Annotated in this window: 59 protein-coding genes and 2 pseudogenes (2 of these 61 running past the window's edge); 39 read left to right on the forward strand and 22 right to left on the reverse strand. The window is 46.9% G+C overall.

Going from position 1 to position 57671, the window contains the following annotated elements; all coding sequences use genetic code 11:
- Window positions 1-1752, reverse strand: the 5' portion of a protein-coding gene (locus FPL14_RS28720; RefSeq protein ID WP_182300970.1) for a PAS domain-containing hybrid sensor histidine kinase/response regulator. 720 nt of this gene lie to the left of the window's left edge; 1752 of the gene's 2472 nt are visible here — the first part of the coding sequence; it begins with the start codon at window positions 1750-1752; the stop codon falls past the left edge of the window.
- On the reverse strand, window positions 1737-3113 hold the full coding sequence (locus FPL14_RS28725) for a PAS domain S-box protein (RefSeq protein WP_182300971.1): 1377 nt from the start codon (window positions 3111-3113) through the stop codon (window positions 1737-1739). The genes FPL14_RS28720 and FPL14_RS28725 overlap by 16 nt, the downstream gene beginning before the upstream one ends.
- A 164-nt stretch (window positions 3114-3277) precedes the next feature.
- Here FPL14_RS28725 and FPL14_RS28730 point away from each other — a divergent pair, with 164 nt between their 5' ends.
- Window positions 3278-3571, forward strand: coding sequence for a helix-turn-helix transcriptional regulator (locus tag FPL14_RS28730; RefSeq protein WP_182300972.1), 294 nt, complete (start codon window positions 3278-3280; stop codon window positions 3569-3571).
- A gap of 37 nt (window positions 3572-3608) precedes the next feature.
- On the opposite strand, the gene FPL14_RS28735 is transcribed toward FPL14_RS28730, so the two are convergent.
- The 3 genes and pseudogenes from FPL14_RS28735 to FPL14_RS28745 form a co-directional block, all read right to left on the reverse strand.
- A complete protein-coding gene (locus tag FPL14_RS28735) occupies window positions 3609-4784 on the reverse strand; it encodes a sensor histidine kinase (protein ID WP_229263709.1) in 1176 nt (391 codons plus the stop codon).
- Window positions 4781-5454: pseudogene (locus tag FPL14_RS28740) on the reverse strand (response regulator transcription factor). The gene FPL14_RS28735 and the pseudogene FPL14_RS28740 overlap by 4 nt, the downstream one beginning before the upstream one ends.
- Window positions 5455-5481: 27 nt before the next feature.
- Entirely contained in the window at window positions 5482-7260 is a 1779-nt protein-coding gene (locus FPL14_RS28745) for an ABC transporter ATP-binding protein (RefSeq protein ID WP_182300973.1), read from the reverse strand.
- 153 nt (window positions 7261-7413) lie between these two features.
- Here FPL14_RS28745 and FPL14_RS28750 point away from each other — a divergent pair, with 153 nt between their 5' ends.
- Complete coding sequence (locus FPL14_RS28750; protein WP_182300974.1) at window positions 7414-8043, forward strand: HD domain-containing protein; 630 nt, start codon at window positions 7414-7416, stop codon at window positions 8041-8043.
- A gap of 2 nt (window positions 8044-8045) precedes the next feature.
- Entirely contained in the window at window positions 8046-8612 is a 567-nt protein-coding gene (locus tag FPL14_RS28755; RefSeq protein ID WP_182300975.1) for a GNAT family N-acetyltransferase, read from the forward strand.
- A gap of 34 nt (window positions 8613-8646) precedes the next feature.
- Here the strand turns inward: FPL14_RS28755 and FPL14_RS28760 are convergent, their stop codons facing one another.
- Both FPL14_RS28760 and FPL14_RS28765 read right to left on the reverse strand, forming a co-directional pair.
- On the reverse strand, window positions 8647-9237 hold the full coding sequence (locus FPL14_RS28760; RefSeq protein ID WP_182300976.1) for a CGNR zinc finger domain-containing protein: 591 nt from the start codon (window positions 9235-9237) through the stop codon (window positions 8647-8649).
- Between the two features lie 46 nt (window positions 9238-9283).
- Entirely contained in the window at window positions 9284-10024 is a 741-nt protein-coding gene (locus FPL14_RS28765; RefSeq protein WP_182300977.1) for an MBL fold metallo-hydrolase, read from the reverse strand.
- 279 nt (window positions 10025-10303) lie between these two features.
- Between FPL14_RS28765 and FPL14_RS28770 the strand changes: the two genes are divergently transcribed.
- The 9 genes from FPL14_RS28770 to FPL14_RS28810 all read left to right on the forward strand — a co-directional run bounded on the left by FPL14_RS28770 (window position 10304) and on the right by FPL14_RS28810 (window position 15893).
- Window positions 10304-11527 (forward strand): stalk domain-containing protein, encoded by a 1224-nt coding sequence (locus tag FPL14_RS28770; RefSeq protein WP_182300978.1) that lies wholly within the window; start codon window positions 10304-10306, stop codon window positions 11525-11527.
- Window positions 11528-11998: a phosphotransferase gene (locus tag FPL14_RS28775; RefSeq protein WP_182300979.1), complete on the forward strand. Its 471-nt coding sequence runs from the start codon at window positions 11528-11530 to the stop codon at window positions 11996-11998.
- Window positions 11977-12534 carry a phosphotransferase enzyme family protein gene (locus FPL14_RS28780; protein ID WP_182300980.1) on the forward strand — a complete coding sequence of 186 codons (558 nt, stop codon included), beginning with the start codon at window positions 11977-11979 and terminating at the stop codon, window positions 12532-12534. The genes FPL14_RS28775 and FPL14_RS28780 overlap by 22 nt, the downstream gene beginning before the upstream one ends.
- A 177-nt stretch (window positions 12535-12711) precedes the next feature.
- Window positions 12712-13086: a VOC family protein gene (locus FPL14_RS28785; RefSeq protein WP_182300981.1), complete on the forward strand. Its 375-nt coding sequence runs from the start codon at window positions 12712-12714 to the stop codon at window positions 13084-13086.
- Between the two features lie 70 nt (window positions 13087-13156).
- A complete protein-coding gene (locus FPL14_RS28790; protein ID WP_229263710.1) occupies window positions 13157-13552 on the forward strand; it encodes a DUF1801 domain-containing protein in 396 nt (131 codons plus the stop codon).
- 20 nt (window positions 13553-13572) lie between these two features.
- Window positions 13573-14019, forward strand: a complete 447-nt coding sequence (locus tag FPL14_RS28795; RefSeq protein ID WP_182300982.1) for an aminoacyl-tRNA deacylase — start codon at window positions 13573-13575, stop codon at window positions 14017-14019.
- A 31-nt stretch (window positions 14020-14050) separates the two neighbouring features.
- The gene (locus tag FPL14_RS28800) at window positions 14051-14302 is read left to right on the forward strand and encodes a hypothetical protein (protein WP_182300983.1); all 252 of its coding nucleotides are present in this window, start codon (window positions 14051-14053) and stop codon (window positions 14300-14302) included.
- Between the two features lie 70 nt (window positions 14303-14372).
- Window positions 14373-14684, forward strand: a complete 312-nt coding sequence (locus FPL14_RS28805; protein ID WP_182300984.1) for an ArsR/SmtB family transcription factor — start codon at window positions 14373-14375, stop codon at window positions 14682-14684.
- A 99-nt stretch (window positions 14685-14783) separates the two neighbouring features.
- Window positions 14784-15893, forward strand: a complete 1110-nt coding sequence (locus FPL14_RS28810; RefSeq protein WP_182300985.1) for an NADH:flavin oxidoreductase — start codon at window positions 14784-14786, stop codon at window positions 15891-15893.
- Between the two features lie 39 nt (window positions 15894-15932).
- On the opposite strand, the gene FPL14_RS28815 is transcribed toward FPL14_RS28810, so the two are convergent.
- The gene (locus FPL14_RS28815) at window positions 15933-16805 is read right to left on the reverse strand and encodes an NmrA/HSCARG family protein (protein WP_182300986.1); all 873 of its coding nucleotides are present in this window, start codon (window positions 16803-16805) and stop codon (window positions 15933-15935) included.
- Between the two features lie 165 nt (window positions 16806-16970).
- Between FPL14_RS28815 and FPL14_RS28820 the strand changes: the two genes are divergently transcribed.
- The 5 genes and pseudogenes from FPL14_RS28820 to FPL14_RS28840 all read left to right on the forward strand — a co-directional run.
- Window positions 16971-17315, forward strand: a complete 345-nt coding sequence (locus FPL14_RS28820; RefSeq protein WP_229263711.1) for a winged helix-turn-helix transcriptional regulator — start codon at window positions 16971-16973, stop codon at window positions 17313-17315.
- Window positions 17316-17427: 112 nt separating this feature from the next.
- The gene (locus FPL14_RS28825; protein ID WP_182300987.1) at window positions 17428-18285 is read left to right on the forward strand and encodes a hypothetical protein; all 858 of its coding nucleotides are present in this window, start codon (window positions 17428-17430) and stop codon (window positions 18283-18285) included.
- 49 nt (window positions 18286-18334) lie between these two features.
- Window positions 18335-18769, forward strand: coding sequence for a GNAT family N-acetyltransferase (locus tag FPL14_RS28830; protein ID WP_182300988.1), 435 nt, complete (start codon window positions 18335-18337; stop codon window positions 18767-18769).
- Between the two features lie 96 nt (window positions 18770-18865).
- Window positions 18866-19801, forward strand: a complete 936-nt coding sequence (gene cysK, locus FPL14_RS28835) for a cysteine synthase A (RefSeq protein WP_182300989.1) — start codon at window positions 18866-18868, stop codon at window positions 19799-19801.
- A gap of 140 nt (window positions 19802-19941) precedes the next feature.
- A pseudogene (locus FPL14_RS28840) lies at window positions 19942-20175 on the forward strand (PhzF family phenazine biosynthesis protein); the annotation flags it as partial.
- An 18-nt stretch (window positions 20176-20193) separates the two neighbouring features.
- On the opposite strand, the gene FPL14_RS28845 reads toward FPL14_RS28840, so the two are convergent.
- Window positions 20194-21564: an MFS transporter gene (locus tag FPL14_RS28845; protein ID WP_229263712.1), complete on the reverse strand. Its 1371-nt coding sequence runs from the start codon at window positions 21562-21564 to the stop codon at window positions 20194-20196.
- A gap of 118 nt (window positions 21565-21682) precedes the next feature.
- On the opposite strand from FPL14_RS28845, the gene FPL14_RS28850 reads away from it, so the two are divergent.
- The 3 genes from FPL14_RS28850 (at window position 21683) to FPL14_RS28860 (ending at window position 23373) form a co-directional block, all read left to right on the forward strand.
- The gene (locus FPL14_RS28850; protein ID WP_182300991.1) at window positions 21683-22024 is read left to right on the forward strand and encodes an ArsR/SmtB family transcription factor; all 342 of its coding nucleotides are present in this window, start codon (window positions 21683-21685) and stop codon (window positions 22022-22024) included.
- A 150-nt stretch (window positions 22025-22174) separates the two neighbouring features.
- A complete protein-coding gene (locus tag FPL14_RS28855) occupies window positions 22175-22666 on the forward strand; it encodes a GNAT family N-acetyltransferase (RefSeq protein ID WP_182300992.1) in 492 nt (163 codons plus the stop codon).
- Entirely contained in the window at window positions 22663-23373 is a 711-nt protein-coding gene (locus FPL14_RS28860) for a metallophosphoesterase family protein (RefSeq protein ID WP_182300993.1), read from the forward strand. The genes FPL14_RS28855 and FPL14_RS28860 overlap by 4 nt, the downstream gene beginning before the upstream one ends.
- Here the strand turns inward: FPL14_RS28860 and FPL14_RS28865 are convergent.
- Window positions 23370-23744, reverse strand: a complete 375-nt coding sequence (locus FPL14_RS28865; protein WP_182300994.1) for a DUF3889 domain-containing protein — start codon at window positions 23742-23744, stop codon at window positions 23370-23372. The two genes, FPL14_RS28860 and FPL14_RS28865, sit on opposite strands and share 4 nt — an antisense overlap.
- A gap of 60 nt (window positions 23745-23804) precedes the next feature.
- Between FPL14_RS28865 and FPL14_RS28870 the strand changes: the two genes are divergently transcribed.
- Window positions 23805-23966, forward strand: coding sequence for a hypothetical protein (locus FPL14_RS28870; protein WP_182300995.1), 162 nt, complete (start codon window positions 23805-23807; stop codon window positions 23964-23966).
- Window positions 23967-23987: 21 nt separating this feature from the next.
- Here the strand turns inward: FPL14_RS28870 and fumC are convergent, their stop codons facing one another.
- Entirely contained in the window at window positions 23988-25379 is a 1392-nt protein-coding gene (gene fumC / locus FPL14_RS28875) for a class II fumarate hydratase (RefSeq protein ID WP_182300996.1), read from the reverse strand.
- A 165-nt stretch (window positions 25380-25544) separates the two neighbouring features.
- Between fumC and FPL14_RS28880 the strand changes: the two genes are divergently transcribed.
- The 10 genes from FPL14_RS28880 (at window position 25545) to FPL14_RS28925 (ending at window position 36695) form a co-directional block, all read left to right on the forward strand.
- Window positions 25545-26561 (forward strand): glycoside hydrolase family 130 protein, encoded by a 1017-nt coding sequence (locus tag FPL14_RS28880; protein WP_182300997.1) that lies wholly within the window; start codon window positions 25545-25547, stop codon window positions 26559-26561.
- Between the two features lie 220 nt (window positions 26562-26781).
- Complete coding sequence (locus FPL14_RS28885) at window positions 26782-28080, forward strand: ABC transporter substrate-binding protein (RefSeq protein ID WP_182300998.1); 1299 nt, start codon at window positions 26782-26784, stop codon at window positions 28078-28080.
- A 119-nt stretch (window positions 28081-28199) separates the two neighbouring features.
- Entirely contained in the window at window positions 28200-29075 is an 876-nt protein-coding gene (locus FPL14_RS28890; protein ID WP_182300999.1) for a carbohydrate ABC transporter permease, read from the forward strand.
- Between the two features lie 17 nt (window positions 29076-29092).
- Complete coding sequence (locus FPL14_RS28895; protein ID WP_182301000.1) at window positions 29093-29923, forward strand: carbohydrate ABC transporter permease; 831 nt, start codon at window positions 29093-29095, stop codon at window positions 29921-29923.
- A 43-nt stretch (window positions 29924-29966) separates the two neighbouring features.
- Window positions 29967-31760, forward strand: a complete 1794-nt coding sequence (locus tag FPL14_RS28900) for a cache domain-containing sensor histidine kinase (protein ID WP_182301001.1) — start codon at window positions 29967-29969, stop codon at window positions 31758-31760.
- The gene (locus tag FPL14_RS28905) at window positions 31753-32736 is read left to right on the forward strand and encodes a response regulator (protein WP_182301002.1); all 984 of its coding nucleotides are present in this window, start codon (window positions 31753-31755) and stop codon (window positions 32734-32736) included. Before FPL14_RS28900 ends, FPL14_RS28905 begins: the two co-directional genes overlap by 8 nt.
- Before the next feature lie 12 nt (window positions 32737-32748).
- Window positions 32749-33333: a helix-turn-helix domain-containing protein gene (locus tag FPL14_RS28910; RefSeq protein WP_182301003.1), complete on the forward strand. Its 585-nt coding sequence runs from the start codon at window positions 32749-32751 to the stop codon at window positions 33331-33333.
- A gap of 37 nt (window positions 33334-33370) precedes the next feature.
- On the forward strand, window positions 33371-35680 hold the full coding sequence (locus tag FPL14_RS28915; protein ID WP_182304213.1) for a glycoside hydrolase family 3 N-terminal domain-containing protein: 2310 nt from the start codon (window positions 33371-33373) through the stop codon (window positions 35678-35680).
- Window positions 35681-35842: 162 nt separating this feature from the next.
- Window positions 35843-36469, forward strand: coding sequence for a DUF3990 domain-containing protein (locus tag FPL14_RS28920; RefSeq protein ID WP_182301004.1), 627 nt, complete (start codon window positions 35843-35845; stop codon window positions 36467-36469).
- Complete coding sequence (locus tag FPL14_RS28925; protein ID WP_182301005.1) at window positions 36438-36695, forward strand: hypothetical protein; 258 nt, start codon at window positions 36438-36440, stop codon at window positions 36693-36695. Before FPL14_RS28920 ends, FPL14_RS28925 begins: the two co-directional genes overlap by 32 nt.
- A 46-nt stretch (window positions 36696-36741) precedes the next feature.
- On the opposite strand, the gene xerS is transcribed toward FPL14_RS28925, so the two are convergent.
- The gene (xerS, locus tag FPL14_RS28930; RefSeq protein WP_182301006.1) at window positions 36742-37827 is read right to left on the reverse strand and encodes a tyrosine recombinase XerS; all 1086 of its coding nucleotides are present in this window, start codon (window positions 37825-37827) and stop codon (window positions 36742-36744) included.
- 156 nt (window positions 37828-37983) lie between these two features.
- Here xerS and FPL14_RS28935 point away from each other — a divergent pair, with 156 nt between their 5' ends.
- From FPL14_RS28935 to FPL14_RS28945, 3 genes are all read left to right on the forward strand, one after another.
- Window positions 37984-38685 (forward strand): hypothetical protein, encoded by a 702-nt coding sequence (locus FPL14_RS28935; RefSeq protein WP_182301007.1) that lies wholly within the window; start codon window positions 37984-37986, stop codon window positions 38683-38685.
- A gap of 135 nt (window positions 38686-38820) precedes the next feature.
- The gene (locus FPL14_RS28940; RefSeq protein ID WP_229263713.1) at window positions 38821-39924 is read left to right on the forward strand and encodes a nitric oxide synthase oxygenase; all 1104 of its coding nucleotides are present in this window, start codon (window positions 38821-38823) and stop codon (window positions 39922-39924) included.
- Between the two features lie 22 nt (window positions 39925-39946).
- Entirely contained in the window at window positions 39947-40249 is a 303-nt protein-coding gene (locus FPL14_RS28945) for an MTH1187 family thiamine-binding protein (protein ID WP_182304215.1), read from the forward strand.
- A gap of 17 nt (window positions 40250-40266) precedes the next feature.
- Here the strand turns inward: FPL14_RS28945 and FPL14_RS28950 are convergent, their stop codons facing one another.
- Complete coding sequence (locus FPL14_RS28950; RefSeq protein ID WP_182301008.1) at window positions 40267-40815, reverse strand: hypothetical protein; 549 nt, start codon at window positions 40813-40815, stop codon at window positions 40267-40269.
- Window positions 40816-40980: 165 nt separating this feature from the next.
- On the opposite strand from FPL14_RS28950, the gene FPL14_RS28955 reads away from it, so the two are divergent.
- The 4 genes from FPL14_RS28955 to FPL14_RS28970 all read left to right on the forward strand — a co-directional run bounded on the left by FPL14_RS28955 (window position 40981) and on the right by FPL14_RS28970 (window position 45394).
- Window positions 40981-41682, forward strand: coding sequence for a response regulator transcription factor (locus FPL14_RS28955; protein ID WP_182301009.1), 702 nt, complete (start codon window positions 40981-40983; stop codon window positions 41680-41682).
- Window positions 41683-41685: 3 nt separating this feature from the next.
- Window positions 41686-42678: a sensor histidine kinase gene (locus FPL14_RS28960; RefSeq protein ID WP_182301010.1), complete on the forward strand. Its 993-nt coding sequence runs from the start codon at window positions 41686-41688 to the stop codon at window positions 42676-42678.
- A 99-nt stretch (window positions 42679-42777) separates the two neighbouring features.
- The gene (locus FPL14_RS28965) at window positions 42778-43548 is read left to right on the forward strand and encodes an ABC transporter ATP-binding protein (RefSeq protein WP_182301011.1); all 771 of its coding nucleotides are present in this window, start codon (window positions 42778-42780) and stop codon (window positions 43546-43548) included.
- Window positions 43523-45394, forward strand: a complete 1872-nt coding sequence (locus FPL14_RS28970; RefSeq protein ID WP_182301012.1) for an FtsX-like permease family protein — start codon at window positions 43523-43525, stop codon at window positions 45392-45394. The genes FPL14_RS28965 and FPL14_RS28970 overlap by 26 nt, the downstream gene beginning before the upstream one ends.
- 31 nt (window positions 45395-45425) lie before the next feature.
- Here the strand turns inward: FPL14_RS28970 and FPL14_RS28975 are convergent, their stop codons facing one another.
- Genes FPL14_RS28975 through FPL14_RS28995 form a run of 5 tightly spaced genes read right to left on the reverse strand, consistent with a single transcriptional unit; the run spans window position 45426 to window position 50641 of the window.
- Window positions 45426-46511: a GerAB/ArcD/ProY family transporter gene (locus FPL14_RS28975; RefSeq protein WP_182301013.1), complete on the reverse strand. Its 1086-nt coding sequence runs from the start codon at window positions 46509-46511 to the stop codon at window positions 45426-45428.
- Window positions 46512-46530: 19 nt separating this feature from the next.
- Window positions 46531-46752, reverse strand: coding sequence for a hypothetical protein (locus tag FPL14_RS28980; RefSeq protein ID WP_182301014.1), 222 nt, complete (start codon window positions 46750-46752; stop codon window positions 46531-46533).
- Window positions 46749-47954, reverse strand: a complete 1206-nt coding sequence (locus FPL14_RS28985) for a Ger(x)C family spore germination protein (protein ID WP_229263714.1) — start codon at window positions 47952-47954, stop codon at window positions 46749-46751. Before FPL14_RS28985 ends, FPL14_RS28980 begins: the two co-directional genes overlap by 4 nt.
- Window positions 47951-49054 carry a GerAB/ArcD/ProY family transporter gene (locus tag FPL14_RS28990; RefSeq protein ID WP_182301015.1) on the reverse strand — a complete coding sequence of 368 codons (1104 nt, stop codon included), beginning with the start codon at window positions 49052-49054 and terminating at the stop codon, window positions 47951-47953. Before FPL14_RS28990 ends, FPL14_RS28985 begins: the two co-directional genes overlap by 4 nt.
- Window positions 49055-49084: 30 nt before the next feature.
- Complete coding sequence (locus FPL14_RS28995) at window positions 49085-50641, reverse strand: spore germination protein (protein ID WP_407644632.1); 1557 nt, start codon at window positions 50639-50641, stop codon at window positions 49085-49087.
- A 205-nt stretch (window positions 50642-50846) separates the two neighbouring features.
- Here FPL14_RS28995 and FPL14_RS29000 point away from each other — a divergent pair, with 205 nt between their 5' ends.
- Complete coding sequence (locus FPL14_RS29000; protein ID WP_182301016.1) at window positions 50847-51923, forward strand: glycosyltransferase WbsX family protein; 1077 nt, start codon at window positions 50847-50849, stop codon at window positions 51921-51923.
- A gap of 733 nt (window positions 51924-52656) precedes the next feature.
- Here the strand turns inward: FPL14_RS29000 and FPL14_RS29005 are convergent.
- The 4 genes from FPL14_RS29005 to FPL14_RS29020 form a co-directional block, all read right to left on the reverse strand.
- Window positions 52657-54102, reverse strand: coding sequence for a hypothetical protein (locus FPL14_RS29005; protein ID WP_182301017.1), 1446 nt, complete (start codon window positions 54100-54102; stop codon window positions 52657-52659).
- Window positions 54099-54830 (reverse strand): P-loop NTPase family protein, encoded by a 732-nt coding sequence (locus FPL14_RS29010; protein ID WP_324617856.1) that lies wholly within the window; start codon window positions 54828-54830, stop codon window positions 54099-54101. Before FPL14_RS29010 ends, FPL14_RS29005 begins: the two co-directional genes overlap by 4 nt.
- 294 nt (window positions 54831-55124) lie before the next feature.
- Entirely contained in the window at window positions 55125-57080 is a 1956-nt protein-coding gene (locus FPL14_RS29015; RefSeq protein ID WP_182301018.1) for a hypothetical protein, read from the reverse strand.
- Window positions 57058-57671 carry the 3' portion of a TnsA endonuclease N-terminal domain-containing protein gene (locus tag FPL14_RS29020; RefSeq protein WP_182301019.1) on the reverse strand. It continues 61 nt past the right edge of the window, so 614 of the gene's 675 nt are visible here — the last part of the coding sequence; the start codon falls outside the window, past its right edge — the gene reads right to left on this strand; it ends in the stop codon at window positions 57058-57060. Before FPL14_RS29020 ends, FPL14_RS29015 begins: the two co-directional genes overlap by 23 nt.

A 57671-nucleotide genomic window follows, 5' to 3' on the forward strand; every position in this document is an offset into this window, starting at 1 on the left:
GACGACTAACCGATTAAGGACCTGATCGTCTACGACAAGAATCCGGTGAGATGACGAATCATCGCTTTTAGCGGGCATCGTTCGCAGAGGAAGAACGCTCTGAGCAGCGGATGTCGCATCTATGGCTTGAAACGGATCTGTCATTTTCTTGCTGATCACCTGTAACGCTTGTTGAACTTGAAGGGAGGTGGCGGGTTTAACCAGTACGGCCGCCGGCCTATGCTCATCCGGCAATTGCTGCAGGGCGTCCCGGCCCATCAACGTAGTCGAACAAACGACTTGGACGCCGCGGGCATCCAGCACCGTCTTCCAATCGATCCAAGTTTCCTCGCCGTGCATGTCTCCCGCTTCCATATCGACGATAAACAGATCCCAATTCCGTTCATCAAGCAACGATTTCGCCTGATCCCACGAACATAATGTGACAACATCGCAACCGAGAGAGAAGAGAACATCATGCCAATGCTCGGCTACCCTTTCATGGTCTTCGAGCACGACGACGCTAAGATCGTAATTCCGATTATGCGACGATGTCGAAACGTACTTCCGCTCGTTCAAAGGGAATGAGAGTTCAAAGCCGAAATCGCTGCCGATCTGGTAAGTGCTCTCTACGGTAATCTGTCCGCCCATTCTCTCTACCAATGTATAAGAGATAACGAGTCCAAGTCCCGTTCCGCCGTATTTGCGGCTTGTTTTGTCATCGGCTTGAACGAAAGGCGTGAACAGCTGAGCTTGTTGTTGCTCCGTCATGCCTATACCCGAATCTTGAACGCTAAAGCGCAGGCGGGCATTTCCATCGCTCAATTCGATTAAAGAGATCGTCATCTCTATAAGGCCGAAGTTCGTAAATTTAATCGCATTGCTGCCCAGATTCAGCAGTACTTGCTCTAGGCGAGTCGGATCCCCGATTAGCTGATCGGGCACTCTCGGATCCATATGAACGATGAAATCCACAGGTTTAGGACCTAGAAGCACGGAGAAAATGCCGCTAAGCCGCTGCAGAGAGTCTTCCAGACGGAAGGGGACTTGCTCCAGCTTTAACTTATCGGCTTCGAGCTTGGAGAAATCCAAAATATCGTTCAGGATACGCAGCAAATTTTGCGAAGAATCGGATACTTGGCGAATATATTCGGATTGGAGCTCCGTTAATTCAGATCGTTGAAGCAAGTAGGATAAGCCGATTATCCCATTAAGCGGCGTCCTGATCTCATGGCTCATCCGGGCAAGGAAGGAGCCCTTCGCTTCGTTCGCTTCGTCTGCTTCGTCCTTGGCCTTCACAAGCTGACGTTCGATTTCCTTCTGGTCGGATATGTCTCTTACGATCGTGGAGAAGAAGGTATCCCGTTCGTCTTCCGATTGATGGGCGACGACCGTTATGGAAGCCGTCTGAATGGAATTGTTCACTCCGATAATATCGATTTCACTTTGCCAGAACCCTAACTTTTGGGCTTCCGTCAATCCGTCCGCGAACTTAACGGTAGTCGGAATCGGCATATATTGGCTGAGACGGTTATTGTGTTCGTTCAAAGCCTGGATGCCTAAGAAAGAATACCCGGCCTGATTGAGATAGAAGATGTGCCCGCGCATGTCGAAAGAAGCGATCATGTCGTGCGCGCTTTCCATGATCTCTAATAGCCTCGTGTTAGTCTCTACGGCCTTTTTAATCTCGCTAATATCCCTCGCAATCAATACGTAGCCTTTAGTCGTCCCGTCCGGAAATCTCATGACGCTCGTGTTTAACGAGACGAGCATTCTGGTTCCTTCGCGATTGACCCATGTCCATTCCCAATCAGGCAAAACCCCTTGTGAGAGAGTACGAATAATACCTCTTCGTCCGGCGTAACCGTACGTTTCAGTTTGTCCGAGTAAAATTTAGCCCGTTCGTATAGTTGGTCATGATCGTGCCAGAGCAGCAGCGATTTTCTCCCGATCACTTCATGCTCTCCATAACCAAGCATTTCCTCCGCTCTTTTGTTGAAGGAAGTTATGACAAAATTGGAATCCGTTACAATCATAGCATACTGATTATGGCGGATGAAAGCTTGAAAAGGTTCGAAAAGCTCTTGTAAATTGTCGATCATTCCGTTGACGGAGCTCGCCAAAATCCCGATTTCGTCCTGGCTTACAATGCGCAGAGGCTGCGGATAAAAGTTGCCCGCAGCTACGTTCTTGGTCACTAGAACGATTTGTTTCAGACGTGCCAGGATGGAGCGTTGGGTAATCAAAAACAAGAAAGCCCCGAAGATTATTTCCGTTAGCGCGATTAACCCCATATTCAACCATGTCGAATTACGCATAGGCGCTTCGAATTCTTTTTTCGCGACGGAGAAGACGGCGTACCAGTCCGTATTCGGCATTTTCACGTAGAACATTTTCAGCACGCGCCCGAACACGTTCGCTTCCCCGTATCCTTCTTCGCTAGTTCTTAATTGGAACGCAAAATCGCGAAGTTCAGGTTCATCCTTAATATAATTGCGTTTCAGGATTAAAGAGGCGTCTTTGTAATAGAGGAGGTTCGTATCCCGGTCGATCAGAATGATCGCGCTATCTTCGTATTCGCTCGACTTCTGGCTCAATTGGCTGTCGAACAGACGATTGGAATCGATCGCGAAGGCGATAACGCCCTCAACCTCGTTAATTAGATTGTGAAGCGGGACCATAAGCCAGAGTATAGGTTTGCCGTTCCTGTCCAGCACGAGGGAAGAGTATGTACTTAGCCCTTGCATCGCCCGGTGATAAGCGTAAACACCGTTTAGTTGAGTCGTCGAGCCGTCAGGCAACGATAGAACACCGTCTTTGCCGGCAATCCCGATATACCTCGTTGTAATATTGCTCAAATGAACCCCTTCATTAAGATAGGCGAGCTTCTGAGCCATCGTCTGCATTCTGATCGGGATAGATTCGCTAAGCAGTTCTGCTTGCTTCATTCTCAAATCCAGCATCGTATCCAGATTCGCGACGGTACTCTTCAGATTAGCTAGGCTATGGTTGATCAACTGCTTGTTCATATGTTTATTGGAGGTTTCATAGTTGATTAACGACATGAGGACGAAGGATGCGGTGTTGATCAAGATTAAGACGATGACGATCTTGAACCGAAGTGACCGTAACATGTTGTGTGACACCTCCGAATTGAGCTGGACGCGCGATCTATTAGCGAATTTCATAAAAAACAAACAGAAGTTGGGGAAATCTACTAATACTTTGACTCTATCATAACGAAAGAACGCAATAATCGACAGACCCAACTTCACTAAATAGAAAGGTGAGTAGAACCTTGGTGACCAACCGCACGATGGAATGGCAGGTTATGAGGGGAAACGGATCGGAATCGGGAAAATGGCATGAGAGGTTCGGGGAACGGTATGGATTCTCGGCGTACGAGAAAGAAGTTCTGAGGTTGTACATGCTTTTCGGGTTAGAAGATGAGGAGATTAGGACGGTGATGCAAATATCGGAGCACGAGTTAAAGATGCATATAGATTGCATGACCGGTAAAACAAGATCAAATACGATGCGCGAACTGCAAGCTTTATTTTTGCGTTATGTATTGCAGAAGCTCCCGTCCTAATCGGAGGAAGCTTCAAGCACAACTCTATTTAATGTCGTTAATTAAGCGGCAACGTAACTGTGAACGCAGCACCCGAATTCGAGCGATTGCTCGCGAGCACTTCGCCGCCGTGCATTTCGACGATCTTCTTGACGATGGACAGTCCCAGACCGCTTCCTCCGCCGTTACGCTCGCGAGCCTTGTCCTCCTTATAAAACCGTTCGAATACATGGGGGAGGGCGCCGTTCGAAATGCCGTTTCCGCTGTCTACGATCACGACTTGGACGCTGCTATCCTTCTTAGTCAAATTTACGCGAATAGCGCCGCCCTCGGGCGTAAATTTTATGCTGTTGTGAATGAGGTTGATCCATACCTGGCTCATTAAATCTTCGTCCGCGTCGATCGACACATCCGGCAACTCGACGTCCATCTCGATGTTCTTCCCTTGCCACAAAGGCTCGCAAGATAGAATGATGTGACGTAACTGACGGTCCAACCGGTAATTTTTAGCCTCGAATGGATGATGATTGGATTCTAGCGAGGTGAGTTTGAGTAGATTATCGCTCATCCTGGACATTCGTTTGCTCTCCGTCTCGATAATTTCCAAGTAGTGCTTTCGCGTTTCCGGAGCCAAATCGTCGTTCTGCAACGCTTTGGCGAAACCGGCGATGGAGGTGAGAGGAGATTGAATCTCGTGGGAGACGTTGGAGATGAACTCCTGGCGCATTTCCTCCATCCGGTTAAGATCGGATGCCATTTCGTTAAAGCTCGTGACGAGGGGTCCGAATTGCCCCATAAATCGCGGAGACATCTCCAATTTGATGTCGAAGTTACCTTTGGCTAACTGCTTCATGGCGTTGATCATCTCCATAAACCAATTCATCTGATTACGAACCGGAGTGAAAAAAACGCGAATGAGGTTCGCGAACAGGAAGATGATCGTAAAGGCCAGTACGACGGTTAAATATTGACGCAGCAAACCATGCCCGTATTCCGGAAACCATGCGCGATATATAAATCCCATTAAATAATAAGAAAGTCCCCAACTTGCGGCTATCGCTAAATGAATAAAAAGGATAGATAAAAAGATCCATTTTCTTGGCGGTCTGAACTGCTTGCTGAATTCTTTTCTTCTCTGGCGTTGTTCTTTGCTTTCCCGGAAGGACCCAAACTTACGGCCTCTGCGGATATCCCGTTGCGCCTGTTCGGGTTCGCCTATATGACGTCGTCTCATGCCGTTACCTCCAGACGATAACCTAACCCGCGGATCGTCGTAATCCGGAACCCGTATTGTCCGTCCGGGAATCTCTCGCGCAGCCGTTTAATATGAACGTCTACGGTTCGCTCGTCCCCTAAGTAATCGAATCCCCAATTTGCTCGATGAGCTGCTCCCTTGAGAAAGTCTTGCCAGGGTAACTGGCTAACTTGAACAAAAGCTCGAATTCCTTAAGCGGAATAGTAAGCGATTGATCGTCGGCCAGCAGGGTGAACGTCTGACGGTTAAGCTGAACGCTACCGACGGATACGTTCTGCGAGACGGAAATCCGATACCGCTTTAGCAGCGCTTTGACGCGGGCGACGAGCTCGACGGGCTCGAAGGGCTTCACCATGTAGTCGTCCGTTCCAAGCTGGAAACCTTTGAGTTTTTGCGCCGTTTCTCCTTTTGCGGTCAACATAAGCAGCGGCAGTTCATAATGTTCGCGAAGCTCTCGGCACAATTCCCAGCCGTCCATATGAGGCATCATGATGTCCAGGATGACGAGATCCGCTGTTGTCGTTTCCAATAGTTGAAGAGCATGCACTCCGTTAGTCGCTTCCAATACCTCTAAACCTTCCTGCAAGAGGAACACTTTCACCAATTCGCGAATATGCGGATCGTCGTCTACTACGAGTATTCTCGTCATGATCGTCAACTCTTTTCTTTGGGATCCTTAACCTCTCAATTGTTCTGGATAACGAAGCTGTTGTTCCGCGAATTCCCTGTATAAGGCATGGCTTGCAACCAATTGCTCATGCGTGCCTATTCCCGTGATGCTGCCTTTATCGAGGAAAATAATTTGATCCGCATCAATGACGGTGGAGAGGCGGTGGGCGATAACGAGCGTCGTACGGCCCTTCATCAGGTTGTTCAGCGCTTCTTGCACGACGCGTTCCGAGGTGCTATCTAGTGCGGAGGTGGCTTCATCGAGCATAAGAATGCGCGGATTGCGAAGAAGCGCCCTTGCGATTGCGATTCGTTGACGCTGACCCCCGGAAAGCTTCATTCCGCGTTCGCCAACCTCCGTATCGAATCGATCGGGAAGCTCATTAATGAATCCATCCGCGTAAGCCATTTTGACTACTTCCATCAGTTCCTCGTCGCTAACTTCCCGGTCCAGTCCGTAAGTAATGTTCTCGCGTACGGTGCCGGACATTAACGGACTCTCCTGGGACACGTACCCGATCTGGCTGCGCCACGATTCGAGCGAGAAATCGCCGATCGCATGTCGGCCATAAACGATACTTCCGCTTCTCGGTTCGTAATAACGTTCGATTAGCGAGAATAAAGTTGTTTTGCCGCTGCCGCTCGGTCCGACTAAAGCCGTCACTTGTCCGGCTGGAACGGAGAAGCTTACATGTTTCAGAATGGGATCCCCTTGGTCGTAATAGAACGTCAAATCGTTTAGCACGATTGCGGAATCCGCCGAGGGGACTTGCGACCCTTGATGATGAACTTCTTCCTCTTGCCCAAGAATATCGATCATCCGTTCGGTCGCGCCGATCGCCTTTTGCAGCTGCGTAAAGAACGCCGTAATTTGCCCGAGAGGCATGACGATTTGAATGAGATACAATATAAATGCGACCAGCTCGCCCGCGGTAATCGATCCGCTCGATACGCGCAATCCGCCGTATCCGATAATGACGACCATTAGCGTCATAATGACGATTCCCATGAGGGGCGCGATGAACGCTTGGATCTTCCCTTCGCGTACGCCCAGTCTAAATAGCTTGACGATACCCGATTTGCCGCGTTCGTATTCGATCGGTTCGGCGTTCGACGATTTAACGAGCCTTACTTCGGACAATACTTGCGTTAACACCGAAGTGAAGTTTGCCGTCTCGTTCTGCATGTTGCGCGAGATTTGATGCATCTTGCGTCCAAGCGGGAACATGATCGCCATCGTTAGTGGGACGGCTATTAACAAGATCAAAGTCATCTGCCAGTCCAGCGCGAACAAAATAATGACGGAGCCGATGATCGAGATGACGCCGTTGACGAAACCGGACATATGCTCGGAGACGACCTGTTTGACTACGTTCGTATCGTTCGTTACTCGGCTAATGAGACCGCCTGTTTCTTCTTTATCATAATGGGCGACCGGCAAATATAATAGTTTGCGCCACAGCAGATCTCGCAACCCGGACAGAATCTGTTGCCCGAACTTGTTCAACAGGTAAATAGACAAGCCGCCCGCGACGGTCTGCGCGACGAACACGCATACGAGCATGACGATCTGGTAGGACTCCAAAGAATCAAGCGTAAAGCCGTCGACAAGGTTTTTCGTGAATAAGGGCACGAATAAGCCGACGATGGTTGAAACGAGACTAAACGATAGGGCGATGGCCAGCATCGTTTTGGATGGTTTGGCTTTATTGACGAGTTTGACGAACGTCTTCCAATTTATTTTAGCGGAATGCGCCGGCTGTTCCTTCGGTTGTTTGCCATTCATTAAGATTATAGCCTCGATTCTGTATTTGGATTAAGGCGAAAGGTTAAAGTTTATTCGGCGTTGGAACTATCATGCAATAGCAATATGAACTCAATATGAACGACTATTCATTCATGTTACAATAGACGGACATATTGGATGGAGGGTATTCGTATGTCAGAATTATGGATCGATAACAAACGATTAACGCAGCAAATTTCGTTTTTAGTGGAAATCGATAAGCTTAAGACCGTACTTCGCAAAACGTTCCTCATCGACAAGAGCCGTCTGGAGAACACGGCGGAGCATAGCTGGCATGTCTCGCTTATGGCCGTCGTGCTGTTAGAGCATGCGAACGATCCGACGCTCGATATTAACCGAATTATCCGAATGCTGTTGCTTCATGATTTAGTCGAGATCGATGCCGGCGATACGTTCGCGTACGATGCGAAAGGTTACCAAGATAAAGAAGAACGCGAGCAAGCTGCCGCCAACCGGTTGTTCGGTTTGCTTCCCGAAGATAGTCAAGATGAATGGATGACGCTATGGAGAGAATTCGAAGACGGTGTAACTCCCGAAGCGAAATACGCCGCGGCGCTCGATCGCTTGCAGCCGGTCATTCATAATCATTATACCGGCGGGGTCAGCTGGAAGAAAAACGGAATCGTGCGGTCGCAGGTGCTTAAGCGGCTCGATCCGGTAAGGGAAACGTCAGCGACTCTGTGGCAATTCACGTTGGAGATCGTTCAGAAATCGATCGATCAAGGCATCTTGTTCGACGATCCGGTTACGAAGGAGGTCTAATCATGCCAAGATTGCAGGGAAACCTCGTCATGCTGCGGGAATATCGCCGGGATGATCTGCCCTGGATGCGACAGTGGGTGAACGATCCCGATATCGTGCACCATCTGTCGGATATTTTTCTCTATCCGCATGCGCTTGAGTCAACGGAAGCCTACTTGGAGTCGATGCTGGACGGCCGCTCGGACAGCAGGGGGTTCGTGATCGCGGATCCCTCGACGGAAGCCTATATCGGACAAGTGAATCTGGACTCCATCGATTGGAAGAATCGGGTTGGCAAGATCGGGATCGTAATCGGATCAACGGAAAATCTAGGGCGGGGATACGGTACGGAAGCGATGAAGCTTCTCATCGACTTCGCTTTTCTCGAAATGAACTTGAACCGTCTTGAGCTTGAGGTCTACGATTTCAACGAGCGTGCCGTTCGGAGTTATTTGAAATGCGGGTTTACCGAGGAAGGGCGATTGCGCGAACGGCTTTATAAGCAAGGTAGATATTTGGACGTTATTCAAATGGGAATTCTGAAATCCGATTGGAAAGCGTCTAGAGGCACGGAACAACCTCACGGCTAATGGAAGCCGTGAGGTTGTTCTTTGTTAACGAGCTCTACGCTTTTTGCTTTTTATTTTTTTCGTAATATTGGGCTGCTTTATGGCGATTACCGCATAGTTCCATGCTGCACCAACGTCTGCGGCCGCTCTTGGATACATCGATAAAGCGGAGGATGCACTCTGCATGCTCGCATTTCCGAATTCGGTCGGCAGAGTAATGGTTAAGCGTATCAAGGACCGACTGCAAGATGACGAGATGAATTTGATCGATCGCGGTAACCCCTCGGTAAGAAAGTTCGAGCTTGCGAGCGTCGTGGTTACGGGATACTGCAGGTTTAATGTTCAATCGTTCCAGCCGGGTTTTGAGCTCTATATATACTCTTTCGCTTAAGGCTTCATGCTGCTCTATGTCCGATATGATTCGATCGCCAAGCTCCCTGACGGGGTAAAGCGATTGTCGAATTTGTGCCAATGCCGCCGCATCGAGCCGTGTTACGGGGACGTACAGCAGTTGATTCGCTTCAAGCCACTCAACGGCCGCGGCCGGGTCGGCTAATAGGTCCGTCGGTTGTTTGTTATGCATGACGATCGTATTCAATAGATTAATCCAAGCGGTTCCTCCAAGCGTGTAAATCGATTTGTCCATGTCGGTTGACCCTTTCGAGGTTGTGTCGTTTCATTGGTAGCAGTAATTATAGGGTTAAGGTTTCTTTCGATTTCAGAATCGTCAGTCGAAGCTCCTTGATCGCGGCAGCCGCTGCCAAGCGCGCCCAAATATCCGGAGTTTCGGTATAGATCGGCGGATGGTGAATCGCCGTATGATGGATAGGGACTAAAGTCGTCGCGCTAAGGACGTTAGCCGCGGAAACCGCTTGCTCGGGGGATAAAGTAATCGGCTGACCGCTCGGCGTCATTCCGGGGAATTCAATGACCGCCGCGTTCACCGGCAAACAAGCCGCGTCGAAGGGACCGTATGCCTTGGCTATTTTCCACCAGTACCCATGCCATAAAGTATCTCCGCAGTGAATGATCCGTTTCCCGTCGCCCTCAACAACCCACGCGATCTGCGGATCGCCGACGCCGTCAACGGAGTAAGTAGCCGTTGCGGTTATATCTCCTATAGCAAAAGTATCTCCAATCGATGCTTCATGGATGTTGGTGAGAGCGGAATTCTTGGCAAAGTCCAAAGATTCCTTCGGGAAATAGACTGGAATATCCCGGCCATAATAATCCGCTATCGCTTCCGGATCGAAATGGTCGGCATGATGGTGCGTGATCAGAACGGCATCGACGGGACCGAAATCATTCAGGGGGAAGAAAGGTTCATGCGGTTCATTGTACTTACTCGGAAAATGAAACAAGGGATCGATCGCAATATTCGTTTTAGCGGTTTGCACGCGGATGCCTGCCCAAGGAAGTTTCTGAATGATCATGATTACCATATCCTCTCGATAGTAGATGATGTCTAACCCTTATAAATCCATTTAAGTAGTTATGCAAACACGGTATCATGAATGGGATAACTTGTAAACCAATATTTTAACGGTTATAAATAGACGAGGCATTTGGATGTCGCGCAAATAGTCCCTGAGGAGGTTACAACGCTCGGGCGGGTCTGCTATAATTCTCCTATTCTAGCAAGAGGATATAGGAGAGTCGGATATGAAAATGTGGGGAAAAACGGCAGCTGCGCTATCATGAGTTTTTCTATTATGGGAAGCATCATATGCGGTACTGCAACGGTTAAAGCGAACAATCCGGTAATCAGAGTCGTGCTGGACGATTTTCCGCTGACTTTGGGAGCTTCGCCGGTTATTAAGAACAACGTGACAATGGTTCCTTTTAGGTCATTGGCAAACACGCTAGGAATAATGGTCACATGGGACAATAAGACGAAAACGGTCCGTGCAACCGGTGAAGTTAATGGCGTTAACAAAATCGTCACCCTTCGTTTGGGTCAGAAAACGGCAGTCGTAGACGGGGAAAATGTCGAGTTGTTAGCTGCACCTCTAACGATCAATCAGCAAGTGCTTATTCCTCTTAACTTCTTCGGCACCCAATTCGGCGCCAAAGTCGGATGGAGCAGCGCGACGAAGACGGTAACGATCGTCTCCGCTAAGAAAGCGATGCATCTTCGGGTTTTCTATGCGATGGGTTCGTTCGCGCAACGAGAGAGAATCGCATCCATGGATTCCGTAGCCTTCGGATGGACTCGGATAGACGAAAAGGGCGAGCTTACCTTGGAAGGCGCGGATTTCTATTGGCCTGAGGCGGCTGAGGATGTTACGCCGGAATCGCTCGTTAATAGTGCTGCCTCTCAAGGGGCTAAGCCTTATCTTATGGTTTATTCGGTCGATGGGAAAGGCGAATTGACCAAGATGCTTAGCGATGAAGCTTTAAGAAACAACTCTATCGATAATATCGTGAGATTAGCGTCGGATCACGGATTCGACGGGGTGCTGCTAGATTTCGAAGGTCTCGGCTTGCGTCTAGATCCGTTAGGACAGCAGAAGCTGCTCAACGATTATGTTCAGACGATCGACAAGAAGCTGGAAACGATCGGAGTTAAGCTTAGCTTAGCCGTTCCGCCGCCGAACAGCTCGTTCAAAGGCTATGATTATAAAACGTTAGCGAAATATGCCGATGATCTCGTCGTCATGGCGCATGATTACAATCCGAAAGGCACCCCCGACCATACGCCTGAGCCTAATGCCAAAGTAGAAGAAGCAATCGATCAAATGCTGAAGGCGGGCGTAAGGGCGGATCAACTTATCCTCGGAATCAGCTTATGGAACGAAACGACGTCAACGGTCGACGATAAACTCGGGTTAGCCAAAAGGTATGGGTTAAAGGGAGCGTCCTTCTGGAGGTTGACCTTCTATGGCGATGATTTTGCGTCAGCCATTGATAAAGTCGTCGAGAAAGTAGGCGAGTAGGTGTCTTTCGATCAAGTATTACGCAAGTATTTTGCCGACGGGAATTGGAAAGTCGCTGAAGGGCAATCCGGATGGAACAACACGACAAGATTCATAGAGGCAGACGGTACTCGTTGGGTACTGCGTATTTATGAGACGCATAAGGACGAAGCCAAAATCCGTTACGAGCACGAGATCTTGCTGGCGCTTAATGAATTGTCGTTGCCCTTTAAGGTTCCGATGCCCATTCCAAATATAGATGGAAGCACGATCGTTAGGTTAGAGGACGGCAGCGAAAGATTGGCATGCCTGTTCACGTATATCGAAGGCCAGCGCCCTGAAGAAGGAAGCTTGGAGATGGGATATGCATTTGGCGTAGCTACCGGACAATTAAGCAAAGCGCTCGCGAACGTTATGGTAACGGGGCGCCCCTATATCCTCCATATTATGAAATGGATTCGGCTCACCCCTTGTGTACTGCAGACAGAGTGAAATCGTTCTGTACGGCGCCGCCTGCTGAGTTCATCGAAGTCGCTGAGGAATTGCGATCCATCGGGGGAGCGATTCAGGGTTTTCGCGCTTTGTTGGATACGTTCCGAACGTTGCCTCATCAGCTCATCCACGGGGATATTAACCACTCGAATTCCCTTGTCTCCGGCGCGGACAGTAACCGACTTGCCGCCATTCTCGACTTTGAATTCTGCACTTGGGATTTGCGGGTTATGGAAATCGCGGTCATGATATCGGGCTTTCTTAATGGTAATGACGTGATGGCTAAGATAGAACTTTTCCTGCGAGGCGCGGGGGAGCAATTGTCTCTAGATCGCGCGGAGATTGAAGCGATTCCCTCGCTTGTGAGATTACGAAACTTAGACGTATTCCTTCATTTCCTTGGCCGATATTGGGACGGGGTGGATGACCTGAGCGTGCTGCTGGAACAGACTAGGTCGGTTCATGAGGGATTAAGTGAACTTAAACGGGTAGAAGAACGGTTGTCAGAGCTTAGTTTTCGTTATTTAATGCCGTAAAACATATCGGTTTCCGCGCAGACGTATTCGATTCTAACAGAGCGAATGCGTCTTTTTCTTTAGCGGATCTTTAGTTATCCATAAAAGGAAATGTCGGTTAATTTGTCGAAGGTTTGTTATCTGGATTTCGAAATGATCGGATGTAAATTATTCGTACTACTAGGAGTTGACTGGAATATGGTTAAACCTTTGATTAATTTCATCATGATTAGAACTTCGCGATTGATAGATATCAGGGATTTTTATGAAGGATTAGGACTCGAACTAATCGAAGAGCGACATGGTAACGGTCCCATTCACTATTCTTATGAGCAGGATCGGTTAGTCGTCGAAATCTATCCCGGTGCTGAAGGGAACTTGCCAGGTTGGAAAGATGCAGGATCCGTCATGTTGGGTTTCTATGTTGAGGGGATTAACGGACTTATTGAAAAGCTGATACAGTTAAAAGGCAAGTTAATATCTAAGCCTAGTGAAACCGAAAGGGGCGTAAGGGCAGTCCTTGAAGATCCTGACGGTAGAAGAATTGAGTTAATCGAACGTAGGATAACATGAAGAAAAAAATATATCAGGTAGGGATCTTGCCTTACGATGGATAAATCATTTAAGGCAGGTGGTTGAGCGGGTGTCTACGAATAATAGCAAACTTGTAGATGAATTCATGAACAGTCTTGAACATCCCCTAAAAAAAGAGATCGAGGAAGTTAGAAAAATCATTCTAAGCGCTAACGACCGTATAACGGAACAGATCAAGTGGAAAGCGCCAAGCTTTCGTTATAACAACGAAGACCGAGTAACGTTTAATTTGCAAGGGAAAGGTTTTTTTCGGCTTGTTTTTCATCGAGGCGCCAAAGTAAAAGATTCATTGGAGAAAGGGATAGCATCGAGTATTGATCCTGCCGGGTTATTAGAATGGGTTGCCGACGATCGTGCAATCGTTAAGTTGAAGGATATGGCTGATGTAGAAGCTAAGCGAGAAATTCTTGTTGAAACCGTTGCTAGATGGATCGAGTTAAACTAAACAATGTAAGGAGAATTCTAATGTACACGATGATTTCCCTATTAAAAGATCAGAACTGCGAGCACGAGATCATTCGACACGAAAAAACGATTCAATCCGCACAGGAAGGGGCGGACTATTTCGGAATCGAGATCGGCCAAACCGCGCCCACATTAGTATTAAAATCCGAGGAAGGTTACTTTGCGATCATCATTTCGGGAGATTACGGACGGATAGATTTCGATATTCTGAAGCCGATTTTGAAATGCAATGAACTCAAATTAGCTAAACCTAAGGAAGTAGAACAACTAACGGGATGCATCGTAGGGACCGTTCCCTTAATCGGACATAATCTGCCGACGATTATGGATCGGCAGCTGCATCGTTTCGATTATGTTTATGGCGGAACAGGGATTCCTAACTCGACTTTAAAAATAAGCCCTGATGCAGTCGAGAAGTTGAATCAAGTCATCGCTTATGTTCGATAGTCCAACTAATCATTACTCATAGGGAGTTAGAGTGCATGACGAAGAATCCATCCGTACCCGGGTGCTTGAGCAACTCGCGGATGATGCTTATCAAGTCAAGGTCGATGGGCAAGTACGGCTCATTTGTTGGGTGAAGCTTCGTGAGCACTTTTTCAACTATAATCAGTATTTGAAGAACAGCGGCATCGTAACGTCGGATATCGGCGGTTTTCTGACAAGAGGGATGGTCAGTTTTCATTTTTATGATCCTGATGGCAATCGCTTGAATATAAGCAGCATGTGATTGAAAGTAGAGATTTGGCGAAAAGAAAAAAGGGTATTTACATTTCTATAAAAGTAGATATACTCTAACCATGGATACTTTATCGATTATTAAAGCATTGTCCAACGAGACGAGATTCAAAATTTTGGAATGGCTGAAAGATCCGGAAACGCATTTCGGCCCGCAGAGTCATATGCCGGGCGATTGCGATTTTCATGGAGGCATCTGCGTGGGAGCCATCGCCGACAAAGCAGGGTTAGCCCAATCGGTCATCTCCGGTTATTTGGTCAAAATGCAGAAGTCGGGCTTGCTGGAGTCCAGGCGACATTGCCAATGGACTTATTATCGGCGCCACGAAAGCGGTATTGAGCAATTTAAGCAGCGACTCCTCGAGGAGATCTAGCTTGATGATCCAATCAAGCTAATTTCTTGCCATACGTATATCTAGATTTATATAAATAAAGATATACTATACAAAAGAAATACAATTGGAGGGAATAAAGTGGAGAAAGTAAAATCCGTTGATTCACTGTTTAAACCGTTTACGTTAGGAAAGTTGAAGTTAGCTAACCGGATCGTCATGGCACCGATGACTCGTAGTTTCTCGCCGGGCGGAGTTCCCGGACCGGATGTAGCAGCTTATTATAAACGCAGGGCGGAGAACGGCGTAGGGCTGATCGTGACAGAAGGAACGTTGATCAATCATCCTGCCGCAACAGAAGATCCTAACGTTCCGAACTTCCATGGCGACAAAGCCCTTCAAGGATGGACTCAAGTCGTGAAGGCGGTACACGAAGCGGGCGGCCGAATCGTTCCGCAACTATGGCATGTCGGAATGACGCGCCGCAACGGTTCGTTGCCTCATCCGGAAGCTCCATCCATCGGCCCGTCCGGCATTAACCCCAAGGGCGAGCAAGTTAACGAACCGATGACGAAAGAGGAAATCGACTACGTCGTTCAGGCTTTCGCTCAAGCGGCTGCGGATGCAAAGAGAATCGGATTCGACGGAATCGAGCTGCATGGAGCGCATGGATACTTAATCGATCAATTTTTGTGGGAAGTTACGAATAAACGCACCGATGAGTATGGAGGCAGTTTAGTTGCCCGTACGCGTTTCGCGGAGGAGATCGTTAAAGCATGCCGCGCTGCGGTTGGACCTGATTTCCCGATTATTTTGCGGATATCGCAATGGAAATCTTTCCACTATGATGCCAAATTGGCTGAAACGCCTGAATTGCTGGCACAATTGCTGGCTCCCCTCGTTGAAGCCGGCGTCGACATTTTCCATTGCTCCACTCGTCGTTTCTGGGAACCCGAGTTCGAAGGATCGAGCTTGAACTTCGCGGGGTGGGTGAAGAAGCTGACAGGCAAACCGACCATTACGGTAGGTTCGGTTGGGCTCGACGAAGAGTTTTTGGGAGCGTTCAGAGGAATGAGTGCAGGTCTTGCGGATATAGACGAATTGCTTACCCGGTTGGATAACGATGAATTCGACCTCGTCGCGGTCGGCCGCGCTTTATTGGTTGATCCGGCATGGGCTGCCAAAGTGCGCGACGGCCGTTTCGACCAACTCGTACCGTACAACGGAGAAGCGCTAAAAACATTGCATTAAAGAAAGGAAGGAGCCAATATCGCGGCTCCTTTTTTCGTATTAAGCTTGAAAAGTAAACTTAGCTTTTCCTTTTCTGTCCAACCAGCTTTCAAAGCTCGTGAGTCCGGGATACAGCTCGCGCAAAGCTGGAAGATCAACGACGTGGCCGCCGTCGTTTAACCACTCGTAGATCCTAACCATTATCTCGCTTTGAGTACGTAGCGTCTCTATGGGGATGGGAGCATATTCGACCGGATGTCCGGTCGATCGGCTTACCGCGGCTGCGATCTCGGGCGGAGTAAGCGAGTCGCTGGCTAGTTCTATTGTCTTCCCGGCATAATATTCGGGTTTCCGGAATGCTAGGTTAACGAACGCTCCGATATCGTCCACGGCTAACAAGTTGACGGGGATTTGCCGGGCTATGGCTTCCGAATAAACTCCGTTCCGGATCGACGAGTAAGGACTCACGTAGTTTTCCATGAAGAAGGTAAGACGCAGGATAGTAGCCGGCAGATCAATCTTCCGAATGTGCTTCTCGATCTCCCATTTGGCAAACGTTCGAAAATGCGACTGGGATTCCGCCCCGCTTGCCGAAGCATATACGAAGTGTTTAACTCCCGCTTCTTTGGCTCCGTCAGCCACATTCGTACCTAAACGTAGTTCTTCCTCAAAAGCATTCAAATCCCATACGGGAGGCTGTACGCTGAATACCCCGTAAACGTCGCGCATGGCTTCGGCTAATTCGTTGCGATTGTCCATATCCCCTTGATAGAGTTCGACGCCTTGTGCTTGGAGCCGTTGCGCTGCTTCGCTCGATGGGTTGCGGGTGAATGCGCGAACATGCCAACCGTTACGAAGCAGATGTTCGGCGACCGAGCCTCCTTGCTGACCGGTTGCTCCCGTTACAAGTATGGTTTTATCTTTAACGTTCATCTACTGATTCCTCCTTGAATATCGATACTAAGATAACGCGTGTTAGCGTCGCGATCGCTATAACCTGAGCATATTCCATGTAAGGGAGTACCGTAAGAACGCACTTTATTTTTATATACATTCGTCAAGTAGCGTATCTAACCAATCGTAAGGAGATGTTATCCCTTGAAACCTAATGAAAACAAATCCTGTTATGAGCCCATTAACGCAGCCATGCAAGTGATAGGCAGCAAGTGGTCCTATTTCGTTATCGCTCAATTGTGCCAAGGCCCGCAACGGTTTAATCAATTAAGAAGAAGCATAGGCGAAGTGAGCATCAAATCGTTAACGGATACGCTGCGACAGTTGGAGCAGCGAGGGATCATTCATCGTCAAGTGATCCCGACGGTTCCCGTCAGCGTACGGTACTCTCTTACCGACAGCGGAAGGGGATATGGTGAAGTGTTGTTGCAAATGCGCAATTGGGGCGAGAAATGGGGAATGAGCGACTCTCAAGCAACCTCTCTTTAGCGTTTTTTTAGGTCCATAAAAGGAAATGAAGTGGAAATTGTCGAAAAAGTAACGAAGTCATTATAGAATCGTTATTCATCGTTTAATTTAGAACTGGCGGAGGTTAGTTTGCATGACTCGTCTACGCAACATTGCTTTTGTATTTCCGAGCGCGAACGAAAGCGAACAACAATGGAATCGAACGTTTAATCGGTTAATTGCAGGTATACCTTCCGTTAGCGATAACGGGATACCTCCTTCATCTCCTTCATTTTCGGACACCGCTCTGCCTAATACCGGGTTTCGGACAGGTTCACAATCATCGCCAGCCATTGTTCTGGAAACAGATCGTAACATCCAGTTAAAGGTAGGGAATATTCTGATCAAGAGTGCGGCTTCAGGTGATAGGGATCAATTTTTGCCGGATGAGGGGATCGAATCACCGGTCGCTTTTAAGACAACCCCGATAGGAAATACAATCTTCTATCTCCACGAGCAGCTGCAAGGCCACATCATCGGTATCGATCATACGGGCGTGAACGTGCCGGTCGTTAGTACGGAACCATCCGAATGGAACCAATTGATCTCCGGGCTTTCGGGCATATGTAATCTCTATCGCTACCCAGGGCAACAGTGGCCATTCATCATTCCTGCGGATAGCGAGGAGTTTGAGAAAGACATTACCCGCTTCGACGTGAAAAGAACACCGAAATTCGAGCTCGTCTATGATCAATACGCGGATAAGCCTATTTTCCAATTTGCACTTGAAACCAATCTGACCAAGGAACAATTGGAAAGCATGTTCCCCGAGCCGCACGGATTCTCGATACCTAGCTTAGCTCACATATTCCGGTCGATTTTTGTCCAGCACCCATGGGAGGACGAGCTAAGCATACGATTCGATCTGTATTATAGGCCGGCTTCTACGGAGCTTACGGATTGGGCAACCGGAGAATGGCTCGTACGAGAGGGCGGAAGAGTGAACAGTTGAGTGGTCGTAAGATGTTAAAAGGAATTAATCTACATAAAAGGGTGATCCTATGAATGAGATCCAATACAAGGAATACGTCATTTCGAATGATAAAAGCAAAATCGACAAGCAAGCCGTACTTGATTTTTTAACGAGAAGCTATTGGGCGAACAAGAGGGAACCCGAACGAACTTTGAGAGCGATCGAGGCTTCCGATTGTTATGGCATTTACCATCAAGGGAAACAGGTTGGCTTCGCGAGGATCGTTACGGACGGGGCTACGATGTTTTACTTATGCGACGTGTTCATACACGAGGATTATCGCGGACAAGAGCTGGGCAAAAAACTGATCGAAACGATCATGAATGATGTTAAATACGAATCTCTGACAGGGTTGCTGGGGACGTTGGATGCACATGGGTTATACGAACAGTATGGATTTATTAGGGATTCAGAGCGGTTCATGAAGAGACCCCCAAGCTGGGCAAATATACCGAATACATAGCGAGCTTGCGCGATTATTGAATACCTTCGCCATGAATGGTAAAGTTAAATCATACCCGACTTACGGAGTTGGAATTGAAAAGAGCGGAGTGTTCACATGTCCAAAATAGCGAAAAATCTGACGGATCTGATTGGGAATACGCCTCTGTTGGAGCTTACGAACTTCATGAAGCTAAACGAAGCGGAAGCCAGTATCATCGCCAAGTTGGAGTACTTTAATCCGGCTGGCAGCGTGAAGGACAGAATCGGTTTCGCCATGATCAAAGATGCGGAAGACAAAGGACTGATCGATAAAGAGTCCGTCATCGTTGAGCCGACAAGCGGCAATACGGGCGTAGGCCTGGCCTTCGCGGCTGCGGCCTTAGGTTACAAATTAATCATTACCTTGCCGGAAAGCTTCAGTCTGGAGCGGAGGAAGCTGTTGCTCGCTCTAGGAGCGGAATTGGTTCTAACTCCCGCGAACGAAGGAATGGCCGGAGCGATCAGGAAAGCGGACGAGATTGCGGCTTCGCTCCCGAACGCCTATGTGCCGCAGCAGTTCAAGAATCCAGCGAATCCGGCGATCCATAGAACGACTACGGCTGAAGAAATTTGGAGAGATACGGACGGAGAAGTAGATATCTTCGTTGGCGGCGTCGGATCCGGCGGAACGATCTCGGGCGTAGGGGAAGCTCTCAAAGCAAAGAAGAACGCCGTGAAGATCATTGCCGTCGAACCTAGCGATTCCCCCGTTCTCTCGGGCGGAAATAAAGGAGTCCATAAGATCCAAGGAATCGGTGCAGGTTTCGTACCCGACAACTACAATCCGGAGGTCGTAGACGAGGTGTATCAAGTCAAGAACGAAGAAGCGTTCGAGACCGCCAGGAAGCTAGCCCGTTCGGAAGGTTTGCTCGTCGGAATTTCCTCGGGCGCGGCCGCTTACGCTGCGTTGCAAATCTCCAAGAGGCCGGAGAACAAGGGCAAGAAAATCGTCGTTATTTTACCGGATACGGGGGAGCGTTATCTCTCTACTCCGCTGTTCCCGGAAGCGTGACAACAGACTCGCGAAAGAGCAACGACTTGCTAAGTCGTTGCTCTTTACTGTACAGGAGGAAGATGGAAAATGAATTTATACATCGTATACGCTTTTACCGACGAACCCTTTAGAGGGGTTCTAGATCGGAGAGAGCGGGTTTCGATTTCGTATCTCGTTGTTTCTTCCCGGCGATCGGCGTGAACGAAGACCCAGTCACCGGCTCCGCGCATTGCTGTCTAGGTCCCTATTGGCAGGCTAAATTGAATAAATCGGATCTGGTTGCGCAACAACTCTCGGCCAGACAGGGGACGCTAAGGCTTAAGATCGCGGAAGAACGCATAAACATGGCAGGGCAAGCCGTAACGACGCTCAAAGGTACGCTTAACGTATAGTATTTTCAGAGGCGAACGTTATGCGGCGTGCGCGATTTTCGAACTTGAACGAAGATAGGCATACCCGCACGCGATCGAAGCCAGAACGACGAACGTCATCCCCCAATAGATATTGCTGTAAGCATGTGCTAACGAGAATTGCTTTTGCCATCCAAGCGCGCTGGCGGTAACGGCTACTCCGAAGGCTCCGCTGAAAAACTGCAGAAGTTGGAACAAGCCCAAGCCCGAACCGATCTGCGATTTATCTAGTATGCGAGACATCTCGTTCGAAACGCTGCTCGTCAAAAAAGTGAATCCGATGCTAAGCAGCATGTAGATAAAGAGGATAGCCAAGTAAGTCGTTCCGGAGAAAACCGCGAACAGAACGACGGATGCGAGCAAGAGAAATGGGACGTTGCGAATGATCGATCGGTTCCCGCGCAAATCGATCATCCGGCCGACTCGGCGGGAGAGCAACATCGCGAGCAATGAACCCGGGAATATGACGAGCCCAGCGCCGATGGCGCTCAAGCCGGATTGCTTCACTAGGATTTGCGGCATCAGGAATAACGTCGCAAAGCTGCAAATGTAAGCGGCGATCCCGACGGCTGCCAACGCGAGGTAGGGACGATTACGAAACAGGGCAGGTTGAACGAACGGCTCGGAAGCCGTACGAATGCGAATGACGAACAGGATAATGGCCGCGATTCCCGCAACGAGCGCAATCCAAGTCTGATTCGTTAGAAATAACAGCAAGCTTGTCGTACCTATACCGACCAATATTGCTCCTAATGCATCGAAGGAGCCTTTGGTCGATTTTTCAGTCGGAATTAGTTTCGCATAGAAAGGAACCAATAATAGAGTAATAGCCGTTACGACGAACAAGTAATGCCAACCCAAAACCTCTACGATCGCACCGCCTGCGACAGGTCCCAATCCAAGGCCTAGGGAAGCTGCCGACATAATCGTCGCCATCGCTTTGCCGCGCCGTTCAACGGGCACATATCTGGAGATGAAGACCATAGAGAGCGCCGGAATAGCTCCGGCTCCCGAAGCTTGAACGATACGAACGATCAGCAGCCATAGGAAGCTATCGGAGAAGTATCCGGCAATCGCGGCGATGCTGAAGGATAGCGTAGCGATAATGAAAAGCCGTCTAATCGGAACGAAATCGGATAATCGGCTATACGTAATGGAGGAAATCGCGAAGACGATAGAGTATCCCGTAACAATCCAGGAGGTCAGGGAAGCGGATAGATCGAAGGAAACCGATACGTCTGGCAGCGCCAGGTTAAACATCATTGTGTTCATAATTACGAGCACTACGGATATTCCTAGCAATAAGGTTACGAACCCCTCCTGAATAGCGGGTGGTTCGGGCGTTCGTTCTCTAATAGGTTGTTCGGACATGGACATGTTGCATCCCTCGTTCCAATTGTTGTATTGTTCGATTGTTATCGAACAATAGAAATATAGCACGAGGTATGGTAAAATTGCAATCATAAGCTTCATGAAGGAGGCCTATTAGTTGAAAGCACTCCACCACCCGGATAGAGCCGACATTCTGTTGTCTTCCGTTTTATATGCGTTAAGCGATCCGGTTAGGCTATATATCGTATCGGAAATCCGCAAATTCGGAGAACGAACATGCGGCAACGTTGAGGTGCCCGTAGTGAAATCCACCATGTCGCATCATGTTCGCACGCTTCGCGAAGCGGGCGTAGTGAACGTTCGAGCTCAAGGCACGCAGCGCGTGATGACGTTGCGGGAAGAAGATTTGGAAATCCGATTTCCCGGACTGCTCGTTTCGATACTAGAAGCGTTCGAACAATCGGGAGAGCGGATTCCTACACAAGAACAAATGGAATAGAATGATAGTCAAGGAGATCGCGGGCTTACGCGGTCTTCTTTTTATTGCATGTAGACAAAAAGAGACAGGAAATAAAAAGGGAAATGCCATTCCGCATTGAATAATATGTTAAGGTCTTTAATAACGTTAATATAGAGAGGAGGGGCAGCTTTGTATCACTACCGTGATGCTACGTTAGCGGATTTTCAACTGATCGCCTCTTTTCCGCAAAGCAAGGAAGAATTGTTCTATATGTATCCCAAAGGGACCTTTCCCCTCACCGCGGAGCAACTGGCGGATGCGGCATACCGGAGACTGTCCCTCACGGTCGCTATGGATTCGGACGACATCGTAGGTTATAGCAATCTATACAACGTGGCCGCAGGCGAGGATTGTTGGATCGGCAACGTGATCATTAAGCCCACGAGCAGAGGAACCGGGGCGGCGAGTTTCTTGATCCAAACGATGATCAACCGGGCGGCTGAGGAACATCAGGCGAAGAACGTCCATCTGGTGTGCCATAATGCGAATTCGCGCGCGCTTTTGTTCTATCATAAGCTAGGGTTTGTCCCATATGAAATAAGTCCGATCGAGGATAGCAATCAGGGTAAAATCGCCGGCATCAGAATGAGGATCGCGGTTGAAGGACAGGTGACTTTATGACACGAACATTAATGATAAGCGACATACACGGTTGTATCGAACCGCTCAATCGAATGTTGGAGGAAGTTGGATACGACTCTGAGAAAGACCAGCTTGTATTGTTGGGGGATTACGTGGACAGAGGTCCGAAGAGCAAGGATGTCGTAGACAGGGTTATGGATTTGGTTGCGAATTACGGAGCAATCGCTATACGGGGAAATCACGATCAAAGATTGGTTGACCTCATACGAACGAACGATTCGCAAATTCAAGCTAAGTTTATGGAGCATGGCGGCGTTCAAACCTTACATAGCTATTGCGAATTCATTAGCAAAGAAGTAAATATCGAGAAGCTCCAGCAAGCAAGGAATCATATCGCGTCCAACTATGAACATCATATCGAATTTCTGAACGAGCTTCCTTATTATTACGAGGACGATAATCACATCTGCGTACATGCAGGGCTGAATCCATACTACGCGAATTGGAAAGATCAGCCCGCATACGACTTCATGTACATTAAGAACGATTTTATCAAATCCAAGACTAGGGTGAACAAAAAAGTAATCTTCGGCCACACCAGAGCGATGGAAATACACGGCGCATCGGACGTTTGGTTCCAGGAGGATAAAATCGGCATAGACGGCGGCTGCGCCTATGGGTTGCAACTAAATTGCCTTATCTATGAGAACGGAACTTATACTACGCAAACGATAAAAAATAGCTAGTCATCTCTTTTAATTCGATCCGTCGTTTCCCGAAAGGTAATGGTTCTTATTCGGTCGTTCGCCGTATAAAATTGTATCGTTACCCGAACCCCGTATTCCCGCGTGCCATCTCGCAGCCACAGTTTGAATATCTCTTCCGCTACTTCCGGAGAGATTTGATTACGTCCGACATGCAAATAATCGACAATATCCGCTTGGTAATTCGCTTTCGTTTGGGCTATCGCGATTTGACCCCATTTGGCATATTCAGGCTGCCTTGCGCTGGCAGTAGCATGAGGTTGCGGGCTGAGCAAGTCGAGAGGGCTTCCTGACATGAAAATAGCCAAGCCGATCGTCACGACGAACGTTAGTTGCCGATAAACCTTTTTCATCCGATCACCGTCTTTATCGTTATTCTCGTTGCAATATGCGGATAGGAGAGGAGGGGGACGTTGGAAACGTTTGGGAGAGGCTGTCTATATTTGATTCTCGGCTTCATAGGCATAACCGTGTTTGTTATTCTGACCCGGAGCACGATCCATATTCCATGGTTCATCCTGATTCCCTTGATTATCTTTGTTTTCTGGATCGCGAGCAAGAAAAGCAAAAAGTGAGGCGCATGCGCGCCTCGCTTTTTATTTTAATCGAGGGTGGATCATCTGCTCCGGACGAACAATTTCATCGAATTGCGCTTCGGTCAACAGTCCGCTTTGTAAGGCAGCTTCTTTCAAGGTTATTCCTTTGGCGTGAGCCGTCTTCGCGATAGAAGCCGCATTCTCGTATCCGATATGCGGATTAAGGGCGGTGACGAGCATTAAGGAACGTTGCAGGTGATCATGAATGACCGGCAGATTCGCTTCGATTCCGACGGCGCAATGGTCATTCCAGGAATGGATAGCGTCGGCGAGCAATCTTGCGGACTGCAGGAAATTGTAAATGATAACCGGCTTGAAAACGTTCAACTCGAAATTTCCTTGGCTCGCCGCGAACCCGATCGTCACGTCGTTGCCCATCACTTGAGCGACGACCATCGTCATCGCTTCCGATTGGGTAGGGTTCACCTTCCCTGGCATGATGGAGCTCCCAGGTTCGTTCGCGGGGATCGTGATTTCCCCGATTCCGCTCCTTGGTCCGCTGGCCAGCCATCTGACGTCGTTGGCGATCTTCATCAGATCGGCAGCGAGAGCCTTCAAAGCGCCATGAACATGGACAAGCTCATCGTGGCTCGTAAGAGCATGAAATTTATTGTCTGCGGAGACGAACTTTTTCCCGCTTAATTCGCTTAATTTCTCCGAGACTTGCGCTCCGAATAAAGGATGGGCGTTAATCCCCGTTCCAACCGCGGTTCCGCCGATAGCAAGTTCTCGCAGATGTTCCGAACTTGCTTGGATCATCCGATGCGTCTTTTCGAGCATGCGCACCCAGCCGCTTATTTCTTGACCAAGCGTAAGCGGCGTTGCGTCCTGCAAATGCGTTCTTCCGATTTTGATGACGTCGGCAAATTGTTTGCTTTTAGCCTCCAACGTACTCTTCAGTTTCTCGATCGCGGGAAGCACTTGGTCTTCAACCGCGATAAGCGCGGCGACATGCATCGCCGTCGGGAACGTATCGTTAGAGCTCTGCGACTTATTCACGTCGTCGTTAGGGTGAATGCGCTCATCGCTGCCTTGCTCCGTCAATAGCTGATTCGCCCGATAGGCGATCACTTCATTCACGTTCATGTTGGACTGCGTACCGCTTCCCGTCTGCCATACGGCAAGAGGGAAGTGGCCGTCCCATTTCCCTTGGAGCACTTCATCCGCGGCGGACACGATCGCATTTCCTTTAACGTCGTTAAGTTTTCCTAAATGCTGATTAACGATCGCTGCGCTTTTCTTAAGCAGAGCGAAGACATGAATAAGCTCAAGCGGGATTTTCTCCGTGCCGATCCGGAAATTTTCCAAGCTTCGCTCCGTTTGCGCACCCCATATTTTATCCGCCGGGACCAGAACTTCCCCTAAAGAGTCTTTCTCGATCCGATACACCATCGCGCACCTCGTTTTCGTTTAATGGAGTAACATATGGAGTCGAAAACCATTCCGATTCTTCGGATGTTTTCTGTAATCCATGGGATATTTTGAGGATGAGCCCCAATATATAATCAGTCGTAGACAGTCGATTCATGTCGAAAACACATCTTCAGGAGGATTTCCATGCAAATCACAAGACATCCGAACAATCCAATCGTTGTTCCCGGCTTATACGAATGGCGTAAAGTAACGGTATTCAACCCCGCCGTCATTATCGATAACGATAAGTTCTACATGATCGAGAGAACCGCGGGATCGCTGACGCCTTGCAAAAACTTCCTCGGACTCTTGGAGAGCGAGGACGGAGTCCATTTCACCCATGTGAAGGATGAGCCGATCGTAACGCCGGATATGTTAGGTTTCCCCTACGGAAGCGTTCAAGATCCGCGTATCGTCAAAATCGATGATACTTTTTATTTGAACTATGCGCTTCGTCCTTGCGCGATGAGTTACTATCCTACAGGCGCTGGGATTCCTGAACGGTCGATCCCTCAATATCCGGACGGATGGGGAGAGAAAGACGAACATTGGTTAACCCGTTCCGGAATTATGACATCCAAGGATCTTATCCATTGGGAATATCTCTGCGATACGACGCCGCTTGAGATCAACGATCGCGATAACATTTTGTTCCCGGAGAAAATAAACGGAAGATTCGCCCTGCTGAGACGTCCTGAAGAATATGTCGGCGATGCTTACGGCACCGAGAAAGCGGCTATGTGGATCAGTTATTCGGATGACTTAATCCACTGGGATGAACCGAAACTGTTAGCCAAAGCCGAGAACGAAAGCTGGGAGTTCAAGAAAATCGGCGGATCTACGCCTCCGGTACGCACGGATAAAGGCTGGCTGGTGCTCTATCACGGCGTGGACAAAGATACGGTATACAGAGTCGGAGCGCTGTTGCTTGACCTGGACAATCCGGAGAAGATCATCGCAAGAACGCACAACTTCATTATGGAACCCGAGACATACTACGAGAAGTTCGGTTTCCAGATTCCTAACGTTATTTTCCCTACGGGTAACGTCGTTAAAGACGGATTGCTATACATCTATTACGGCGTAACGGATACGGCTATCGCATTGGCAACCGTTCCGTTGGATGAGTTGGTCGAGTATATTCTGAACGAACCTAAGTAACGAATAAGAAGATAGCCATAACGCTCGGTATCCATAAATATCCGAAAATATCGAAAATTTAAAGAATCACTTAAATAATTTAGGATATTATCTTGATCTCATCGGATATGGGCGAAAAAGAAAGCGGTTTATAATGGGCTTGTCACATTCCTCAGCAGATAATCGGACAACATTCGTTATCTAGTTCAGAAGTGAACAACAACAGAGAAGAGGGCGAAAAGTGAAAACATCCAAAAAGATGAAAAAGTTGATGCTCGTCGGAACGGTCGCTTTATTCACGTTAGTTAGCGCCGCTTGCGGCAATGGAAACAATGCGGCCGAGGACTCCTCGGAGAAAGTCACGTTGAGCTTTATGCATCCATGGACTTCCCCGAACGTTGACAACGAAGTGTACAAGGCCCGTATTGCGGAATTCGAGAAAACGCATCCGAACATTATCATTAAACAGGACGGAGTCGCATCCGCTCAGTACAAAACTAAGCTTCGCACGTTAGCGGCGGCCAACAGCTTGTCGGATATTAACGTCGTATGGCCGGGCGCGGATCTGCAACCGCTCGTAGCGGGAGACTTGCTCTTGCCTATCGATTCCGAGATGGCGAACTGGAGCTCTATCTTGCCGGAAGACGCTCTCGCGGGATTTAATCAAGGCGGCAAACAATACGCGATCCCGACCAAACAAACGTTCGTCGATATCGTGTACTACAACAAAGAGATGTTCGCGAGCGTCGGGTATGACGCATTCCCGGACACTTACGATAAATTCATAGACGCCGTCAAGAAGCTTAAGGAGAAGGGAATTACCCCGATCTCTCTTGGAAATAAAGAAAAATGGCCGCTTCAATCTTCTATCTTGTCCACGCTTCAAGAACGTTTCGTCGGTAGCGATTTCCTGCAAAAGGTGCTTAACAAAGAAGCGAAATTCACCGATCCGCAATACGTCAAAGCCATTGGCGTTATCGAGGAATTGACGAAACTGAAAGCGTTCAACACGGACGCGAACAACATGGATTCCGTACAAGCGCAAGATTACTTCATTCAAGGTAAAGCCGCGATGCACATCTCTTCCTCCACGGTCGACTCGCGCATTCGGATTACGAACGAGGAAGGCGATAAATTCGGAATCGCATTGATGCCAAGCGTCGATGGAGGTTTGGGCGATGCCAAGAAAAGCGCCGGCGTCGTGCAATTCGGCATCGCGATCAATAACGGATTAGACGAGAAGAAGAAACAAGCCGCTCTGGAATTCATGAAGTTCTTCGTGAATGAAGATCTTTACAAACAATTGATCAGCAAAGGCGTCGTCGTGCCCGCGAAGGTCGACATGCCTGAAGACGCAAGCAAGTACTTGAAAGAAATGATCGCCTTGACGAGCAACGGAACATCCCCCGTATTCGACAGCGTCATCCCGACGCAAGTAACGGACGTGATGCAGAACGGACTTCAAGCGATTACCGTCGGAACGACGACAGCCGAGAAGGTAGCTCAAGACGTTCAGGCCGCGCTCGATAACTTGAAATAATTTTACCTGAATGTTGCCTTATTGAATCTCAAAACCATGAACGAAGAAACCCGTAACCCGGGTTTTCTTCATTCCATGGACCAATCGGCAATAGCTGGTAAGGAGAAGGAGGAATCTCGTTGCATACGCTTAAAGGAACGAAATACGCGATCTTTTTCGGACTGTTGCCCGCGCTTGTCATTTACTTGGGAATCGCCGTCGTTCCTATCGGAATGTCTGCCTATTACTCGTTGATGAACTGGGACGGGATCAGGCCTATGGCATTCATAGGCCTCGATAATTATACGGAAATCTTCAAGGACGACATCTTCTGGATGACCGTTAAGAATAACTTATTCATCTTGTTAACGGGAATTATCGGGCAAGTTCCGGCAGGTCTGTTCTTGGCATTGCTTCTTAACCGCAAGATGAAGGGAGCAGGTTTTTTCCGGACAATCGGGTTTCTCCCGGTCGTCATTTCATCGGTAATGGTTTCCCTCATATGGGGAATGGTGTACAACACGGAGTACGGCATGTTGAACGGCATCCTTGGCTCGATTGGATTGGACAGCTGGCGTCAGAACTGGCTGGGCGACACTTCTTGGTCATTGATCTCGATCAGCATCACCTACATTTGGCAGAACTGCGGACTGTTCATGGTTATTTTCCTAGCGGCCTTGCAGAATATCCCGAATGAAGTGAACGAAGCCGCCGAGCTTGACGGGGCTACCGGGTGGAAGAAAGCACTTCGAATAACGATTCCGATGGTTCGCGGGACCATTCTCGTAACGGTCGTGTACAGCATCAGCAACTCGTTCCGCGTGTTCGATCTTATTCAGATCATGACCGGCGGCGGCCCTGCGCACGTTACGGAAGTTATGACAATCTATATGTACAATAACGCGTTTATGAATATGCGTTTCGGATACGGCAGCGCCGTTTCCGTCTTGATTCTTCTGTTCAGCTTAATCGTCGTAAGCATTGTAAACCGAGTAAGCAGAGAGAAGGATGCTTGAAGAAGGGAGGACTTCTAGTGGAGAAAAAATCATGGTCGTTCAAAGTTTTCGTATACGGTTTTCTAAGTTTGTTCGCTATCGTTAACGTATTCCCCCTCTTCTGGATGGTTGTAGATTCCTTTAAGACGGAGCAAGAATACGCCGCGAACCCTTTCTCGATCCCGAAGGTACTGCAATTCTCGAACTACTCCAAAGCTTGGGAAGTCGCGAATATGAGTACTTATTTTGTAAATAGTATTATCATTACGTTCGTATCCCTGATCGTAACCGTATTGCTCGGAGCACTGGCGGCGTATTTCTTGTCTCGCTTCCAGTTCAAGCTGCGCAGCTTTACTTACGCGCTGTTCTTGCTTGGCATGCTCGTGCCGATCCACGCGACGCTCATCCCGATCTTCATGATCATGAAAGAGCTTCGCCTGCTTGATACGCATCTTTCGCTAATTTTGCCTTATACGGCGTTTCATCTTTCCTTAACCGTTTTTATACTGGAAGGGTTCATGAGAGGGTTTCCGAAAGACTTGGAAGAATCGGGGGTTATGGACGGTGCCGGCGTGTTCCGAATTTTCTGGTCGATCATATTACCGATAACGAGACCTGCGCTCGCGACTGTAATCATCCTGAACTTCATCTATAATTGGAACGAATACTTGTTCGCGCTAGTACTGCTTAGTTCGTCCGCGCTTAAGACGTTGCCGCTTGGACTGTCCAATTTCGTCGGAGTCGAAACGGCAAGCCTTACGCTTCAGATGGCGGCAATAACGATTGCGCTAATTCCGATTCTTATCTTCTACTTGCTGCTTCAGAAGCAACTGGTGAACGGGATGACCGCAGGCTCCGTTAAGGGTTGATCGACAGGTCCCCGTATTAGCCGGCGCAGAAGGAGAATAGGCGATGCGGGTTATCCAATGGAAGATCAGAAACTTCGGGTTGAAGAAGAAAGCTCTCATCATTTTCATGCTCTTTATAATGTTGCCGACTCTAGGCGTCGGCGTGCTCGTACAGTATCGGTATAACGAAGTGCTGATGGATCAGTTCATTACAAGCACGAAAAGAAACCTAGATACCGTGACTAGCCGTTTGGAAGAACAGACAAGCCTGGTCGAGAATATCGCCGATTATATGATCCTTAATCCGGATATGCAGGAATTGTTGCGGCCGAACCCACCGTTAAGCGCTGATAAAACCGAATATCACAAACGGAACATCGAGAACTTCTTAACTTTCCAACTCATGAACAAAAATTATATCAAGTCGATTTCCATCACGGGTTATAATGGCAATTCGGTCGAAATGGGCGAGCCGATCATCGGCAACGAGAACAAGTGGTTTCTGGAGGCCAACACCCGCAAAGGCGGAATCGTCTGGAGCGAAGGTTATCCCAGCTATAGCGCATGGACCGGGGACGTTAGGCTGATCTCCATGTTCCGAATCCTCAATTCCTATAATAATATCACGCAGCCGTTAGGCCGCCTCGTCATCCGACTCGATGAAGCCAATCTGACAAGCTTGCTGGAGAGCGGCATAGCTAAGGAATCAGGTTATCTATACGTGTTAGGCGAGAATGGAGAGACCGTTCTCCAATCCCGTTCCTCTCTTAACTTGGAAGTTAAGCCGGACGAGAAGCTTCTTGGTCTGTTCAGCCATACGAACAAGGATTTCATTAACTATTCGATCAACGGCAAGAAAATGCTTACGTTCTATCACCATATGGAGAATACGAATTGGAAGATCATGGCGATGATCCCGGAGTCGGTCGTGAACGATCAATACCGCAGCGTCAAGCTCATTATGAACATTATATTAGCGGCCATCCTCATACTCGGACTGCTTGGCTTAATCGGTTTCCAGTATACGATCATCCGGCCTATCCTTCGCTTGAAGATCGAGACGAACCGGGTCAAGCTCGGCGATTTCAGCGCTCATGTGCCGATCGAATCGAATGACGAGATCTCCGAACTCAATCGCAAATTCAACGAAATGGTGTTAACGATTAAACAATTGATCGAACACAAATTCAAGCTGGAGCTTCGTGAACGCGAATCCGAGCTCAAGCTGCTGCAGAATCAGATGGACCCTCATTTTCTGTACAATACGCTCGATATGATCCGTTGGACGGCGCGATTGGAGAAAGCCAAGCAATCGAGCCAACTGATCGAGATGTTCTCTAAGTTTTTCAGGCTTGGACTTAGCAACGGCAAATACGAGACCACGATCCTGAAGGAGCTGGAGTTCGTTAACTCCTATTTGTATTTGCAGCAACAACGTCTTGGGATCGCCAAGTTCAAATATTCGCTCTATACCGAGTCGACAATCGCGAACGCAACAACGCTTAAAACGACGATTCAACCTTTGGTGGAGAATTTTCTAAAGCACGGGTACGACAGGAAAAAACCGATCAACGCCGTTTCGGTCAGATGTTATCGAATGCAGGACATGATATGGATCGAAGTGAAGGACAACGGAAAAGGTTTCGGTCCCGATATCGTCCAATCGATTAATCGATTGGGTCATCCTTCGGGGACGATCGAAGGCCGGGGTGGAGCGATGAGCAACATTCACGAACGGATATCGATTCATTTCGGCGATAGCTTCGGACTTGAAATCGTTGATCCTTCAGATGCCGGCGGGTGGGTACGGTTGAAGATTCCATACTCCGAATCCAAAGGAGGCGAACAGCTTGAATAGTTCCCAACCTTCCGAATCCGATAAAATCAAACTGCTCATCGTCGATGACGAGCCAATAATTTGCGAAGGTTTGCGTTATACGATCGACTGGGAAAGACTAGGGGTTCATGTCGTCGGCGTTGCCTACGACGGGGAAGAAGCGCTGCGTATGATCGAGAGCGAAGAGATCAACCTGTTGTTAACCGACATTCGCATGGAAGGCATGGACGGGCTAAAGCTGACAGAACAACTTAATCAGCGTTTCCCGGATATTGGAGTAATCGTAATTAGCGGCTACGAGAGCTTCGATTATGCAAGACAAGCCCTTCGCATGAACGTATCCGATTATTTGCTTAAGCCAGTCGAGATTGACGAATTAATCGCGATAGTTAGCAAAGTCGTAGAAGAAATCCGTCGCGATGCGGTTAACGCGTCGGCTGGGGAAGAAGAGCTGTGGTTGGCCAATTGCATTCACAACGGTCCTTCCCAACAAGCGGAAACGCCGCCTTCCTACTTATCCGGCAGCCAATTTCGTATTTTGACGACGCAGCTGGGCGAATTCGCCGATTGGCGAGCAGAACTAACGTCCTCTCAATATGAGGCTATCCAGCAGCAATGGCTGATGCACGTGCAACACAGCCTTAAGACATACTCGATTCGTTGCATTTCCGTATTCGACGATCAGAATCTGCTCTACACTTTGGCGATTCCTAATGAAATCTTCAGCTCCGAGCAATGGGTTCGAGCGCTAGAGGAGATGTTACGGAATTGGCAGGGCGATCGATATCTCTATTGCGGAGCGTCCGACGTATACGCTTCCCCGGGGGAAACCGGTATTCGCTGCAGAGAAGCGGCAGAGACGCTAGGTTACCACGCGCTGGAAGACGTTCCTTTGTTGCTGCCGGAATATCGCGCATTGATGGATAACAACCGAACGCTGCCCACATATAACGATGCGAAGAATATTCAATCCTTGGTCTCTGCGCTATTCAAGTAAGACTACAATGAATTGCAGACACAGGTCGAAGAGATGTTCGCTTTTTATCGCCGGCATAGATTCCTGCTAAGCGAAATCGCGGCGTCTAACGATGAATTGTTCACCTTGCTGCGCCAACGTCTGCGGCAGAGCGGGGTATCGGATATCGAGCTTGGACGTAACGATCTCATCGATCTTAACGCCTACAACTCATACAAACTCGTACAAGCGATTGTCATGGATGAGATGGGACAGTTGTATCAGCTTATCGATAAGAACGGCATCGACAAGACGTATTGGATCATCGAGAAAGTGAAGAAGCACTTAGCCGATCAGTACCGCAACAACTTGAAAGCGTTCGAGGTCGCCGCCTGGCTGAAAATAACGCCGAGCTATTTCAGCTTCATCTTCAAGCAGGGCACAGGTAAAAGCTTCTCGGAATACATGAACGAGCTAAGGATCGACCATGCCAAACAACTCCTCGTCTCGACTCACGACAAGGTGTTCGAAATCGCCGAGCAAGTGGGTTACAAGGAGTACAAATATTTCGTTACCGTGTTCAAGTCGCATACTGGAGTAACGCCCAAAGAATACCGGAAGTTAAACGCGAGTCATTGAACGAATCAACATGCAAGAGGAGGCGAGCCGTGTCATGATGCCTAAATACAAGATCAACACGTATTCAACGGAAGATCGGATCGCCGATCTGTTACCCAGAATGACGCTGAAGGAAAAGGTTGGGCAGTTGAATCAGCACATGTACGGATGGAACGCCTATGAACGCGGAACAAACGGCATTGAACTTTCGCAAGAATTCAAAGACCAAGTTGCGTTCGGAGATGGGATGGGAGCGCTGTACGGCTTATTCCGTGCAGATCCATGGTCGCAGGTCACCTATGAGAACGGGATTCCGACCGTCGACAACGCTAAATTCGCTAACAAAGTCCAAAGATACGTGGTGGAAAATACTCGCTTGGGCATTCCCGTTCTATTGTCCGAGGAATGTCCTCATGGACACCAAGCGCTGGATGGCACTCTTCTTCCGGTTAACCTAGGCATTGGATCAACGTGGAACCCTCGTTTGATCGAGGAGGCTTATTCTCATGTCGCGGCCGAAATCCGGTCGCGCGGGGCGCATCTGGGCTTAGTGTCGGCACTGGATATTTTGCACGATCCACGTTGGGGACGGACGGAAGAGTGCTACGGCGAAGACCCGCATCTTGCCGCGCAAATGACGGCAGCCATCGTACAAGGATTGCAGGGCACCGATATCGAGCAACTGAAAACCTCATCCAAAGTCGCGGCGATTCTTAAACATCTTAGCGCTCAAGGAACATGTCTTGGCGGACGCAACGCCGGCCCGGCTTCGATCGGCGAAAGGGAATTGCGGGAAATCCATTTGCCCGGCGCCAAAGCGGGAATCGAGGCCGGGGCCGCCGGCTGTATGGCTGCCTATAACGAGATAGACGGCATTCCGTGTCATGTGAACGAGAAGCTGTTGACGGGCATCCTCCGCGAGGAATGGGGGTTCGAAGGAATTGTCATGGCGGACGGCTGCGCGCTGGATCGTCTACTCGCACTAACCGGTAATTACGAAGCGGCCGCTGCGTTGGCGCTCGCTTCGGGCGTGGATTTGAGCTTGTGGGATACGGCATTTACAACTTTGGAGCAGGCGGTAAAGCAAGGGGAAGTCGACGAAAAGGTTATCGATCGCGCCGTTGCCCGGGTATTGCGACTCAAGTTCAACTTGGGGTTGTTCGATCGGCCCTACGCGGATGAGAATCTGGCCGCTACCGTTGTCGGTCAACCGGCTATTCGCGCCATGAATGTTCAAGTCGCCCGTGAATCTATTGTCCTGCTGAAAAACGAGAACGATTTGTTGCCGCTTAACGGAACCTATAAAAGGATCGCCGTTCTCGGTCCTAACGCGGATCGGTTCTACAATCAGCTAGGAGACTATACGAGCGTTCAGCGTAAAGATGTCGGATCAACCGTGCTTCAGGGGATTAAGAAAGCCGCTCCAGCCGATGCGGTTATCGAGTATAGCTTAGGTTGCGGCGTAAGAGATTTGTCCGATAAGGGGCTAGAGGAAGCCGTAGCAACCGCAAAACGCTCGGACATCGCGATATTGGTACTTGGAGGAAGCAGCGCTCGTCAATTCGGAGGCGAGTTCGACAGCAACGGCGAAGCTATCGTATCCGAGAACGGCCGATCAGAGATGGATTGCGGGGAAGGCGTCGATCTGGCCGATCTCCGATTAGGAGGTTTGCAAGAAAGGCTCGTACGCGAGGTAAAGGCTACCGGAACGCCGGTCGTCGTAGTGTTGATTCAAGGGCGACCGCATGCTCTGACGGACATTGTCGAGCATTGCGAGGCGCTCCTGTGCGGTTGGTACCCCGGACAGGAAGGCGGACAAGCGATCGGAGAGATCCTGTTCGGAGATTCTTTCCCGAGCGGCAAGCTTCCCGTATCTCTTCCTCGTTCTTCGGGCCAGTTGCCGGTCTACTACAACCAGAAAAATCCGGGAAGGCCAAGACCTTACGTCGATATGCCTTCCGATGCGTTGTATCCTTTCGGTTACGGCCTAAGTTACACGACATTTCAGTACGGTGAAATTCGCGTTAACAAACCGTCGTTGACCGTGCAAGAAATGCATGAGAGAGCACAGTTCGAGATTAGCATTGAGGTGACCAATACCGGGAAGCGGGTAGGAGCGGAGACGGTTCAACTGTACATCCGCTCTCGGAAATCGGGCATTATCCGGCGGCTTCTTGAGCTTAAGGCTTTCGAGAAAGTATGGTTGGAACCGGGCGAGAGCAAGACCGTTAGCTTCCGCTTGAAGAGCGAGCAACTATCCATATGGAATCGCGAAATGCGGTTCATGCTGGAACCTTGCGAGTTAACGGTTTACGTCGGTGGAGACTCACTCGCTAAAACCGGAGTGGAATTATGCGTAAATAAATAAGTTGAATTGAGCCTCCGCGGTTTGCGGCGGCTCATATTTTTTGGAATAAAAGATCATAACATAAATTATGTTAACTTAGGTTTCGAAATAACTTTTTGTTCCCCATCCGGGAATCGGAACGGTATAATAGAATCAGGTTTTGGAAACGATTCCCCGTCGGAGGTGCCTACCCTGAGTATCGATATCGTATTTCCTTCCAGCGTCTATCACGGTACCTTAGACATTTATCTAGAATCCTTCAAGGAACGGTTATTGAACAAGAAATATTGGAAAGAAGGACGAGACTTCGGACCGGGATTGTATACGACGATCTCGATCGATCAAGCGAAAGCTTGGGCAAAGTCGATGCAGGACAAGTGGAATGAAGGACAGCCCTGCGTATTGGAGATCGCCGTCGAATCCGAGCGGTTGAGCTTTCAGCCGAACTATCGCATCTTCACGGGAGTGTCGCTGGAATGGGCGAAATACATTTACAGGCATCGCAAAGTTCCCCCTAACGGCAAGGATCCGTGCAGCTCTCACGCGCATATCGCGATCGGTCCTATGGCAGATGCCAATACTGGTATTATCGTGCAGGATGGGGTAAGATTAAATAAAGACAGTCAATGGTTTCTGGACAAGATTACGCGTAATCATTCAAACCGTCGTTTAGACAGCCTTCAGTTGGGCAATCAAATCGTATTTTGCGATGAAACGCTGGCACCGATGTTGAACCTTACCGGTTCGTATGTCTATCAGGGAAGAAGGTGGCGTTACGTTGGCAACGAGGAAACGGTTAAACAGTTATGAGAAAGCAATCGTCGATCAATTGCAGCAGCTCTACGGTTACACGCCTGCGGCAGCGAGGGACATTGTCGAAGAGTATAGAGCGGTATTGGGTTTGATCGGCGGATATCCGATGGCGGCCGACTATGCGGAATATTTCCACAAAGCCAATCTAGAAGGACGATCAGGCAAAGAATGGATGAACGCGATTATTAAGCGAAGAGAAGAAGCAGCGGCGATTGCCCAATAAATAAACCACTCCAAATAAGGCGGAGTGGTTTTCTTTATTCTAAGCCTTAATCTTCCGTTTTTCGGCGATCGATCGCTTCAGCCATCGTCCTGTCGGTGAGGTGAGCGTAGATTTGCGTCGTTTCCGGGGAAGCATGGCCAAGCTGCTCTTGGGTTTTGTACAGATCGTTGCTTAAATAGTAATCGGTGGCGAAGGAATGCCGGAGCTTGTGCACCGACAGGTAGGGTTTGCCGAAGCGTTTCGCGTATTTCATGACCATCTCTTGAATGGCTCGTTTGGTCATGCGCGAACCTTCTTTTTTTCCGTTCGCTATCGCTAGGAACAGAGCTTTCTCGCGCTTCGGCGCCTTATACCTGGATTCCCGTTGCCTTAAATACTCCTCCAGATCGCCGATAGCGTCTTGGCGGAAGTAAACCGGCGTCTTGAAAGTATCATCGTTTTTCCCTTTGCGATAGACGTAGACTAGCCGCTTCTTGAAATCGACGTCGTCCATGTTCAGGTTGACGAGCTCGGATACGCGAAGCCCCGAATTCAGAATAAGGCTTACGATGCAGCAATCGCGAATACGGTTGAGCTCATGGGCGTAAATCGCTTGTTTGTTCGTCGCGACATCGTGGGCGTAATCTTGTTTAATGTAGTTAATGAATTCGAGAATTTCTTGCTCTTGCAACAGCTTGCCTTCTAGTTTGGCCGCCGTATCCTTAGGCTTCTGCGTTCTTTTCACGGATACTTTGGCCATGACGTTGCGCTTAAGAAGCGGATAGAATTCCTCGTCTTCCGCGATCTGGCTTAAATAGTGGAACAAGGAACGAAGAGAGGACAGCTTCCGGGATATCGTCGTCTTCGTATTGGCATTGTCCCGTTTCGTAGCGAGAAACATTCGGAAGTTGTCCACGCTGTCCATATGCAGCCGCTCTAGGTCGAGGAGCGGAATTTCCGTCATTTTCACGGCCGAAGTCAAGCCTTCCGCCATTAGCCAGGACAAGAAAACCTCATAATCCCTTATGTATTCCAAAAGAGAGGAAGGGGACAGATCGGGCAGCTTATAATTCATGAATTTCTCTACGTACCAAGGCATCCTCGGAATTCGTTGGTCTAACTCTTCGCGGTCTTTGCGCTTTTGGAGATTCATCAGATCACCTCGTAGGTTATATAGTAACTGTAATAGCTGCCACTGAAATATTCAAGACTCGCAGTGGTAATATAAGGTTTCCAGCAACTATCGGTTGTCCACTGGCGTCTAATATTCATGTACAGACCAACAAATAGACATAGGGGAGAGGAACGTATGTACAAACAGAGTTTAATGGCCATCTTAATTCTAACCGTCGCGATTTCATTGGCGGCCTGCGGGAACAATGCAAATGAACCAGCAGGTTCACCGCCCGGGACAAGCTCGCCGACGAGCTCGAACGTGCCGACAAACGAACCGACGACAAGCGAGCCGTCGTCATCCAGCGCACAACCGGATGCTAAGAAGGTTGAAATAGAGGGAACGGTAACGGCGTTGGATGGCAATGGCGTTCTTATCATAGATAAGGATGGACAAGCCAAGGATAAAAACCCAAGAGCGGTATGGGTCGATTTCTCCGGATCGCCGGATGTAATCAAGGACGTACGGATAGGGTATCGCGTTAAAGCCGAGAGCACGAACGCGGCGATCCAAGAAACCTATCCGGAAAGTACGAAAGGGAGTAAATTAGAGATCGTTAATTCAGATACGGGCAATGGAGATCTGCAAGGCACGATCACGAAAATCATAACGAATGAAGCCAATAGTTCGCCGAGCGTCATCGAGGTGGACGGAACGAAATTAAGTTTAATCCCGATTACGGTATACTGGAACGACGACCAGCTAACGGATGCTAAAACATTAAAAGTCGGGGACAAAGTTCAAGTATGGTATCCTGGTTATACGCTCGGCGATGAAAAACAGATTACTCAGATTAAAAATTATAAAAGAATAAAGTACAAAAGAGTCGATTCGTGAAAAAGCGATTGATTTGATACAATGAGGGGAGTGCAAACTACCCTCATTGTTTTTTTTTGCAATTGTAATTTTACAACAGTGGATTCCAACAAAAATACATAATTAAAATTATGTCAACTAATTGGAGAAAACAATATGATTAATGTGGTTAACAATATGGTCGATGTCGAACAAGCTGCAGTCGCTTTTATTCGGCTTTATTATGAAGAAACCGGTCGTTCCCTAGAAGAGGCAGAAACCCGGATCGCGGAGGCCGTAATTTCAATTAGAAATACCGGTACTTACAGCCATACAACCGATGAGTTGACGTTCGGCGCTAGAGTCGCATGGCGCAACAACAGCCGCTGTATCGGCCGATTATTCTGGGAGTCGCTTGAAGTCATCGACGAGAGAGACGCGAATACGGAAGAGGAAATCGCAGAGGCGCTTCTGAGACATATGGCATATGCGACTAATGAAGGCCGAATTCGTCCTACGCTGACCGTGTTTGCGCCTGAGTCATACGATGGCCGATATATTCGGATATGGAACCATCAGCTTATCCGATATGCCGGTTACGAGACGAACGAAGGCATTGTTGGAGATCCGTCTTCCGTTGCCTTAACGAAAGCGATCTCCCGGTTGGGATGGCAAGGAGCAGGATCCAAATACGATGTTCTGCCCATTGTTATCCAGATGAACGGCCAACAACCAAAATGGTTCCCAATACCGAACGACTACGTTAAAGAAGTCGAACTCGTACACCCGGAAATCGAAGGCTTCGCGGAGTTGAATCTTCGCTGGTATGCGGTTCCGTTCCTCTCGGACATGGCTCTTGAAGTCGGCGGCATTCGTTATACCGCGGCGCCGTTTAACGGATGGTACATGGGAACGGAGATCGGCGCTCGCAATTTGGCGGATACCGATCGATATAATGAGCTTCCCGCTATCGCGGATAAGTTAGGATTGGATCGATCCTCGAATACGACATTGTGGAAGGATCGGGCGCTGCTCGAGCTTAATGCGGCCGTGATTCATTCTTATAAGTCCAATGGAGTAAGCATCGTCGATCATCACACGGCTGCCGAACAATTCATGACCTTCATGAAACGCGAAGAGGCTCAAGGCCGTTCCGTAAACGCAAGATGGTCTTGGCTCATTCCGCCGATGTCTCCCGCAGCTACTCCGATATGGAATAAAAGCGATTTGACCGAACGAGACATCCAACCGGATTATAAAGCCCAGCAACTTCCTTATTAAATAACAAGGAGAGCAATTCATGATGGCAATCGTACAGGTCACAACAGTACCACTCGGAACAGGAACGACAAGCTTGGGAGATTACGTAGCTGCCGTATATCAAGTTCTTGAGCAGGCTCAAGAGAAGATCAAATATCAACTCACTCCCATGAGCACGATCATAGAAGGGGAACTGGAAGATTTGTTTGCGGTAGTAAGAAGAATGCACGAGGTACCTTTCGCTAACGGGGCAATGCGCGTGTCGACCTCGATTACGATCGATGATCGCAGGGACAAGATCGGTACGATGGAGCAGAAAGTAAAATCCGTAGAACAGAAGTTGTAGCCTGCTTCTAGACATTTTTATGCCGACAATCCGCGCTGTACCCTGTTCATATAACCCGATAACGACCCTCTATAAATTTCTTGAGACGACAATGACAGCTCGAAGTCTTCCGGCGTTACGAAATAAGACGGTTTGTTAATGGGACGGTAGTTGCTCTGCTCCAATACGGAGGCTACGAAATGAGAACAGAAGAAAGCGTCCTGGCGCGTGATTCGCTTGTTGAGCAAGATGCCGACTAACCCGAGCAAATGGTATTTATAACGCTCGGGGTTGTTCAGCATGGACGAAACGTAATGGCGCATTTTCAGATAATCTTGATCGTCGACCGTGCACCGATAGACCGCGCAGCTTGCGCCGTAGTAGAAGGGATCGTTAAAATTTTCTTTAATGAATCCTCCGACGAACGGATTGTTGACCTTTTTCCTGCCGAAGCTGTATACTTCCTTCATCTCGCCGTCGAACGAGAGAGAGGCATGATTTAGAGACGCTTTGGTAAACCACTTGATCGTTTGGCTGAACAAAGTTCCCGTCTCTGTCAGCACGATGAAGATCTCATTTTGTTTCATATAAAGAAGCTCCTTCCGGAGAACGATTGATTAACTCTAGGTTAATGGAAATGATCACCGTTCTTAACAAACCCGGGTTGAGGTTTCTTCCAGATAATAGTCCGAAGCGAACCCCGACTTCCGTCGGGATGCGAACTCTACCAAAGACTCGAGAGGATGATCTCCTTGCACCGCATCATGATTTGCGAAGATGATCCCAAGTTAGCGAACTTACTAAAAACGAACATCGAGAAATACGGATACGAAACCGGAGTCGTCGAGCATTTCGACAACGTGCTTGCTTTCTTCCAATCGTACGATCCTCATCTTGTCCTGATGGATGTCAACTTGCCTAAATACGACGGTTTCTATTGGTGCAGGCAAATCCGCTCCGTATCCAAATGCCAGATCGTATTCATTTCCGCCCGGTCGGGAGAGATGGATCAGGTGATGGCGCTGGAATACGGAGGAGATGACTACATAACCAAACCCTTCCACATGGAAGTCGTCATGGCCAAGATTCGCAGTCAATTAAGGCGAGGTTACGGCGAATACGCTCCGTTGATCGAGGAAAGAATCGTGAAGCTTGCCGGCTTAAACGTGTACCCGGAACGGATGGAGATAGAACTGCACGAAGCAAGGAGCCAGTTGACCAAAAAAGAAACGGCGTTGCTGGAAATGCTCATGCAGCAATCCCCCCGAGTCGTAAGCCGCGAAGCATTGTTGGAGAAGTTGTGGGACGATCAGTCTTTCGTGGACGAGAATACGCTAAACGTGAATATTACCCGGTTGCGCAAGAAGCTGCAGGAGATCGGCGCGGATAACGGAATCGAAACCGTGCGAGGCGCAGGATACAGGCTTCTTCCGGCATGGGAAGATAGGAAATAGCCGATGAAACTTTTTGCGCGCGAACATATGCCCCTCGTCATCCTTCATGTTGTCCAATTGTTCTTGGTACTGCTTGTATACTGGTTAGACGGTTACCGAAACTTCCTGACGGGCCTGTATTCTATTTTCCTCGGTCTCGTATTGCTTACGGGGTATTTGATCTACCGGTACTATTCGCATCACTCGTTATACCGAAGACTGACCGACCCCATGGAAACGTTGGACGATTCCATTCAAGGGGGCGGCTATACGCCGTTATCCGAGGCGGTCGACCAATTGCTGCAGACGCAATACGGTCATTATCAGCATCAATTGAAAGTTGCCGAGAAGTCCCGCAACGACCATCTGAACTTCATGAATCAATGGGTGCATCAGATGAAAACTCCGCTCTCCGTTATCCGGCTTATGTTGGAGGAGAAAGACGATCCTCAGTCCGCCAGCATACTCGAAGAAGCCGATCGGATGGAGAAAGGGCTGGAGACCGTATTGTACGCGACTCGCCTCGAAACCTTCGATCGGGATTTTCAAGTGACGAGAGTATCGCTAAGAATGATCGTGGAAAAGGTAATACATGAGAACAAAAGGATGTTTATCGGTAACAAAGTATACCCCGAGATGAGAATCGATTCCGAGTTAGTCGTCGAGAGCGACGCGAAGTGGCTAGGCTTCATGCTCGATCAACTCATCACTAATGCCATTAAATATTCTGCCGATTCCCATCAAAAGGTAACTTTTACGTCTTCCGTTTCCGGAACGGAAGGCATTTTGGAAATTCGCGATCGAGGGATCGGAATTCCGTTAACCGACCGTAAGCGAGTCTTTCAGCCGTTTTTTACCGGCGATAACGGACGCAAATATCGCGAATCGACGGGAATGGGGCTGTATTTCGTTCAAGAGATCGCAAACCGCCTCGGTCATCGGATCGAGCTGGAATCCGAGGTTGGGGAAGGCACGTGCGTACGGCTGATCTTTTCCTCCTACCTTACGAAGATGTAAGAAAGCTGAAAGGCAAATCGATAGGGCATCTTCTTCTCTTCGGGTACACTCGGGTTAGAAGCAGACATCGCGCTGCAAGATGTAGAGGAGAGTCGGAACATGGAGATGCTAAGCGTTAATCAGTTAAATAAAATCTACGGGGGTAAGGTTCCTTCCCGAGCGTTAACGGATATCAATTTATCCATCGAGCAAGGAGAATTCGTAGGTATTATGGGACCGTCGGGCAGCGGAAAAACAACGTTACTGAATCTTGTAGCCGCGATAGATACGCCAACGACAGGTGAGGTGCTCATCAACGGCAAAAACCCACACAAGCTTAATAAAGGCGAGCTGGCTCGTTTTCGCCGCAAGGAATTAGGGTTCGTGTTCCAGGATTTCAATCTGTTAAATACGTTAACGGTGGAAGAGAACATCGTTTTGCCGCTAACTTTGGATGGCGAACGGGTAAAGGTGATGGAGGAGAAGGTAGCCGCAATCGCCAAGAAGCTGGGAATTGAGGCTATTCTGAAGAAGAGGACCTATGAGATCTCCGGCGGTCAAGCGCAACGGACCGCGATTGCCCGAGCTATGATTCATACTCCGAAGTTCCTGTTCGCGGACGAACCGACGGGGAATCTGGATTCTAAGGCTGCTAGAGACGTAATGGAGGCCCTAAGCGCTATAAACCGCAATGAAGGAACGGCGATGATGCTCGTTACCCATGACGCGGTTGCGGCGAGTTATTGTCATCGGGTGATTTTCATCAAAGACGGCCAATTATTTAATGAGATTAATTGTGGAGATAACCGCCAAGCTTTTTTCCAGAAAATCATAGACGTTCTGTCGTTGTTGGGAGGGAATGCGCATGACCTTTCGACAATTCGCGTTTAATAACGTGTTGCGCAATAAGCGCACATATGCCGCGTATTTTCTGAGCAGCGCTTTCTCCGTCATGGTATTTTTCGTGTATGCCGTATTCGCCTTTCATCCGGATCTTGCGAGCGGGAAAATTAATAAGCATATCGGTACGGGGATGCATTTCGCGGAATCGCTCATTTACGTGTTTTCTTTTTTCTTCGTCCTGTATTCCATGAGCGCGTTCTTGAAAACCCGAAAGAAAGAATTCGGATTGATGGTCATGCTCGGCATGAGCAATACCCAGCTCAAAACAATGGTATTTCTAGAAAATATACTTATTGGATTCGGCGCGACGGTATCGGGGATCGGGTTAGGGCTGGTCATGTCCAAAATGATGCTGCTTGCCGCCGAAAGTTTCCTTCATCTCGATGAGGCATTGCCGTTCTACATGCCGTTTCAGGCGTTGGCCCTGACTTTTGCCGCATTCGTGGCGCTGTTCGTTGTCATTTCCTTGTTTACGGTCGTCATCCTTAGAGCGAATAAACTCATTGATCTGATCAAAGGGAGTACGATGCCTAAGAAGGAGCCTAAATCATCCGCTTTATTGTCTTGGTTCGCCGTATTGCTGCTAGGCATCGGATATGCGATCGCCTTGATCGTGAAGGGAATGTTCGTCATCTATGCGATGATCCCCGTCACCATCATGGTTATCGTAGGAACTTATTTCTTGTTTACTCAATTAAGCGTGTATGTCATTCACAAGAGCAGGAACAACCGTGCTTTTTTCTGGCGCAAAACGAATATGTTATTCCTGTCCGACCTTGCTTACCGGATGAAAGACAACGCGCGCACGTTCTTCATGGTCGCTATTCTGTCTACCGTGGCTTTCTCGGCGATCGGTTCCTTGGTCGGGTTCAAAACAATGTCGACAGAAGTATTGTTGGACGAGAATCCATTCGCGTTCGAGTATGTGTCCCATAGCGGTAAGACTGCACAAACCGAGAAGGACGTCGAGTTAATCGAGAACGAGCTTAAAAAAGGGAAGTTTCAATACGATAAATTGCAAGCCTCGATGGCGGAACTGCAAACAACCGAATCGGAACACAAAGTATTTGTCGTGAAAGCTTCGGAATATAACGCGATCGCGAGCGCCGCAGGCGAGCAAACGGCCGAGCTCAAGGCGGACGAATCGATGATGGTCTATTATACGAATCGGATCGCCGGCAACCAATCCGGTGAAGCGAAGAACGTTCGCCTTGCTAACGACGACATCGAGTTGAAGCCGGTCGGAAGTATCCCGTCGATCACTTTGCCAACCTATGACGATTATTACGTCGTTACGGATGAAATGTACGAGAACTTGGAAATCAAGCAAATGACCATGTTCTATGCGTTCGACGTCGATCAGATGAAGAAGACGAAGGAGATCGGGGAGAGGCTGGACGAGCAATTGTCCGGAGGTGAGAACCGGTTTAGGTCGCTTGCTTACGATCTGCATTCGATGAACCAAAGCTACGGCGTTGTACTGTTCATCGGATTGTTCATCGGCGCGGTATTCTTCGTGGCTGCGGGCAGTTTCCTCTATTTCAGACTTTACGCGGATTTGCCTGATGACAAGCGCAAATTCACGGCGATTACGAAGTTAGGCTTAACGAACGGGGAATTATCCGGTATTTTGACCAAGCAGCTGCTCATTTTGTTTTTTATCCCGATTGCCGTGGCTACGGTGCATGGTGCCGTTGCGTTAACTTCCATGCAGAATATGTTCGGTTATTCTCTTATGAAAGAGTCCATCTTGGTGCTTGGAACATTCGTGCTCATCCAATTCGTATATTTCGTCGGCATTCGCGCTAGATACGTGAAACAGGTCATTTCGTAGTTGCATAAACTGATAGCGGACATAACAAAAATTATGTAACCTTCAATCTGCGAACATATCCGATAGCTAGCAACAAGGCTGGCACGAAAGTTTGCATCAACGTCCCAAAGATGATGAAGGCTTCCGTAAAATATAAGGTAACATCTAGTAAGTTTTGCAAACCCCAATAGCTGAAAATAATCATCATGAGGCCTATCGCTGTAACAACAGGCCTCATGTCGACTAGATTCAACCATTGGGAGAGACCAAGCGATACGGCATAGTAGAATACCGAGATTTTCACGAAGTTCCCGAGAACCCATATCGCCATGACAACGGATTCGAAATTATCCAAGAAACCCGCGACGCTAATGTAACGAAATGCCGTCATAAGCGGATATTGCATCGAGGACACGTAGTGTCCGAATAAAAACAAAATCAACAAGTTGACGTAGGTTAGACCAATCATGACGAATAGAACGGACAATAACCCCCACTTCATCCCTTTTTTGTCGTCTGATAGGTAGGGGAGCAAGAAGGCGATCAAGAAAAACTCGCTAAACCAAGATTGAGGGATAATCGCCCCGTGAAGGGATGGCATGATGCCATGTTCCATAACGGGTAGTAGATTCTTCAGGTCCAAATCCGGAATTAGAAACAGCATAAAAGTTGCGGGAACCATGAAGATGATCGCGCAGATGAACGCGCTTCTTGCCACGCTCTCTATTCCGTTGCGTACCGCGAATGCCGCGGCCAGAATTAAGGTCGAGCTAATCATAATCATGGGCGTACGAGGAAGGAAAGAGAGTGAAATAAAATCCGAGTATTGCCGAAGAACAACTCCACTGGTGTGCATGTAGAAGAGGATATATGCAAGACCGAGCGCTTTGCCAAGATATCGCCCCAAGATACTTTGACAGTATTGTATAACGGTTTGATTCGGATATAGTTTATTTAATCGATAGGCGATCAATACCGTAATAAATCCTACCAACGAGGCAAGAATGGGGGATAACCAGAGGTCATTATGAGCATATTTTCCCGTAATCCCAGGTACGATGAGTATCGCCGTCGCCATGATGGTCGGGTACATCATAAAACCCATCTGATAAGCGGATATTTTTCCTTTTTCGATCATCGTTTCCATCACCTCTCCATTACATATTAAGTAGCTTCGATACCGGCTTAAAGATGGATTCGAGCAACGTTGTCGGTCCTGCCAAATACTGCAGATCAAATTGGGCTAAAATCCATCCGAGCAAAATCAGCACGATAAATGAAGCTTTATCTTTTCTAGGATAATGCTTCATTTTCGGCCACTCGTAAGCAACGATTGCGGCTATAACTACTGCGGTGCCGATCATCACTCTCCAATTCATTGTTTTTTCACCTCGTCTTCCGGTACGGCTGCCGGTACGGTACCCAGTCCCGGACGTCGAATGTTCACTTGTATATTCATGTTCACTTGGACCGTGGGGAACACTTCATCCCAGTTCTTCTGAACTTCTTCCCATTGTTTGGGGTAGATTCGGTGAAACTCTTCCGCGAAACCCATAATATCCGCCTTCATTTCTTTTTGCACCTTCTCCAAAGCGTCTTCGATTCTATTCGCGATGCTTTCTTGAACCGCTTGCTCCATCACTCTAAGCAAGTCAGGATTCATTGGATCTAGATTCGTTCCGTTTTGCACCAAGTCGCCCTCTGTTTTGATTTTTAACGTCATTAACCAATTGCCGTTACGGATATGCGGCGTCAGTTTAATCGATTGATGGGACGGATTCATCGTAATATACCCTTCGTTTGCGCTTCTGGGTTTAACCGTAATCGTCGCTTTCTCCAATTCCTTGCGCATCCATAATACTCCCCTTGTTAATCTCATCGAGATACTGCCGACCAATTTATCCCCCTTAAATACTCCGGTACCAATGACGAAGGGAATTTTCTCGGTTTTCTTTTCCCCTTTCTGAGGATGAGATATCCCTAGCATCGGAAGGGCTGCCGCGCCGCCATCCGTATTGAGCGACACAAGAAAGTCTTTCATCGTAACCTTCATGCCAATCTGCATATCGGAAAATCCCCTCATTACTTCCGCCGAATAACGTTCGAGAGGAGGGAGCACGGAGAGCGTCTCGGAAGCTTTGCCTTTGCTTACGTACATATAGGCTCTCTCTCTCGGTTGAGGATGACGCGCTAGAAAATCCATTTCTTCTTTCACGCCGTTACGGGCGAATTGCTCGCCAAGTACGAACACTTTGCAATGTCCCCAGAACACTTTGCGGGGAAGCTTCGATTGAAGCTTGGACATCGCATCCGCGATATTGTGCCCTTTTCCCGATCTTACCAACGTTAATTTTTGCCCGCCGCTGGATGGACCGCCGCCCATTCCGCCTCCTCCTCCGAGAGCGCGCGGGATAAACACTTGCAAAGAAAGCTCAATTCCGCGGTCGTCAATCTTATCGATGGATGCTGCCGTAATGATGGCCATATCATTAATCTCAGTACGATCCCAACAACCGTTAAGCAGCAAGGCAACTCCGATCCAAATTGCGGCAGGGAAAATGCAAATCGTTGTTTTGTTCAAGGGGAACGCTCACCTTTCGAGTTTCGCGTACGAATAAAGGCAACCAGCATTAGAAGCATTGGTATTAAAGTTTGATACAGAAGAGAGTAAACCGGCCAGACCAACGTCGAATATTCGCTTAGATCCATTTGACTAGGCAGGCTCCAGAAACTTATTAACGCAGTTAGAAAACCGATCGGCATTACGAGAGGACGATAATCGGAAAGATTGAACAATTGAGCGGATCCCAGCACAAGCGCGTAAAGCACGATCGTAAATTTGATGAAATTGCTCAATACCCAGATCGCGACGATAATCGATTCAATGTTCTCGAAAAAATTGGCGTAGCTAATATAACGAGTAGCCGACAGCAGGGGATATGTAAGTCTCGGCAGCTCGCTTCCGTACATGAAGAGTACGGTCAGATTCGTAATGACTAACGTCAACATCGCCATGACTACGGAAATCGCCACCCATTTTATTGCTTTATCCCCATTCGACAAGTTTGGAAGCAGAAAGGAGATGAGCAGCGTTTCCGCAAACCACCCTTGCGGGGTAAGAGCGCCTTTTATCGTCGGCACAAGTCCATGCTCGAGAACTGGTAAAATGCGTTCAAGCTTCATATCCGACGTAAGAAACGCAATTAATAATATAAACGTTAGGAAATAGAAGGGGATGATGATCTGCGATGCTCTTCCGATACCTTCAACGCCTCCTTTTACCGCCAAGCAACAAACAATAATCATACTTCCTACGATGATGTACATCGGAGTGAATGGAAGCGAAGTACCTACAATAAAATCGGCGTATATCCGTACACCGTGCCCATTCATCACGAGATAGAAAAAGAGATAGCTAAGCCCGAGCAGCTTACCGGGAATCCGGCCTATGATAAGCGGGATGTATTGAATAATCGTACGCTTGGGGTAAAACTGATGCAGCCGATATGCGGTATACACGGCAATCATGCCGATCATAGCCGCCCAGATCGGCGATATCCACAAATCATTCTTTGCATACCTGCCAATAACAGAGGGAACCGAAAGGAGCACTGTTCCTACGATAGTGGCATACATCATCAATGCCAATTGAGCGGCGGAAATTTTTCCTTTCTCCAGCATCGTATACAGACCTCGATTCAGGTTAAGGGTTCATTTATTGTTGTCGGGACTCGGTTTTTGACCTGGCGCTTGTCTGGTTAAGTTCGTATTCTCCGTATGATGGGGACGTGTATCCATCATCCACCAAGGCGCTCTCCATGCCACGTCTTTAAGCTCCGAGCCTTTAAATGGGGCTATCGTGCTGAGATAGGGCACTCCGAAGGACCGCAAATTGCATAGATGGATGATGATCATGATGACCCCTAGCATGATCCCCAGCAATCCCAATGTACCTGCAAGGAACATAATTGGAAAACGAAGCAGCCGAATCGCTATTCCAATGACATATCGTGGAATCATGAAAGAGGCAATACCCGTAATCGCGACGACGATAACCATAGGCGCCGAGACGATCCCCGCTTGAACGGCGGCCTGCCCAATCACTAGCGCTCCGACGATGCTTACCGCGGCGCCTACTTGCTTGGGCAAACGAACTCCGGCTTCCCGAAGCACTTCGAACGTAACTTCCATTAGCAATGCCTCTATGAGAGCCGGGAAAGGAACGGATTCCCTGGACGAGGCCATAGTAATCAATAGAGCCGTAGGCACCATCTCCTGATGATACGTTAGAACGGCAATATAAAGAGAAGGCAACAATAAAGATAAGGCAATAAACGTATAGCGTAACCAACGGATGGTCGTGCTGATGAAAAATCTCTGATAGTAATCTTCATGCGATTGGAGCAAAGAGAAGAGCGTGGTCGGAACGACCATCACAAAAGGCGATCCTTCCGTTAAAATGACGATGCGACCTTCAAGCATGGCGCTGCAGGCGGTGTCCGGCCGTTCTGTTGTCTTCACTTGCGGGAAAGGCGAGTATGGATTATCCTCGATCATCTCCTCGATATAATTGCTTTCCAGAATACCGTCGATCTGAATTCGCTTCAAACGTTGCCGAGCTTCTTCAAGAACCGTTTTATCGGCAAGCCCTTCGATATAAGCGATCATCACTTGAGTCTGCGTATAGTTGCCGATCTTAATAGCTTCGATCTTGAGGGCGGGACTCTTGATGATTCGTCTCAATTGCGAAGTGCTTACACCGATCGTTTCCGTGAAACCTTCCCGAGGTCCCCGTATTCCCGACTCTGCGGTCGGCTCTTCAATTGATCGCGCGGCCCACTTATTCAAACCTAGCGCAAGACCATCCGTTTCTCCTTCTACCAGTAAAACGGGATTGCCCACGGACAAGGCTTCCACGCAATCCGCATAAGACTTAACGGTCTCGACTTTGGAAATATGGACTTTATTCTCAAGCAAGCCATAAACGGACAAGCCTACTGCCGCTTCGCCCATAAGTGGCGCTAGAAGGTTGTCATTGACTTCTTCCGTATTCGTGAGCCCTTCAATATAAATTAAGGTTGCTCTCGTTTTTCCACCGACCAAGAATGGACGAAATACGACATCCAAGCAGTTGGAATAGATCTCTCGCAATGTTGTTTCATTCAATTGATAATTATCGGTCAGGGGGGAGGATGGCTTGGTTTCTGGCTTCTGTTGGTTGTTGCTTTTAGAACGGCCAGACAACAGTCTGCGATAGTTTCTAATCAAAGCTCCTCCCCCTTACGCAATAGGGATCCGAGACGCATTGAGTCAGAATCCCCATTTTCTTCCTGCTCCTTATTGTGCCATTTCAGCAGGATGATATTCATCTTTGAAAATCCGAACCATAATAAGCCAAGACCGGATTCGCATCATAGAATAGGTCAGAACGCTTGAAAGATCATTCCATACTGAAGAGGGAGCGAATAGAAATTTGAAATTCATCGCCTATTATTTGCCCCAATTCCATCGAGTTCCGGAAAACGACGAATGGTGGGAAGACGGTTTTACGGAGTGGACTTTCACACGTCGAGCGAAACCGTTGTTTTCGGAGCATTATCAGCCAAGGGAACCTTACCGGAACCGGTATTATGATTTAATGGATCCTTCCGCGAGGCAGAAGCAAGCAGATCTCGCACGGAAATACGGGATTTACGGTTTTTGTTACTATCATTATTGGTTTCAAGGAAAGAGGTTGTTGGAAAAACCGTTCAATGAAGTGTTAAGATCGGGTCAACCGGATTTCCCTTTTTGCTTAAGCTGGGCAAACCACAATTGGGTAAAGTGGAACGGAGTAGGGGAATCCACGAAAGATCGGCTTCTTCTTCACCAAGATTACGGGGATGAGAGCGACTGGAAGCAGCATTTCGACTATTTGCTCGGTTGTTTCCAGGATCCTAGATACATTCGTTATCAAGGAAAGCCGATATTTGTCATTTATAACGCTGCAGGCATTCCGAATTGTACGGAGAGATTAGCATACTGGCAGCGATTGGCCCAAGAAAACGGTTTGAAGGGAATCTATTTTATCGAGACGATAAACGCCTTTCGCGATGCGGACGTTCCAGGATTCGAAGCAACGATCATCTTCGAACCTAACTATACGATGCGGCTCGATCTAGGTCCTCTTAAACGTTACAAAAGGATTAAGAACCCTAACGCGGCAACTCGACGCGCTCTTAAGCTGTATGATTACGATGAGGTTTGGCGGCGAATCTTAGAACGCAATGTCTCTCGCAAAGGAAAAGAAATTATCTTCGGAGCTTTTAACGACTGGGACAACACCCCGAGAAGGGGATTTAACGGATCTATGCTTAAAGGCGCTTCGCCGGAGAAGTTCGGAGCTTACTTATCCGCCGGCATCAAGAAAGCTAAAGAAAACTATCACTCGGAATTCATGTTCTTCAATGCTTGGAACGAATGGGGTGAAGGCGCCTACCTCGAACCCGACAAAAAATACGGCCGCCGGTATTTGGAGGAATTAAAGAAAGCGGTTGATGATAATACCTAAAAAGAAAATTTTACCAAATTTAAAAATGTAGCAATCATAAAATGATCGTGATGATGTATATAAGATCAGCAAAACAGTAATAATCATTAATATGGTTAATTAATGACGACATATGAAGTTATTGCAAAACGAATTCGTTAGCAAATATCGATATACGAATAACAAGTAATTAATAACGTTTGAAGCATTCGCAAACAATTACACAGTAAATTCGAAGCTATGAATATTAAACAACCAGAACTCAACGATAACAATGATCGATGAGTTCTGGTTAGAAGATTGAGTTGTATTAGACAATAGATAAACACAATACATACATGACGTAATATAGTAAGCGATTGGTACAATAGCCGTACAGTATAGTAACTGTATATGCTCACTTAAATCTTCGGATTACTTTTTCACAAAACCCGTATTTTGCACATATGTACATACGGAGTCCTTAAACACTAGTCGAAATTACTGTGTAGCGACATGAACATACTACCCTTCGCGACATGAACATACTCGCAAAAGTTTTTGCGACAAGAACATGCTGGCATAAGTAATACTTCAAGAAAGTTTTGCGACAAGAACATAGTGTCATATAGCTACAATCATTTGTTGTGGAGAATGACTGATTAATTATTTCTAAAGTTCCAACTTAACTACATAGTAAGTTATTAGTACAGATAAGGATGATTACTGTTACTTTGAGTCCTTAATCTCAATCATAAATAAAACAAGACACCCCCTACTCTTTATCGTTCTTCAGATTCTTATATGGACAATGACATTGTTTATGTTTTGACTTAATGTTCTCCCAAACGTGTACTTCAGTTCGATTTTTTTTATTTCTAATCATAACGAAAGGTAATGGTTCATCCACAAATGGAGAATAGTAATAATAGTACACTTTACCGTCTATCATATATTTCTTTTTAGCGGCAAATTCTAACCAATTATAAAAGTGCTTTAAAAGTATATGGTAGAATAAATGATTAATTGCCCACTTAGTTCGTTCAATGTCTAATACATTCTCTTTCTTGTTTTTGTAGATTCTTACTCCCCTAAAGTACTCCTGATGTGCCGCTGATAAAAGCCCCGTGTGGTTCTTCCTGTAAGTTTTATAATGTGGTTTAATAACATCTGAATGTTTCATTAGACCTTCAATACAAACTCTCCAGTTCAAATATGCATATGCGTAAGGACAAGTCTCTTTTTCTTTGAAGATTTTCTTCAAGCAACGTATATGATCTTTCAAAACAGTCCTCCGAAGTCTTGCTGCCAAAGAACTATAAGTTTTTTCTGTTTGCTCATAAATCTCTTCATCAATACGCTCATTAAAGAACATACTCCCCCAATAATCATTTTTCTTTATCGATTTCTCGTAGTTTTTTTGCGTCTTCCCTGCAATAAGTTTATTTGAGTAATAGACTGTTTGCTTGCAATTGCTGTCATCCATAAATGTTGTATCTACTTGACTTAAGCAAATATTTAATAAGTCATTTTGTACTTCTAATACATTTGGTTGTATAAAGATAACATTTTTCAGTAAATCAATCTCATTTTCATTTAATTTAAGCAAACGCAAAATAGCCGGCGAAACAATTTCCGGCTTGTGTGTAACCCATTTTTTTAGCATACTTTTGGTATTTTTAACGAATTCATAACCGCACTTACAACGATATAAACATATGTCATCATTGATTGAATAAAGTATTCGTTTGTAGCATTTTGGACAGCCTTTGTACAACTTGGCATGCGGGTGAAAGGGGCAATTATTAATCACATTTAATTGGTGAAATATACTATGGTATCCCTTATGAAGACATATTTTACAATAAGTCAATTCTTCTCTAAATAAGTTTTTTTGGGGTAATCGTTCTTTGAGGAGTTTTATATTTTGCTGAGAGATTTCTTTTACTGGTTTCAATAATATTTGATTTATTTTATCGGTACATATCCGATCCATATTTTCTAAATTTGTATTAATCTTGGTCAATGATAAATGCTTTAATGCATTTAATTCATCAGTTCCAAATGTAGTTAAGAAATCTTTGCTAAAAATAGAATTTGCATATTTATACTTTTCAAAAACACTCCAAGGTGATTCGTAGTTTTTTATCCAATCAGGATTCCAAGTGTAATGAGTGTTTTTATTTGTTTTATCCGGTAAAAGAATAATTTTTGAATTCAATCGGTTACCCCCTGATTTACCTCTGATTGAATATACCCGGAATGTTTAATTGCATCTGACCATTGTGTCTTACTTAAACGTTCAAGATCATGCCCATTTCTTCCGAAACGACGTAAGACATAATCTATTGTAAGAGTAAAATATTGCATTGGAATCTCTGATATCTTAAACAAACCTGCTTCATTTCTTGCAGAAGCGAATGACTCAAATAAATCTGTCGCACAATCCTCAAGCCTCATTCCTCTTTCAAAAGCATCCGGGAAAAAGTATCTAGTAAATGACAACCCAGATCCTACAGGATAGTCTGAATATTGATCGTAACCGGCAAGACATGTTTGTACGTCATCTAAGGTCTTTATTCCAGAAAATTTGTAATCATCAATCATAAATCGACCAACGAGCTGCAATTTATTTGCAAGCTGAAATGCGCTTCGCTGATGAATTAGTTCCTTTTGCCCTACCAAAATTGCTGTTAGAAATATTCCATTACTGTCTAATTCATTGTATATATCCATTAACCAACCATATTGCATTTCAACGAGGCGTTGCGCGTCATCAAGAAAAAAAACTAGCCTATGTTGCTTCGAAGCATCAACCGTTTCGAGTAAGAATTTTGTGAGTCTATCTCGTTTGTGAGAAGCTTTTCCAGAGGATGGATGAGCATGTTTAATGTCCCTTAAAATATCTTCGAAAATACTCCCTCGTTTGCATTTTTGTATTGCCGGCATTTAAGACTAAAGATAGGTATATTTTGATTGAAATCACTTGGTAACACATGCATTAAAAAATTTATTGCACGTGTCTTTCCTAGCCTTGGTCGTCCATATACAATTCCACCAGGAACTCTATTGTCTATCCATCTCGATAAAGTTTCTCTAAGAGATTCTATTTGATTTGTCTGTAATAGATAACGGCCGGTTTCAATTGGATGTGATTGAGGAGGTAATAGTGGTCTATGTTGAAACTCTTGTAAGTACGGTGTGGACGAAGTTTCTGCATTTATTAGCAATTGCTCCTCCCTCCTAGAAGGTAATGGTTTTAAAGTTTTTCTCAACTCTTTTTATTGGATTATTACCTCTAGAAATATCAACGATATTTGACGGTTTATTTGATTGATCTTCATTTGCAGTTAGTTTACTTTCATCTGCATTCTTATCATTTATTTTTTCATGCTTTTTCTTTTTCCGCTGCTGTTCAACTAAACGATTTCTGCTTTGCTTATTAGTTAAAGCTTGTTCTTCCAAATATCGATGATAACAATCTATTGGATCATCTTCTGACGTGAAAAATAGCAATTTCCTAGCTTTTAATTTATTTATTTGTAAACGTGTCTGTAGTGAATGTGGAGTTATACCCCACTTCCCGACAGCAGTTAATGATCCAAATTCACTTCCATCCGGTAAATAAGCTTGTAGCACCCTCAAATCATCAATGTTAATGATCAAATCCATTGTTACCCCTATAAGTTCTGAACTTCTTGATAAGATATCATTTCTGTAGTCTACACCTTCATAATGGATAAATGGACGTCTGCCTTCTTTAATATTTCCATTGACCTTACGTTTAGCTTTTGCAGATAGAAAAATGGCGTCCCCTCTTTTTTCTTCAGGCATTATGCGTGGTATTAATCCTCTTTCAATTCTTTGTTCAAGAATTTCAAGTGGCGTAAAATTATTTAATCCTTCATTTGGAGTCCCATTATAGTCAGAAATAAGTACATCAGTTAATTCTTCAAGATGTTCAAATGAAATCGAATATTTAACAGCATTAATTTCTGGGTTGTTTCTTCTTGGATCCTTTGGGTTGTTACCAGTTGTATTTATCATTCGATGATAGCCACTTTCTTCAAGAACCCCAAAGAATCTTTCTATATATCCTCTTCGTACAGGCACTGCAACTGGGCCGGCGTTAGTTGAGCATCCTACTACATAATCTAAACGATCCGTTACTAGGGCTGATAAATTTGATTTGCCATTATCATAAAGTAACTCATCCCAAAGTCCCCATTGCATATCAGGAAAACATTCGCTAGGAAAGCCTCCTCGTTCTTTATGACTTAATCCCGGAATTGTTAGTTCTTTTTTGGTCTTCGGAATTACACAATTTTTAATGCATTGCATTACATCAGGTGCGGTATATTCGATATTAGCACTTAAATAATAGCCAACGATTGCTCTTGTTGCGACATCCAAAATTACTAACAACCAAAGTCGTTCCAGGACTTTGGTTATTTCATCACCATCTGGCGTCTTAAAAGTTATTGAGAAGATACCATCTATTCTATGTCCATCAAACTGTACTCTTTCAAGTGGGCGAAGAATTGATAAATTGTGTTCATTATTTATTCCAGTTGTATTGGCTATTTTTGACGCTGCTTCCCCACTACGTTTAGCAGCAAGAGCAAAATTCTGATTATCAAGTTCCTTTAAGTAGCGCTCTAAAGAACGTTTTGCTAATGTTTGTGTTGTAAATGGGTACATATGCTCCTTCAAGCCAATTGCCTTACACTTTTCAATAAACTTCTTGTGAATATATTTAGCTTTCATTTTGGGATCAGTTAATTTTCTTCTGTTATTTTGAAAATAATACGCCTCAATTTCTTCTTTAAGTATAGGATAAGTTTTAAGTAGATCGGAAAACATGCCCGAATAATTAGAACTGTTTCCACGATCAAGTCTTTTATATTGAATCAGCTTTTTTTGCGGAATAAGGCCACGATATCCATAAACCTCACCATTCGCATTTTGCATTAAGCAACGTCTAATGAGTCTACGTAATGTATTGAAATCAATTCCTACTTCTTGTCGAATTGTTTTTATAGGGTGTTCGCTAAAGTACATATCAATTGCTTTTTTTCTCTTTAGATAAACTTCTTTTTCATCAGGAGTTAAATTATCTATTAGTACATTTGGCCAAGATTTTATATCCAATGCCTCTTTTGAATAAGAATGATCTTCAGTTATTCTTCGTTTGGGCATTTCTCCACACCTCCAAAGAAGGTCCAATTACACATGAATCAATATTTGCATTGAAATATCCCAAGTAAATGAGGATACAAATCGATTCACGGATTCTTTGAGGACTTAGGCTATACAATGTACTTTCAATGTCCCGAAGACTCATCTTTTTATCCTCTATACAATTCATGATTCGATGTTTATCCATCTCTATAGGCGCAATACGATTCCGAGTATACGAAATGATTTGTTTTAAATTCGATAGGTACAATGAGTTGCTTCGAATAGTCGCATCCGTTTTGATTTGATATTTTTTATTGTTTGAGCGGCACCATTCTTCTTGTGCACTCGTCTGTCGAATAGTTCTTTCATATTTAGGATTGCCAGGTTGAAGTTCTGATTGATATTTTACTTCAACGAACAACTCAGTCCCATCGGTGAAAAGGATCCACATATCAAAAATCGAATCAACAACCTCTCCATTCATTGAGTGGCGTATTTTTAATGGCTGCTCACAAAATGACTTCACTTTAGGGTTAGTTTCAACATGTACCCAATGGTCATACTCTAGGTCACTATAGAATTGGACTTTTCTATTAATTTTCGAGCTTA

The sequence above is a fragment of the Cohnella cholangitidis genome (assembly GCF_014107495.1).
GTDB classification, from domain to species: Bacteria; Bacillota; Bacilli; order Paenibacillales; family Paenibacillaceae; genus Cohnella; species Cohnella cholangitidis.

Excerpts from the sequence above, each read along its gene's own strand:
- FPL14_RS28725 (WP_182300971.1), bottom strand. The coding sequence starts at position 3,113 with ATGTTACGGTCACTTCGGTTCAAGATCGTCATCGTCTTAATCTTGATC.
- FPL14_RS28735 (WP_229263709.1), bottom strand. The coding sequence starts at position 4,784 with ATGAGACGACGTCATATAGGCGAACCCGAACAGGCGCAACGGGATATC.
- FPL14_RS28745 (WP_182300973.1), bottom strand. The coding sequence starts at position 7,260 with ATGAATGGCAAACAACCGAAGGAACAGCCGGCGCATTCCGCTAAAATA.
- FPL14_RS28750 (WP_182300974.1), top strand. The coding sequence starts at position 7,414 with ATGTCAGAATTATGGATCGATAACAAACGATTAACGCAGCAAATTTCG.
- FPL14_RS28755 (WP_182300975.1), top strand. The coding sequence starts at position 8,046 with ATGCCAAGATTGCAGGGAAACCTCGTCATGCTGCGGGAATATCGCCGG.
- FPL14_RS28760 (WP_182300976.1), bottom strand. The coding sequence starts at position 9,237 with ATGGACAAATCGATTTACACGCTTGGAGGAACCGCTTGGATTAATCTA.
- FPL14_RS28765 (WP_182300977.1), bottom strand. The coding sequence starts at position 10,024 with ATGATCATTCAGAAACTTCCTTGGGCAGGCATCCGCGTGCAAACCGCT.
- FPL14_RS28770 (WP_182300978.1), top strand. The coding sequence starts at position 10,304 with ATGGGAAGCATCATATGCGGTACTGCAACGGTTAAAGCGAACAATCCG.
- FPL14_RS28785 (WP_182300981.1), top strand. The coding sequence starts at position 12,712 with ATGGTTAAACCTTTGATTAATTTCATCATGATTAGAACTTCGCGATTG.
- FPL14_RS28795 (WP_182300982.1), top strand. The coding sequence starts at position 13,573 with ATGTACACGATGATTTCCCTATTAAAAGATCAGAACTGCGAGCACGAG.
- FPL14_RS28805 (WP_182300984.1), top strand. The coding sequence starts at position 14,373 with ATGGATACTTTATCGATTATTAAAGCATTGTCCAACGAGACGAGATTC.
- FPL14_RS28815 (WP_182300986.1), bottom strand. The coding sequence starts at position 16,805 with ATGAACGTTAAAGATAAAACCATACTTGTAACGGGAGCAACCGGTCAG.
- FPL14_RS28825 (WP_182300987.1), top strand. The coding sequence starts at position 17,428 with ATGACTCGTCTACGCAACATTGCTTTTGTATTTCCGAGCGCGAACGAA.
- FPL14_RS28830 (WP_182300988.1), top strand. The coding sequence starts at position 18,335 with ATGAATGAGATCCAATACAAGGAATACGTCATTTCGAATGATAAAAGC.
- cysK (WP_182300989.1), top strand. The coding sequence starts at position 18,866 with ATGTCCAAAATAGCGAAAAATCTGACGGATCTGATTGGGAATACGCCT.
- FPL14_RS28845 (WP_229263712.1), bottom strand. The coding sequence starts at position 21,564 with ATGTCCGAACAACCTATTAGAGAACGAACGCCCGAACCACCCGCTATT.
- FPL14_RS28860 (WP_182300993.1), top strand. The coding sequence starts at position 22,663 with ATGACACGAACATTAATGATAAGCGACATACACGGTTGTATCGAACCG.
- FPL14_RS28865 (WP_182300994.1), bottom strand. The coding sequence starts at position 23,744 with ATGAAAAAGGTTTATCGGCAACTAACGTTCGTCGTGACGATCGGCTTG.
- fumC (WP_182300996.1), bottom strand. The coding sequence starts at position 25,379 with ATGGTGTATCGGATCGAGAAAGACTCTTTAGGGGAAGTTCTGGTCCCG.
- FPL14_RS28880 (WP_182300997.1), top strand. The coding sequence starts at position 25,545 with ATGCAAATCACAAGACATCCGAACAATCCAATCGTTGTTCCCGGCTTA.
- FPL14_RS28900 (WP_182301001.1), top strand. The coding sequence starts at position 29,967 with ATGCGGGTTATCCAATGGAAGATCAGAAACTTCGGGTTGAAGAAGAAA.
- FPL14_RS28915 (WP_182304213.1), top strand. The coding sequence starts at position 33,371 with ATGCCTAAATACAAGATCAACACGTATTCAACGGAAGATCGGATCGCC.
- xerS (WP_182301006.1), bottom strand. The coding sequence starts at position 37,827 with ATGAATCTCCAAAAGCGCAAAGACCGCGAAGAGTTAGACCAACGAATT.
- FPL14_RS28935 (WP_182301007.1), top strand. The coding sequence starts at position 37,984 with ATGTACAAACAGAGTTTAATGGCCATCTTAATTCTAACCGTCGCGATT.
- FPL14_RS28940 (WP_229263713.1), top strand. The coding sequence starts at position 38,821 with ATGATTAATGTGGTTAACAATATGGTCGATGTCGAACAAGCTGCAGTC.
- FPL14_RS28945 (WP_182304215.1), top strand. The coding sequence starts at position 39,947 with ATGGCAATCGTACAGGTCACAACAGTACCACTCGGAACAGGAACGACA.
- FPL14_RS28950 (WP_182301008.1), bottom strand. The coding sequence starts at position 40,815 with ATGAAACAAAATGAGATCTTCATCGTGCTGACAGAGACGGGAACTTTG.
- FPL14_RS28960 (WP_182301010.1), top strand. The coding sequence starts at position 41,686 with ATGAAACTTTTTGCGCGCGAACATATGCCCCTCGTCATCCTTCATGTT.
- FPL14_RS28965 (WP_182301011.1), top strand. The coding sequence starts at position 42,778 with ATGGAGATGCTAAGCGTTAATCAGTTAAATAAAATCTACGGGGGTAAG.
- FPL14_RS28970 (WP_182301012.1), top strand. The coding sequence starts at position 43,523 with ATGACCTTTCGACAATTCGCGTTTAATAACGTGTTGCGCAATAAGCGC.
- FPL14_RS28975 (WP_182301013.1), bottom strand. The coding sequence starts at position 46,511 with ATGATCGAAAAAGGAAAAATATCCGCTTATCAGATGGGTTTTATGATG.
- FPL14_RS28980 (WP_182301014.1), bottom strand. The coding sequence starts at position 46,752 with ATGAATTGGAGAGTGATGATCGGCACCGCAGTAGTTATAGCCGCAATC.
- FPL14_RS28990 (WP_182301015.1), bottom strand. The coding sequence starts at position 49,054 with ATGCTGGAGAAAGGAAAAATTTCCGCCGCTCAATTGGCATTGATGATG.
- FPL14_RS29010 (WP_324617856.1), bottom strand. The coding sequence starts at position 54,830 with ATGCCGGCAATACAAAAATGCAAACGAGGGAGTATTTTCGAAGATATT.
- FPL14_RS29015 (WP_182301018.1), bottom strand. The coding sequence starts at position 57,080 with ATGCCCAAACGAAGAATAACTGAAGATCATTCTTATTCAAAAGAGGCA.